We start from the raw sequence: 42,680 nt of genomic DNA, 5'->3' as shown, positions 1-42,680 counted from the left end.
GCTCTCCAGACTCAGCCGAACGCTCGAAACGCATCCTTTTTCGCCGTGAAGGCGTTGGGCTGAGTCCGAGAATGCATCCGAAGCTCCCGAGCAAAGTGGGCCGTTCGGCTAACTTCGCGAATCAACCCAAACGGAAAAAGCCCGCAAGGCGGGCTTTGCGCGGGATCTTCGCAGGCAAGACGCGAAAAGCCCGCGAGGCGGGCTTTCGAGCTTCGAGCACTTCGGGAAGAGAGCTTAAGCGCGCTCGACCTTTCCGGCCTTCATGCAGGAGGTGCACACGTTGGCGCGGCGGACATGGCCCTTCGCGTCGCGGATGGTGATCTTCTGGATGTTCGGACGGAACATGCGGTTGCTCACACGATGGGAGTGGCTGATGCTACGACCAGCGACGGGGTGCTTACCGCAAACTTCGCAAACCTTCGACATTGCTATCAACTCCGTTAAACCAAATTACTTGTTTAAGACACAGCCTTGTTAATATACCACAGCCCTACCGGCTGTTACAAGAGAAATTTATGCGATCACCAAAAGGCGCTTGCACGCCGGGCAGATGCCGAGCGGCGCCTGGCTGCGCAGGTCGATGAGGCGGCCGCTCTCGATGGGCATGCGGCACACGCCGCAGCGGCTGTCATCGAGCACGCCGATGGCCACGCCGCCGGAACGGGCAACGATGCGATCGTAAGCTCGGGCCAGATCGTCGTTCACCTTGGCCTCTACCGGGCCGCGGGCCGCCTCCAGCTTGGCGATGGCCAGCTTCAGCTCGCCCCCCTGCTTCTGGAAGGAGTCGATGGCCTGCTGCTCCTTGGCGCTTATCTCCTCGACGGCCAAGGCGATCTGGGCCTCCATGGCGCCGATCTTGTCGAGCTCGGCCTGGATGGCAGCGCGATCCTCGGCAATGGTGCCGCGCCGGCGCACGATGCCGGCCAGCTCCTTGGTACGGGCCTCCACGTTGCGGAAGTCGCCGTGGGCCGCGTCGATGGCCGCCTGGACGCCGGCCTCCTTCTTGGCCAGGGAGGCATCCTCGTCGTCGATGCGGGTGATCCTCTTCATGGTGGCCCGCTTCAGCTCGGCCACCTTCTCGCCCTTGGCCTGGATCTCGGCCTTCTTGTCGCGGGCGGCCATGATGATGGCCCGCTGGGGAAGCTCGTCGAGTTCCTTGGTGAGGCGCATGATCTCCAGATCGATGCGCTGCAACTCGAACAGGCCCTCGATATCTTCCCGTGTGGCGTCCATGGCACGTCTCCTTCGTCGTCCGGTGAATGTACCCATGATAGGCGAAAACCCCCTCCGTGGGAGGGGGCGACGGAAAAATTCTATGGAGTTCGGCGAGCTGCTAGACGCGCACGGCCTCGGGATACCACCAATTCTCGGATTGGTCGATGAGAACGATGGCGTGATCAGGCACGCCGGCCCGGTCAAGGGCCTCGGCGAGCACCGCCACGAGGGGCAGCTCGCTGGCATCGTGGCCCAGCTCGATAACGGCGAGCCCCGCCTGAGAGAGCTCCAGAGCGGCGTGGTACTTTATCTCGCCGCAGACGATGACGTCGGCGCCGGCCGCCAGGGCCGCAGCCCCCGTGTCGCCCGCCGAGCCGGTGCAGGTGACCGCCCGGCGCACTGGCGCGGCGCCATCGCCCCACACCCGCGGGGCGCGGCCGAACACCGCCGTGCAGCGGGCCGCAAGGCGCCCCAGAGTCTCCGGAGCCTCCCCGTTGGCGGGCACCTCGCAGATCTGGCCGTAGCCGGCCCGGCGCGACGCGCCCGCGGGCTCGGCTACCTTCCCCGTGAACTTCAGGCCCAGCATGCCCGGCAGCACCCGGGCGGCCTGGGGGCTCACGTCCAAGGCCGTATGGAAATCCATGAGGGCCACCTGGTGGCGGATGGCCGCCCACACCCCGGCCCCGGGGCTTGCCGCCACGGACGGCTCGGGAGCGAAGGCGTCGGGGGCGGCGAGGAAGGCCGGGTGATGGGTGACGAGCACGTTGGCCCCCGCCGCAGCCGCCTCCTCGATGGCCCGCACCGTGGGATCGAGGGCCACGGCCACCCGGGCCACGGGCAGGGCCCGCTCCCCCACGAGCAGCCCCGTGCGGTCCCAGCCCTCGGCGTCCTCGGCGGGAAACTCCTTCAGGAGCGCCTTCTCCAGGGCGCCCACGGTCATTGAGAACGACTTGCGCGCCAGCTCGGCCGAGCCGCGGCGGGACAGGGCGTCCCGCTTCATCGGAGCGCTGCCGCGCTCCCCCTTGTTGAACAGACCCATAGCGATCAGCTTCCTTCGTCGTCGTCACCGGCGCCCACAGCGCCGATTTCCTCATTCGATGGTAATACTTCGGCGGTCCCCCGTGGCTGTCGGGACGGTAACGCTTCTATAGCCCGCCTCGTACATGAGGTCGTAGGCACGGCGGATGTCGCGGGCCACGTTGGCCGGATCGTGGGAGTCGCAGCCCACGGTACAGGGCACGCCGGCCCGGCGAAACGCCGCCAGCAGGGCCGGGGCCGGGAACATCTCGGCGCAGGCGTAATAGGCCCCCGACGTGTTCACCTCCACCATGCGCTCGCCGGCCCGGGCCGCCTCGGCCATGGCCTCGTAGAAGGGCCCCAGATCGAAGGTCGGGTAGAAGCCGAACTTCTTCGCCAGATCGGGATGGCTCATGGCGTCGTAGGGGTTCGTTCGATTCGCGGCGGCCTCGCACCACAGCTCGCCGTAGCGCCGCCAGATGGCATCAGGGGCGCCGGGCTCTTCCCAGCGGGAGCGCTGGGCCGGGTCGTCGAAGGCCCAGCCGTCGATGAAGTGCACGCTGCCGAGCTTGAAGGCGAAGGGAGCCAGGGCCGCCTCGTCCAAGGCGCGGTCCTCCAAATCCCCCAGGTAATCCATCTCGGTGCCCACGATGAACTCCACCGAGGGATGGGCGGCGCGGGCGGCCTCGATCTCGGCCAAGTAGCGCGGCAGGTTCTCCTCGGTCATGGAGAGGTAGCGGTCGGGATCGAAGGCGCCCGACAGCGGGAAGTGCTCGGTGAAGGCAAGCGTGGTCAGGCCGGCGGCAGCTGCGGCGTCGGCATATTCCGCCACAGAGCCGGCACCGTGGCCGGAGTACACGCAGTGGCAGTGGGTGTTGACGAGTTCCATAGGGCTCCTTACCAGTTCAGAACTTTTTGGGCGGCCTTCGCGAAGGCGTCGATGTCCGCCTCGGTGGTGTAGCGGCCCATGGAGATGCGCAGGGCGTTGTAGACCTCGTCCCCGCCGATGCCCATGGCCTTGAGCACGTGGCTCGGCTCCAGGGAATGGGACGAGCAGGCGCTGCCGCCGGCCACGCAGAAGCCGAGCTGATCGAAGCGCAGCACCATGGTCTCGCTCTCCCACTCGTCGGCCAGCACGTGCACGATGTTGGGGAGGAAGTCGCGGCTGCCCGGGTCCACCTCCACCGTAGCTTGGAAGCCGCCCAGGGCCCCGAGGGCCCCGTAGAGCCGATCGCGCAGGGCCCGCAGGCGCGCCGATTCGTCCTCCTGGCACCCCTGGGCCGCCTCGCAGGCCGCCGCGAAGCCGACGATGCCGGCCACATTCTGAGTGCCGCTGCGCCGGCCGCCCTCCTGACCGCCGCCGAGGAGGAACGGGGCAAAGGGGGTGCGGGCCTTCAAGTACAGGGCGCCCACCCCCTTCGGGCCGCCGATCTTGTGGGCCGAGAAGGAGGCGGCGTCCACGGCCAGGGCCTCCAGGTCGAGCGGCATCTTCCCCAGGGCCTGCACGGCGTCGGTGTGGAAGAGGGCGCCGGCCCCGTGGGCCAGGGCTGCCAGCTCGGCGATGGGTTGGATGGAGCCCACCTCCGAGTTGGCCGCCTGCACCGACACGAGCACCGTGTCGGGAGTGAGGGCCTCTTCCAGGACGCGGGCTTCGATGAAACCCTGGCGGTTGGGGCGCAGGTAGGTGACGCGCACGCCCTCGGACTCTAGACGGCGGCAGGGGGCGAGCACTGCGTCGTGCTCGATGGCCGAGGTTATCACATGAACCGGACGACCTCCCTGGCCGGCCAGGCGCCGCTGGTCGCGGGCGGCGGCCACGAGCCCCGCGATGGCCGCGTCGTCGGCCTCGGTGGCCCCGGAGGTGAAGACGATCTCATCGGGGCGGCGGGCGCCGAGGGCGCGGGCCAGACGGCGCCGGGCCCCTTCCATGGCATCGAAGGCCGCCCGGCCCGCGCCGTAGAGGGCGTTGGCATTGGCCCCGGCTGGCAGGTTCGCCGGCCCCGGCATCCAGAAGGGCTCCATGGCCCGGGCCGCCTCCTCGCCGAGAGGAGCCGTGGCGGCGTAGTCGAGGTAGACGGGGAACTCGGTGGCGTTGTCCATGGCCCTACGCCTCCGCGCCGCCGGCCAGGGCGGTCAGGCGCGCCACGTCGGCCGCCGCCTGCACCGTTTGCAGGGCGGCGGCCGGGTCGGCGGCCTTGAACACGGCGTTGCCGCACACGAGCACGTCGGCGCCGGCCGCGGCCACAAGCGGGGCGGTAACCTCGCCGATACCGCCGTCCACCTGGATGAGCATGGCCTCGTTGGCCGCCGCCCGGGCACGGGCCGCCACCTCAGCCACCTTCCGGTCGCTGCCGGCGATATAGCTCTGGCCCGAGAAGCCCGGCTCCACGGACATGACGAGCGCCATATCCAAGTCGGCGATGACCGGCGCCAAGACAGACACCGGGGTCTTGGGCTTAAGGGCCACGGCGGCCTTGCATCCGGCCTCGTGGATCATGGCCACGGCGCGCACGAGCTCCTCTTCGGTGAGCACTTCGGCGTGCACGTTCACCAGGTCGGCCCCGGCCTCGATGAACCAGGGGATCTCGGTCAGGGGGTTGTCGATCATGAGGTGCACGTCGCAGACGAGCGAGGTGGCGGCCTTGAGCTGCTTCAGCAGCGGCACCCCCATGGTCAGGTTGGGAACGAAGTGGCCGTCCATGACGTCGATATGGACGAAGGCCGCGCCGGCCTGCTCGATCATGGCGATGTCGTCGGCCAAGTGCATGAAGTCGGCCGACAAGATGGACGGGGCGATTTTCACCGGTTGGTACATGATGCGCATCCTCATCTCGCGAAGTTCCAGTGACGCTATTTTAGCGCACGGGGCCCCGCGCGGCAGCGTATAATGGCCTCCAGCGGCAAACCTGCACCCCAAGAGCGAGGAGCACCCTTGGCCCGCGACGAGCGCACCTTCTTCACCTACCCCACCGCCTTCGGCCCGGTGACCATCGGCGCCGACGGGCAGGCCGTCACCGCTGTCGTTCTCGGCGAGGCCGCACTGCCCGGCACGGGCCGTGCCACCGCGATCACCACCGAGGCGGCCAACCAGGTCATGGAGTACCTCGCCGGCAAGCGAACCGCCTTCACCGTGGCCTACGCCCCAGCGGGCACCGATTTCCAGCACGAGGTATGGAAGGCTCTGACGAACATCCCCTACGGTCAAACGCGCACCACCCGCGAGATCGCCGCGACCATCGGCGCGGCAGAGGCCTACCGCGCCGTGGGCGCCGCCGTGAGGAAGAGCCCGCTGGCCATCCTCATTCCTGCCCATCGCGTCGTCAGCGTCACGGGCAAGCCCACCGGCCCCGTGGAGAGCGCCCTGCTGAACCTGGAACAGCAAAATTCACGGTAGCGCCCTACTTCCCCATCGCCTCGTCCTGCAGCGCGTCCAGCTTCGCCATGCACTCGTCCACCGAGGCGCCGGCCAGAAGGTCGCGCACGATAAGGCACACATTGCCCCACTGCTCCACGTCCATGCCGGCGTTGGAGGCCAGCACGTAGGTGTCGGCCTGCACCAGATCGTTCAGGGGCCGCAGCGGCTCCACGCAATCTACGGCCACGTTCTTCGACGGCGAGATGACGCGGTTGGTCTCGGCGTACAGCTGCAGCGCCTCATCGGACAAGATCACATCCATCACCGCCAGCGCATCATCGCGATGCTCGGCCTCCGCGCTCACCCCGTAACCGGTCATGGACAGCACGGGCATCGGCCCGCGCTCGCTCGGAAAGCCGACCACCTCCATGGTGAAGGAGGGATTGCCGTAGGCGGTGTCGGTGTTCGCCGCGCCCCAGTAGGCCACGACCATGGGGCACTTCCCCGCCATGAAGTCGTCGCCCTCGCCGGCCCCTTCGAAGGCCTCGCTCTTAAGCGCGTTCTCCGCATCGATATAGCCGCGATCTATCAACGCCTTCAAGAACTCGAAGCCCGGGCGCATGTAGTCGCTGTAGCGCGCCTCGCCGGCGTTCAGGGCCGCCACCTCGGCCTCGATGTCGCCCCCGTTGTACAAATCGGCGTAGGCCTGGGCGAACACGAAGGTCTCCAGCCACCAGCGGTTGGCGCCCACCGGCGTGTCGTAGCCCTTCTCCTTCAGCACGCGGCATGCCTCAAGGAATTCCTCGGGGGTGCTCGGCACGGCGAGGCCGCACTCCTTGAAGATGTCCTTGTTCACGAACAGGCCGTAGGCCACCACCTCCTGAGGAATGGCCACCAACTTGCCGTCCACGGTGTTGGCGACGCGCACCTCCTCGCGCAGGTTCTGGGCGCAGGCGAGCCCCGACAGATCGGCCAGCTTGCCCTCTGCCCCCAAGGCCACGATGACGTCGGCATTCAGCAGGTACAGATCGTCCTTGGCGCTGCGCACCCGCTCCAAGCAGACCTCGTCGTAGGTCTTATCCTGGTAGTCCTCGGCCGTGTAGGTGCGGTAGGCCATGGTCAAGCCCAGCTGCTCCTCGGCCATGGCCATGGTCAGATCGCTGGCAGTGCGGGCCGTGTTGTCGGCATCGGGGCTGGCCTTCTCCATGGGGCTGAAGAAATTGACCGCGGCCGCGGCCGCGTCGCTGTCCTGCACGGCCAAGTTCCGAGCCCCCTCGCCGGAGGCGCAGGCCGTCAGGGCCGCGCACAGCAGGGCCACGGCAGCCAGAGCAGCCGTGCGACGGAGGCGAACGGGGAAACGCGCGCTCATGGGCGTCCTTTCTCGACAAGGCGATCGACGGCCCGCTTCAGGTCGGCGATCTCCAGGGGTTTCGCCACATGGGCGTTCATGCCGGCGGCAAGGGCCGCCTTCTCGTCTTCCACAAAGGCATCGGCGGTCATGGCGATGATGGGGATGGTACGGGCATCGGGGCGCTCAAGGGCGCGGATGGCGCGGGTCGCGGCATGGCCGTTCATCACCGGCATCTGCACATCCATGAGGATGGCGTCGAACTCCCCGGGCTCACAGGCCTCGAAGCGCTCTACGGCGAGCTGCCCGTTCTCCACGATCTCCACCGTGGCGCCTTCCAACTCCAGCAGCTCAGTTAGGATGCCGGCGTTCAGGAAGTTATCCTCGGCGGCCAGGAAGCGCTTGCCCTGCAGCACCGCATCGTAGGCCGCGGCCTCGGCCGCCTCCCCGACCCCGGCGATGTCCTCGATCTTGCGCTTCAAGGTGGACAGGAAGAAGGGCCGCGCCAGCACGCCGGTACGCGCCGGCAGCACCACGTCCTCCTCGATATCGAAGTGGTGGTCCACCACGAATACAACCGGAAGCGACACCTCCGCGCCGGGGGCTGCCGCCGCCCGCAGGGCCTCGGCCGTGGCCGCAGCGCCCTCGTCCAGTCGATCGCAGCAGAGCAGCAGCACCTGGTAGCCGCCCGTCCCCGCCGCGGTCTCGGCGAGAGCGAAGGCCTCGGGCACCCGCTCTACGACATCCACGCGCACGCCCGTGCCCTCCATCTGGGCCTGGGCGATCTCGCGGCCGGCCGCCGTGGGGTCCACTACGAGCATGGACTGAATGCCTTGCTGCCGCCAGAAGAAGCCCTGGGCCTGCTCATCGGGAATGCGCAGCTCCAGATCGACCCGGAACAGCGAGCCGACCCCCTCCGTGCTCTCGGCCTCGATCGTGCCGCCCATGAGCTCCACGAGGCTCTTGGTGATGGACATGCCCAGACCCGTTCCCTGCACCTTGTTGGTGGTGCTGTTCTCGGCACGGGTAAAGGAATCGAAGATGGTGGCCAGAAACTCGGGAGTCATGCCGTAGCCGTCGTCCTCCACCTCGATGCGAATGCGCTCGAACTGGCTCGAATGCTGCGGCAAGCCGATGAAACGCAGCCAGATATGACCGCCCTCCGGCGTGTACTTCACGGCGTTGGACAAGAGGTTGATGAGTATCTGATTCAGATGGGTCTCGTCCCCGATCACGTGCTCGTGGTTCACGCCCCTGATCTCGGTGCGGAAGACCTGGTGCTTCTGGCGGGCCATGGGGGCGATGATGGACTCGACGGCCACGAGCGAATCGCCCAGGTCGAACTCCTCCAGCGTCATGGTGGCCTTACCGCTCTCGATCTTCGAGATATCCAGCACGTCGTTGATAAGATCGAGCAGGTGGCGTCCCGAGGCCATGATCTTGCTGGCGCAGTCGCGCACCTTGGCCGGATCGTCGGCCTCTTTCGCAATGATGGCCGTGAAGCCGAGCACGGCGTTCATGGGCGTGCGGATGTCGTGGGACATGTTGGCGAGGAAGGCCGACTTCGACTCGTTGGCCACCTCGGCCGCCCGCAGCGCCTGGGCCAGCTGCTCGTTGTGCCGGGCGCGCTCGGCCTCCCGCGCCCGCTGGATCTGCAGCTGCTTGCGGCGGTTGTAGGCGTAGATGGCCACACACAGGATGAAGGCCGCCGCCGCGATGCCGATAACGAGCGCGATGGCGGCATTGACCGCCTGGGCCTCCTGCTGGATGGCGGTCATGGGCACGTATCCCACCAGATAGGTGGTGCCCCCGTTGATGGACCACAGGTAGCACAGCGATTCGCGCCCCTTCACCTGGTGGGCGAACATTACCGAGGCCTTATCGGCGATGCCCTGGCCTACCATGGCCAGCGTCTCATCGTCCACCACGTTGTTGGCGCGATAGAAGTCCTCCAGGTTCAGATGGCCCGCATCGCGCTCGCCCATGCCCTCGGGCTTCAGCACGAAGCGTTCGCTCGCGGCATCCATCAGGTACAGCACGGCCTGCTTGTCGTAGAACCCCTCGGGCATGGACTGGTCGATGGCGTCGTAGACGTACTCGGCGTACAGCGTGCCGATAGCGCTGCCGTCGCGCTCGATAGGACACGCGATGGTGTAGGCCCAGGTGCCCATGTAGTTCACGTAGGACTGCGAAATGGGCAGCCCCATGACCGTGCCCCCGGCGGTGAAGTCCAGATCGGCGGGGCTGAAGGGCGCCCCGTCGTTGGAGATGCCCTCGCTTTGTCCTTCCAGCACCACCGACAGCTTGGCCGTGGTGTCGTTATTGCGCAAGTTGAGGATATAGGCCTCTGGATCGGGTGCCGCGGCAATCTCCTCGGCGATGAGCTCTTGGAACTCCGCCTCGCTGCGCATGATGGCCTCGACGGTGTTTTCGATGAGGTTCAGATTCTCGTTGAGATTGCGGATGGCGGCATCGGACATATCGTCGTAGGTCTGCCGCGCCACGCCGTAGATGGAGGCACCCATGGCGACGAAGATCACGAGGACGACGATGACCCAACGGCCATAGGCTCTCTTCTCGCCGCTCTTCGCTTCGCGTTCCGCCACAGTCTCCTCCTTATTCAACCATTTGATAACGGTACGGTATCAGAGGGAAAACTGCAAGGGCAAACCGACGCTCCCCTGGTGATGGGTTATTTTCCCCTATAAAAAACGACCCTCCGGCAGGGGAACCGGAGGGCCGCCATCTCAGTACGCACGGAGGAGAAGGGGAAACGTGCGCATGGACTTGGTTTCCGCCGCGAGGGTTTTGAGAGAGAGGAGAGAGGAGGGTTCACGCAGGAGACGGTGCGACGGAAGCTCTGGAAATGTTGTCAAGGTCCGCGCGGATCGGGCTCGCTTTCGTGCCTTCCCCGCTCGGCTGATGACAACAATAAGGCCTTCTCGCTCCCACGACAGCGAGAAGGCCCGTCGGTTGCGCCTCCGTATGCGCATCGTTTACCAGGTGAAACCTGATAATGCAGGTGAACAATTCAGCGTTGGCAAAGCAGGCTCTGGGTTCGGGGTGGGGGTCCGCGCGCAGATTCCGCAGCGACGAGAACAGGACTAAATGTCCTGTTCTCCCAAGCGAGGACTGCCCGAGCACGGCGCCCCTACCCCGAACCCAGAGCCGGACGGCCCGGACGGCCCGGACGACCTAGTAGAACTCAGACTTGAGAGGCCGGTCGATGAGGACGGCGGCGGCCTCGCGGGGATTCACGCCCTCCCACACCACGCTGCGCACCGTATCGGTCAGGGGCAGCTCCACCCCGTAGCGCTCCTCTAAGGTGCGCAGGGTCTTGCAGGCGATGGCCCCTTCCACCACCATGTGGGTCTGGGCCGTGAAGTCGTCCAGGGTAAGGCCCCGGGCCACGTACTGCTCGCCAAAGCGGCGGTTGCGCGAGTGCTGGGACATGCAGGTGACCACCATGTCGCCGGCACCCCCCAAACCCATGCAGGTGAGGGCCTCGCCGCCGACGGCCACCACCATGCGGCTCATTTCGGCCAGGCCGCGGGTGATGAGCAGGGCCGCCGTGTTGTCGCCAAAACCCATGCCGTAGCTGATGCCCACGGCGATGGCGATGACGTTCTTGAAGGCGGCGCACAGCTCCACGCCCACGGGATCGTCGGAGGTGTAGGTGCGGAAGAAACGGGTGGCGAACAGATCGCGGAAGAACAGCGCCGTGGCCTCCGAAGACGAGGCCACGACAGCGGCCGAGGGCTTGCGGCAAATGACCTCCTCGGCATGGGTGGGGCCCGACAGCACCGCCAGCCGGTCGCCGTTGCCCAACTCGGCGGCGAAGGTGTCGATGGGCAACAGGCCCGTCTGCTCCTCCACGCCCTTCGAGCAGATGACCACGGGCGTATAGGGCGCGATCAGCGCAGCCAGATCGCGGGCCACGGAGCGCAGGGCCGCCGACGGGGTCACGATGACCACGGCCTCGGCACCGTCTGCGGCCTCGGCGTAGTCGGCTGTAGCGCAGATGGCTGAGGGCAGGCGGTAGTCGGACAGATAGCGCGGGTTGCGATGCTCGGCGTTGATGGCCCGGGCCACCTCGGCCGTGCGGGCCCAGAGCATCACGTCGTGACCGGCCTCAGCCAGTACCAGCGCCAGCGCCGTTCCCCAACTACCCGCTCCGATAACGGCTACGCGCATGGACGCTCCTTCTTCTTGCTGCCGATCTTGTTCTCGGTACCGGCGCGCAAGCGGCCGATGTTGGCGCGATGGGCCCAGATGACCACGAGCGCCGTAGCGGCGATGATGACCCACGACACCCAATGGCCCCAGTAGAAGTAGAGGCCCAAAAGCGGGCACACCACCGCCGCGGCGATGGAGCCCACCGACACGCAGCGAGTGATGAGGATGCCGAGGGCGAACACCGCGATCTCGATGAAGAAGCCCACGGGGCCGTAGACGAACAGCAGGCAGGCGGCGGCCACAGCAATGCCCTTGCCGCCCTTGAACTTGAGCCACGGGCTGAAGATGTGCCCGAGGGTACAGCCGGCGAAGGCCAGGGCCAGGCACAGTGAGACGGGGTTCACGCCCGTTGGGCCGAAGGCGGCAAGCAGGGCCTGACCCTCAGCCGCGGTGCCATCGACCGCCACGCCGGCAATAGCCGGGGCGAACACCCAAGCCGCGAGCCAACCCGACAGCACGCCCTTGCCGAAGTCCAGCAGGAACACGACCGCACCGCCCGCTTTCCCCATGGCGCGGAAGGCGTTGGTGGTGCCGATGTTGCCGCTTCCCTCTTCCCGGATGTCCTTGTGGAAGGCCAGCTTCGAGACGATGACGCCCCAGGGGATAGATCCCAGCAGGAACGAGACGATGAACGACAGGGTCAAGTAGGTGATGACGGTGTCCACGGCCTAGTCCTTCTTCTTGAACTTGAAGCGGATGGGGGTGCCGGTGAGGTCGAAGGCCTCGCGCATGCGGTTCTCCAGGTAGCGCTCGTAGTTATCGTCCACCACATCGGGGCGGTTCACGAAGAAGGTGAAATACGGCGGGCAGGCACCGGTCTGGGTGAGGTACTTCATGCGCAGCACGGCCTTGCCCTTCGACACGGTGTGGCCCGTCTCGCGGATGCCGGCGAGCCAGCTGTTCAGCTGGTTGGTGGGAATGGCGCGGCTGAAGTTCGCGTACACGGTGTCGATGGCGTCCCAGATGCGGTCGACGCGCTTGCCCGTGAGCGCCGAGATGGCCACCACGGGCGCGTAGCCGACAAAGGTCATGCGGTCCTCGATGCGCTCGCGGATCTTCTCCTTGGCCTCGGGGCCCTCTACGATGTCCCACTTGTTCAGCACGATCACCATGGCGCAGCCGCGCTCGGCGGCATAGCCCGCCACGCGCTGGTCCTCATTGGTAAGCCCCAGGGTGCCGTCGATGACGAGCAGGGCCACGTCGGCCCGGTCGATGGCGCGCATGGCCCGCACGAAGCCGTAGTACTCCACGTCCTCGTCGATCTGGCTCTTGCGGCGCAGGCCCGCCGTGTCCACGATACGGTACATCTGGCCGTCGTGCTCCACCAGGGTGTCGATGGCGTCGCGGGTGGTGCCGGCCACGTCGCTCACGATGGAGCGATCGTTGTTGGTGAGCTTGTTGGTCAGCGAGCTCTTCCCCGCGTTCGGGCGCCCGATGATGGCCACGTTGATGGCCTCCACCTCTTCCTCGGGGGTGAGGTCGCATTTGCGCAGCTCGGCCACCACCTCGTCGAGCAAGTCGCCCGTGCCGTTGCCGTGCTGGGCGCTCACGGGCCACGGGTCGCCCAGGCCGAGCGCGTAAAACTCCCACACCTCGTCCATGCGGGCGGGGTTGTCCATCTTGTTCACGGCAAGGAAAGTGGGCTTGTTAGTGCGCTGCAGGATGCGGGCCACTTCCTCGTCGTCGGCGTTGATGCCGGTCTTGCCGTCTACGAGGAAGATGATGACATCGGCCTCGCGGGTAGCCTCGAAAGCCTGGGCGCGGATGGAGCCCTGAAAGACGTCGTCGTCGCCCATCTCGATGCCGCCGGTGTCGATGAGCATGAACTCCACGCCGTTCCAGTCGGCCTTGTGGTAGCTGCGGTCGCGGGTGACGCCGCGCATCTCGTGGACGATGGCCTCGCTCGTTTGGGCGATGCGGTTGACCAGCGTCGACTTGCCCACGTTGGGGCGGCCGACGATGGCGACGATGGGAAGTGCCATGATGTTCCTCTTATCTATGGTTGGGCCGGGCGCGGGGCTGCGCCGGACGACTGGCTCCTACAAACGACCGTCAGCCAGGGCGATGATCTCCGGCAGGTAGTCGAGCGGATTACAGGATACCACGCAAACGGCCGCCCCCGCCGCGTTTTCGATATCCTGCACGGTCATGTCATCAAGCGTGACGCCGTCGTCGTTCAAAATGACCTTGGGGATGAGGAACAGCTCGCCTGCGGGGACTTGTCCGGGATGCGACGGCGGGCATCCCAATTCGCTCAGACAGTCCTCGCTTGGTGAAACAGCCCACTGGGCTGTTTCAGTCGCTGCGGAACTCGCTCGGTTGGGACACCCGCCGTCGCCTCCCTGCTCAGTCACGAGCGAGCCGTCCTCTTCCTCGCTGGGGGCGGCTTCTTCCCCTATCTCAGCCTTGATCGCTCGGGCTATGTCGCAGCCGCACAGAAGGCCGGTGACGTTCACGTTGCCGCCGAAATAGTTGTTCCCTACCGTGAGGGGCACAAGGCGGCCCGCCAGGGGGCTGTCCGCGATCATGGCGTTGAGGAAGGGCTGCATGGCCTCGCCGACGATGAAGCGAGCGGTAAGACCGGCGTCCTCCAAGACCCGGGCGGCGCGGGCCGCTAGGCCGCTTTCGCAGGCGGCGGCGAACTCGTCCACGTAGGAGCGCACGATGCCGATGCCGTCCTCGAACATCTCGTAGTCGCCGTAATCGCTGGCGGGAGGAATATGGGCGGGGGTTTCCGCACCGAAGGCGTTCACGTAGAACTCGTCGGCGGCGAATACCCACGGGCCGCCCCGCTCGGTGCGGGCGCGGGCCTGGAAGGGCTCGATGGTGCGGATGACGCCCAGAGCCGCCTCGGGGCCCGTGAAGCTCTCGTGCAGGGCCGTCTGGTGCTTCGTGAAGCCCAAGGGCACGATGCCCACGTTCTGGATGTTCGGCCGCGCCCAGGCCCATTCCAAAGTCTCGCGCAGGGCATCGCCGTCATTCACCCCCGGCATGAGCACGATCTGCGCGTGAGCCTTAATGCCGGCGGCGAGCAGACGATCGAGGGCGTCAAGCCCGTGCTGGGCGTGCCTGCCGATCATGGAGCGGCGCAGCTCGGGGTTGCTCGCGTGCAGGCTCACCCGCAAGGGGCTGATGTGCTGCTCGATGATGCGGGCCTCGTCTTCGGGCCTCAGGTTCGTGAGCGTGACGAAAGTGCCCGACAAAAAGCTCAGGCGGAAGTCGTCGTCGCGCAGCACGAGCGAGGGGCGCACACCCTCGGGCAGCTGGCGCATGAAGCAGAACACGCAGGCGTTGCGGCAGAGCTTCACCTTGTCGAAGAGCACGCCGTCGAACTCGAAGCCCCAGCGCTCCCCCGCCTCGCGCTCCAGTTCCACTTCGCCCGCTTCGCCATCGAGATCGATGTAGCCGACCGCTATGGCATCCTCGGCCGCGAGCCACCGCCAATCGATGATGTCGCGCACAGGCTGGCCGTCCACGGTCGTGAGGTAGCAGCCGGCCGTGAAGCCCGCGTCGTCGGCGGGGCTCTCCGGCTCCACGGCGGCGATGGGCGCCACGGGACCGTCCCAGGCTGCGGCCGCCGCCTGGGCAGGTGTCAAGGCGGCAGCGCCGCAACCGGCGCAGGGCGCGCTGGGACCGAAGGCGCCGGCACCTGCGTCGGAGGCAGAGCCGCAAGCAGCCTGCGCTGCCCGCTCGATGTCCTTGCCGGGATAGGTGGCCATTGGCTGCCTACAGAGTCTTCAAGAAGGCCTCCACGGAGGCGATCTGGTTCTCGGGCGTGGAGGCGCCGGCCGTGACGCCGATGCGGCGGCAGCCGGCGAAGGCCGTCGCTTCCAACTCGTCGACCGACTCGATATGGAAGGTGCGCGGGCAGGTAAGAGCGCAGACCTCGGCCAGGCGCGTGGTATTCGACGAGTTGCGGCCGCCGATGACCACCATGGCGTCCACCGCCGAGGCCAGATCGGCGGCGGCCTCCTGGCGCTGACGCGTGGCCGAGCAGATGGTGTTCTTTACGATGGGGTCGAGCCCCTGCTCGCGCAGGGCGGCCACCACCGCTTCCAGGTTCTCCTTGCGCTGGGTGGTCTGGGCCACCACGCCCACCGGATCGTAGAGCCCCGCGGGAATCTCGCCGGGGCCGGCCACCACATCCACCTTGCCGCCGGCCTGGCGGGCCCAGGCGGTGAGCCCCTCCACCTCGGGGTGCCCTGCCTCGCCGAGCACCACCACGCGGCAGCCCTCCCGGGCCAGCTCGGCCGCGGCGGCCTGGGCGCGGGACACATGGGGGCAGGTGGCGTCCACCACGGAAAAGCCGCGTTCCACCACGGCCCCCAGCACCTCGGGCGTCACCCCGTGGGAGCGAATGACCACGGCCGGTGCCTCGTCAGCGGCCGCGGCATCGGTTCTGGCCGCGGCGGGAATGTCCTCCACCGACGCCACGGCCGCAGCGCCCCGGGCCGCCAACTCGTCCACCACCTGGGGGTTGTGGATGAGCGGCCCCAAGGTATAGGCGCGCCCGCCCGCCTCGATCACCTCGGCGGCCATGTCCAGGGCCCGTTGCACGCCGTAGCAGGCCCCAGCCCGTTTCGCGCGAATCACTTCCATGGCTACTCCCCCTCGCCTTCCTCGGCACCCTCGGCCCTGGCGGCGGCCGTCGCGGCCTTGGCAGCGGCTTTGGCCTCTTTCTCGGCGCGGACAGCGCGGGCGGCGCAGGCCAGCTCGTCGCTCGTGTGGTGCGGGATGGGGTGCTCGGCGAACACCGGCGCGTAGTCGCGGGTCTCGGGGAACAGGGCCACCATGTCCACGTCTTCGGCAGGCACGCGGTAGAACAGGGCGAAGCTCTCGCGCATGGCGTACCAGGTACAGGCCTCCACGCGCTCCTCCTTGGGCAGGAAGTCGAAGTCCGACACCAGGATGGGGTCGCCGTAGTCCACGGTCACCTTCGGGAAGCGCACGCGCTCCCCCTTGTTCTTGATCTTCTCCACGCCGCGCACGGTCATGGGCAGGATGGGCACCTTCGCCATGCGGGCGATAACCGAGACCCCAGCGTGGATGGAGGCCACCCGATCGGTCTTGCCGCGACGGGTGCCCTCGGGCAGAATGCCCACGAGCTCGTCGTTCTTCAGCATGCGTACGGCCCGCTTGATGGAAGTCATGTCGGCCGTGTCGCGCTTCACGGGGAAGGCGCCCACCCGCGAGAGAATCTGGCCGAGCAGGCCGCCGGCGTTGCCGAACAGCGTATCGCGGCCCATGAGGCGCACCCACTGCTTCGGCCGCGCGGCCAGGTACATGAACACCACATCGAAGAACGACGTGTGGTTGCAGACGACCAGCGCTCCGGAGGCCCCTTGGAACGCCCGCAGCTTTTGGCGATTGTCCACGCGGTAGCGGAACAGCAGCTTGCACACGGCGCCCACGACCACGTAGACGAGGTTGCCGAACCAGTGGGGAATCTCATGGGAGCGGTCGCGGCCGCCCAGGTCCATGTCCCACATCTCGGAGTATTTCAGAAAGAGACCCATAAAGCTCCATTCCAATGCTTATCTTCCGCTGCATCTCCTCGCGGGCGGAACCACGCGGTACCTTGATTCGCTCAGACAGTCCTCGCTTTGTGAAACAGGACGTTAAGTCCTGTTTCAGTCGCTGCGGAACTCGCTCGGTCAAGGCACCCCGCGCTTCCGCTTCGCTTTGCCTCGCTCAAACTGGCCCGGCAACTCCGACCGGCGGGGAGCCGCTCCTACATCTTCTCCCGCGCCAGCGTGCAGATCTGGTCGATGACCTCCTCGATGTAGTGGCTCGTGGAGTCGATCTGCACGGCGTCTTCAGCAGCGCGCAGGGGCGCGGTGGCCCGGGAGGAGTCGGCCGCATCGCGGCGACGCAGGTCGGCCAGCACCTCCTCGTAGTCGATGGAGCCGATGCCGCGGTCCACGTTCTGGCGCACGCGGCGGTGGGCCCGCTCCTCGTCCGATGCGGTAAGGAACACCTTCACGGCCGCATCGGGGAACACCACGGTGCCGATGTCGCGGCCCTCCACCACATAATCGCCGCCGTTGCCGATGCGGCGCTGCTGGTCGAGCAGGGCGGCGCGCACCGAGGGGGCAGCCGAGGTGGGGCTCACGGCGCGATCGATCTCGGCCGTGCGGATGGCGTCGGTCACTTCCGCATCGCCGATGAACACGCGCTTGGGCACCGGGTCGCCTTCCACGTGGCCGAAGGCGATCTCGTAGGTGCGGGCGATCTCGCCCAGGGCCGCCTCGTCGTCGAGGGAGACGCCGTTCTGCAGCGCCTGCCAGGCGATGGCGCGGTACATCGCGCCCGTATCCAGGCAGGAGAAACCGAGCTCTTTGGCCACGGCCTTGGCCACGGTGGACTTGCCGGCCCCGGAGGGCCCATCGATGGCGACGATCATTAGCGCACCAGCTCCTTCAGGTCGGTGAGGAAATCGGGGTAGCTTACGGCCACACAGGTGAAATCGGTCACATTCACGGGCACCGACCCGCAGGCGCCCACGAGCGCCCAGGTCATGGCCAGGCGGTGGTCGCCGTGGGAGTTGAACACGAGGCCCTCGGGCACGGTGAGGTCGGGGTTGCCCTCGATGAGCAGGTCGTCCCCCTCCTCCCAGGCGTCCACGCCCAGCTGGGCCAGGCCCTCGATGATGGCGGCCAGGCGGTCGGATTCCTTCACGCGCAGCTCGCCCACCTCGTGGAACACCGTGATGCCGCGGGCATGGGCCGCCACCAGGGCCAGCACGGGAATCTCGTCGATGACCGAGGCGATGTGCTGGGAGGGCACCTCGCAGCCGCGCAGGGTCGGGGTGAATCGCACGCGCAGGGTGCCGCGGGGCTCCTTGCCCTCGGCGCCGCCGTAAGTCTCCTCGATGTCGGCACCCATGCGCTCCAGGGTGCGCACAAATCCGATGCGGGCCGGGTTCAGCGACACGTTCTCGATGGCGACGGAGCTGCCGGGCGTGAGCAGGGCCGCGGCGGCGATGAAGGCGGCCGAGGAGGGGTCGCCGGGCACCACCACGTCGGAGGCGAGCATCTCGGCGGGACCCTCCACGCCGGCCACGCGGGTGCCGGCCGTGGTGGGTACGTTGAACTCGGGCAGCATGAGCTCGGTGTGGTTGCGCGAGGGCGCGGGCTCGGTCACCGTGGTGGCACCCTCGGCGAAGGTGCCGGCCAGAAGCACGGCGGTCTTCAGCTGGGCCGAGGCCATGGGGCTCGCGTACTCGATGGCGCGCAGACGGCGGGTGCCGTGCACCGTGATGGGCAGGTGCTCGGGGGATTCCGGCTCGAAGGTGGCGCCCATCTTCGCAAGCGGGGCCACAATGCGGCGCATGGGGCGCTTCTGCAGGCTGGCGTCGCCGGTGATGGCAACGGCGATGTCCCACGGCGCCACAACACCCATGAGCAGACGGGCGGTGGTGCCGGAGTTGCCGCAGTCGATGGGCGCGTCGGGCTGGCTCGGGCCTTCCGCGCCCCAGCCGGCCACCGTGCCGGCGAGCGTGCCGTCGGCCTGGGCGCGCAGTTCCACCGTGGCGCCCAGGGCCTCCACGGCGCGGATGGAGGCGCGCACGTCTTCCGAATCCAGCACGCCCTCAAGATGCGAGGTGCCCTCGGCCATGGCCGAGAAGAGCACCGCGCGGTGCGAGATGGACTTGTCGCCGGGCACTCGGCAGGCGCCTGAGAGCACGCCGCCCAGAGGCTCGATGGTGGTATAGGGAGGCAGGTTCTCAGTCGACATGAGCGTACTCCTTCGGCATAAGGGGACTGAACGATACGGAGAAACCGGCGTTGATCAGCTGCAGCGACAGCTGGCCGATATCGCCCTCATCGGTCAGGATGAGGGAGAGCACGGCGTTGCCCTCGCTAATATGGTCGATGTCAATGGATTGTATATTGCAGCCCACCGACGAGGCGATGGTGCACACCTCGGCCACCACGCCGGTGCGGTTCACCATGGGGATGCGCACCTCCAGGAGCTTCTCGGTGGAAGGCACCCAGGCGGCGGGCAGGGCGCGGCGAGCCTCGGCGGCCTCGGCGAGCAGGCGCGTGAAGGTGTCGCGGTCGCCCGCGGCCAGGGCGTCGGCGAACGAGCCGATGATGGCAGCCATCTCGGCCAGGCCGTCGCGCAGCGCCTCGGCGTTGTCGAAGGCGATGCCGCACCACAGCTTCGGGGACCCGGCGGCGATGCGCGTGGTGTCCTTGAAACCGCCGGCGGCCAGGCGCATGATGGAGCCGGTGTCGTCGGCGTGCGCGCTGGCCAGCTGCATGAGCGAGGAGGCCACCATGTGGGGCACATGGCTCACGATGGCCACAGCCGCGTCGTGCTCCTCGCGGCGCAGCGACACCACGCGGGCCTCCAGACCGCACACGAACTCGTGAAGGTGCTGGAAGTCCTCGGGGGCGGTGCGCTCGTCGGGGCAGAGGATCCAGTTCGCGCCTTCGAACAGATCGGCGCGGGCCCCGGCGATGCCGCTCTGCTCGGAGCCGGCCATGGGGTGCCCCGGCACGTAGCGCGCAGGCGCGGGCAGAAGTTCCTCGGCGGCGGCCAGGATGTGGCCCTTGGTGGAGATGGTGTCGGTGACGAGCCCCGTATAGCCCCAGTCGCGCAGGCGGGTGAGGTAGTCGTCCACCGCCGCCACGGGCGTGGCGATGACCACAAGCTCGCAGGGGCCCTCGACGAAGGCGCGGAAGGCCGCGTCGTCGGGACCGCCGGCCTCCGCGCACCAGCCGCGCTCCACGGCGGTGGCGCAGGCAGCTGGGTCGGTATCCACCCCGAAGACGCGCACAGAGGGCATCTTGTCGGCTAAAGCCGCGGCCAGCGAGGCCCCGATGAGCCCCAAGCCGATGACGGCCACCGAGGCGAAGGGGGCCGCGGCGGCCGCAGGGGCATCGGCCGCGCACGCCGCCTCGGGTGCGGCGTCGTTCAATGCATCAGAATCAGTCATGAAAATGAGAGTCCTACTCGATCAGGTACCAGTCGCCTCCCATTGTATACGAACGAGGCCACCCCCACCCCGCGATTCGCCCAATCCCCGCGAACGACGGAGGACGAGCGGGACCCGCGCCCGGGCCGCGCCCCGCTCCCCTACTCGTGCAACCGGCTTTGGGCCCAGCCCTCGTCGATGGCGGCGTTGCAGCGCTCATCGAGGGCGGCGGCGCACTCTTCGGGCGATACCTTGCCCATGAGCAAATCGCGGATGCAAAGGTGGAAGGCCTCGCGCACGGCCAGGGTGTCGGGGGTCTCGCCGGTGAAGTCCACCACGTTGCCGATGTTGCCGACGAACAGGTCGTAGGCGGGAATGGCGTCGCCGTAGCGCTCGGCCACACGGTTCGATGCCGGCAGGGCCCCGGCGGCGAAGTCGAGCCAGCGATCGCTGCCGTAGACGAAGGAGATGAAGTCCTTCGCCACCTGCACGGACGTCTCATCGCCGTTGTCGAACACCTGGAAACCCGAGACGAAGGTGGTGGCGCAGCCGTCCTCGTCGGGCCCGGGGAAGTTCACGAGCCCCACCGTGTCGCCATAGCGGGTGATGGAGGCGTTGTTCACCATGTAGATGGCCAGCTGGCCGGCGCGAAACAGGCTGGAGCAGTCCTCGATCTCCAGGTTCTCGGCGTGGGGCGGGAACCACCCGCGGCCCACCCCCTCCTGAATCCAGCGCAGAGCCGCCACCCCCTCGGGCCGCGAGAGGGCGAAATGCCCCGTCTCGTCGTAGAAGGACGAGCCCGCCGAGCGCAGCAGCGTCATGATATGGGTGTCGCCCTGGGGCGAGGCGGCGTACATCATCAGCGGGAAGGTGCCCCGGGGCAGCTCGGCGGCCAGGGTATCCAGGATATGGGTCCACTCATCCAGCGACCAAGCGGCGATGCGCCCCTCGGCGATGAAGCGGTCCAGACCCGCCCGGCGAAACAGTTCCTTGCTGTAGCCGAGCACGTTCTGCCGCGCCAGATAGGGCATCAGGTACACGCGGCCCTCCACCGTGCTGGCGTCCCACAGGTAATCGGACACATCGGCACGCAGGTCGGGCGCGATGATGTCGTCCAGCGGCACCACGCGCCCGGTGTGAACATAGGTGGACGTGTTGAAGTAGTCGCCGTAGAGCACGTCGGGTGCCTTGTCGGTATCGAAGGAGTCGGTCACAGCCTCGTCGTACTGGTTCTGCTCGAATACGATGACCTCCACCTCCACGGGCCGGGCCTCGTAGGTGGCGGCGAAGTCGTCGGCCATGGCCTCGATGACGGTCTCAACCTGGGTGATGCTCTCGTCGAACACCACGCTGTGACCGGTGCGCGGCACCTTCACCACGAGGTGCACGGGCTCTTCCCTCGATGGTGCGCAGGCATGCAGCCCCGCCGCGGCGCAGGCCCCCAGCGCCGTTGCGGCCATGAAACCGCGCCGGGTCAGGAAACGATCCGTCCAGTGGACTCGGCGGCCCGTCTCGCTCATGACAGCCCCTTTCGCACGGCTTCCAACTTCTGCAGCATGAGCCCCACGTTCAGGGGCTTGGGCAGGAAATCGTCCATGCCCGCATCTAAGGCCCGGCGGCGGTCCTCCTCGAACGTGGAGGCGGTGCAGGCGAAGATGAGCACCGTGCCCGCATCGTCGCGGGGCAGATCGCGGATGGCCCGGGCCGCCGCGTAGCCGTCCATAACCGGCATCTGGGCATCCATGAAGATGGCGGCGAAGTGCCCCGTCGGCGACGCCTCGAAGGCGGCCACGGCCTCGGCGCCGTTGCAGGCCACCGTGACCGCGAAGCCCTCTTCGGTGAGGATGCTCGCGATGATGTCGGCGTTCAGCTCGTTGTCCTCGGCCACGAGAATCTCCACCGGCGCGCTCGCGACCGGCTCAGACGCCTCGGCGGCCGCCAGCTCGCCTGTCGCTGCATCCGCACCCTCGGCTGCGGCAGCTCTCACGTTCGCAGAATCGACATCCGCTCCCCCAGCGGTAGCTTTCCCAACCGCGACCGCCGTGCCCGCCGCCTCCGCGCGGGCCGCTTCCTCCGCAGAAGGCTTCTCGGCCGCCTGCCCCGCAGCCCCCTCAGCCGCCGTGTCGTCGCAGCGGGCCGGATCCAGGGGCAGGGGCAGCTTCACCGTGAAGCAGGATCCCTCGCCCAGCGTGCTCTCCACCGTCAGGGTGCCGCCCATCTGCTGCACCAGCAGGTAGCTGATGGACATGCCGAGCCCGGTGCCCTTCTGGGACTCGCTGTTGCTGTTGCGCTCCTGGGTGAACACGTCGAAGATCTGCCGCTGGAATTCCGGCGTCATGCCGCAGCCGGTATCGGCAACGGCAATGGTCAGCTGGGCCTCGCGCCCCGACGCGGCCACGAACTCGCTCGCCGTCAGCGTGATGGTGCCGCCCTCGGGGGTGAACTTCACGGCGTTGGACAGGATGTTCATGAGCACCTGGCTGATGCGCACCTCGTCGCCCACCAGATAAGGGCGGCTCACCCCGTCGCAATTCCGCTCGAAGCGAATGCCGCGCACCTCCACGGGCTCGCGCTGCATGGCGCACACGTTCTCGATCATCCCGATCGCGTCGAAGGGCTCATGGACGAGCGTCACCTTCCCCGCCTGCAGCTTCGACACGTCCAAGATGTCGTTCACGAGCGAGAGCAGGTACTGGGCCGCCTTGCCGAGCCGGCTCACGTAGCCGGCCATGGCCTCCCTGTCGTCGATATGGCGCTCCATCAGGTGGTTCAGACCGATGATGCCGTTTAAGGGCGTGCGGATCTCGTGGCTCATGTTGGAGAGGAACTCGGTGCGGGCGGCCACTTCGGCCCGGGCGCGCGCCGATTGGCGCACGAAGCGCAGGATGAGGGCCATCATGATGCCCACCACCACGAGGGTGGCCGTGATCATGCCCACCGTAAGGGCCATGAACGGGGCGAAGCGCTGGGCGAACACCTCGGTGGGCACGGCCATGATGAACGACCAGGCAGTGCCCTCCACCGGCGCGAAGGACATGACGAGCCGCTCCCCTTCCCCGGTCGTGCAGTTGATGACGAAGCTGGCCCCCTCGGCGATGTTGCGGCGCACGTCCTCGATGGTGACGCCGCCCTCGATGGAGCCGGATTCCAGCATGGCGTAGAAGTTGTCGCGACCGGCCAGGTCGGTGGCGGGGCTGGCGCTGACGATGTAGTACCCCTCGGCGTCCACCACGCTGGAAACGCCCTGGTCGCCGAAGCTCTCGATGACGAGTTGGTTGGAGATGGCCGACAGATCGCTGCGGCCGAGCAGCCCCACGAAGGTGTGCTCGCCGATGCGCAGGTTGTCCAGATCGACGCCGAAGATGAGCGACTCCTTGGTGGTTTCCAAGCGCCCCATCTCGTCGTCGTACAGCGTGGCGAAATGGCCGCGCTCTCCCCTGAGCAGCTCGTCGTAGCTGTGCTCGTCGGCATCCAGCACGAGATAGGAGCTGCTGTAGAGAACGCCCTGGTCGTCGATGAGGTACAGGGCGTTGAACAAATTAGACGAGGCAGCTTCTAAATTCAGCTGCTCCTGGGCCTCGTGCACGTCGCGCACCTCGTAGACCCCCATGCGCTTGACCACCGCGTCCAACCGCCCGTAGGCGTCATCCAAGGCACCCTCGATGGTCTCCACGTCATGGCGGGAAATCTCGTCCACCGAGGTCATGAGGTTGTTGCTCACCGTGGCCGACAGCTGCGCCAGATACACGCAGGCGGCCCCCGTGATCAGCAGCGCCGTTACGGCCACGATGGCGATGTACTTTCCTCGGTTCACGAGCATCCTCTTGTCCGGCTGATGACGTTTTCCCAACGACAGTGTAACACTGAACGGCCGCAGGCTCAAAGGACGGCCAGGTGAGAGGGGAAGGCAACGGGGCCGTCCCTCGGCGGAGCGGCCCCGTTGAGAAGATGCGGGCGCTTCTCTACCAGCTCGCTTCCAGCGCCTTGATGGCGGCGTAGAAGCGCTCGTTCACCGGCGTGGGAATGCCGTGGGCGGCGCCGAGGCGGTTGATGGTGCCGCTGAACAGCTCCACCTCAGTGGGTCGGCGGGCCAGCACATCCTGGCGCAGGGAGGGCATGCCCGCAGGGTTTAAGTGGTCGATGATGTCGAGCCAATAGGCCACGTCCGCATCGGTGAGGGCCACGCCCTCGGCCCGGCCCACCACGGCCACCTCCCCCATGGCCCCGATCATGGCCTCGCGGGCCTCGCCGGGGGCGTGGATGCCGTCAAAACAGCAGTCGTACACCGCGCAGGCCTGGTTCACCCCCACGTTGCAGATGAGCTTGCCCCACAGCTGGTGGCGGATATCCTTAGGGCAGATGAACGGCTGGTCAATGGCGGAGAGCCAGGCGGTCACCCGCGAGAGGTTCGCCTGCTGCACCGGGCTTTCGCCGTCGCGCACGCCCAGGGCGAGCACCCCCACGCAGCCGGCGGTGACCACCGGGCCCACCTTGTGGGAGTCCATCTGCTGGGCCACGCACAGAAGCACCCGGTCCCACCCGAAGCGCTCGGCGAGCACCTCCTCGCTCGTCACCCCGTTGAGAACCGAGATGATGGCGGTGTCCTCCCCCACGAGCGGCGCCGACTGCTCCATGGCCTCGGCCAGGGCACCGAACTTCACCGCGTACAGCACCACGTCGAAGGGAGTCTCGGCGACCTGGGCGGCGGCCTCGTCGTAGGTGAGGTAGGTGGCGGCGATGGGCTCGCCGTTGAAGATAGTGGGCTCGGCGCGATACGCCGCCGTGCGGGCCGTATCAGCCACCACGAACACGCCGCCTGCGCCCATGGCCCGGCCGAAGCAGCCGGCGTACATGGCCCCGAGCGACCCGAACCCCACAATGGCAACGCGCTTGACCGCGCCCATGGCCTATTTCCCCTCCTCGTACAGGAAGTTGTCGATGAGGCGCGTGGAGCCGATGTAGACGGCCATGGCGATCAGGGCCGAGGCACTGATGCGGTCGGTCGGCTGCATGGTGGCGCCGTCCACCACCTCGATGTAGTCGATGCGGGCGAGCGGTTCGGCTTCCACAATGGCCGCCATAAGGGCGCGCAGGGCCGCCCCGTCGCGCTCGCCGGCGGCCACGGCCGCCTCGCCGGCGCGGATGGCGCGGGACAGCACGAGGGCCGCCTGGCGCTCCTCGGGCGACAGGTAGGCGTTGCGCGAGCTTTTGGCCAGACCATCCTCTTCGCGCACGATGGGACAGCCCACCACGGCCACGTTCATATTCAGATCGGCCACCATGCGCTTGATGATGGCCAGCTGCTGGGCGTCCTTCTGACCGAAGAAGGCCCGGTCGGGCTGGACGATGTTGAACAGCTTCGTCACCACGGTGCACACGCCCCGGAAGTGCCCCGGGCGCGAGGCGCCGCACAGGGCGTCGGTCAGCGTTTCCATGACCACGTAGGTGTTGTGGGCCGGCAGATACATCTCCTCGGCCGTGGGATGGAACACCGCGTCCACCCCATGGGCATCGCAGATGGCGCCGTCGCGATCGATGTCGCGGGGATAGGCGTCGAAGTCCTCGTCGGGCCCGAACTGCAGCGGGTTCACGAACACCGACACCACCACACGGTCGCAGGCAGCGCGGGCCGCATCCATCAGGCTCTCGTGGCCGGCGTGGAGCGACCCCATGGTGGGAACGAGCCCCACGGTGAGCCCCGCGGCCTTCCAAGCGGCGATTCGGGCCTTCATGGACCCAACGGTTTCGATGATCTCCATGGTGGCCTCCTACAGGTTCTCGAGCACGCCGGCCGGAGCGGCGTAGCAGTGCTCGGGGGCAGGGAACGTGCCGTCCTTCACGCAGCGGTCGTACTCGGCGTAGGCGCCCCTCATGACCTCGCCCACCTCGGCGAAGCGGCGCACGAACTTCGGCGTGAAATCGTGGAACATGCCGAGCATGTCCTGGTTCACAAGCACCTGGCCGTCGCAGCCGGCCCCGGCCCCGATGCCGATGGTGGGGATGGTCAGCTCGGCCGACACGCGCGCGGCCAGCTCGGCGGGAATGGCCTCCAGCACCACGGCGAAGGCGCCGGCCTCTTCCACGGCATGGGCGTCTTCGAGCAGCTTGCGGGCGGAATCGGCGGTCTTGCCCTGCACCTTGAAGCCGCCGAGCGCATTGATGCCCTGGGGTGTGAGCCCGATGTGGGCGCAGACGGGAATTTGGGCGGCCACGATGGCGCGGATGCGGTCGGCCACCTCCACGCCGCCCTCCAGCTTCACGGCGTTGGCACGGGCCTCCTTCATAAGGCGGCCGGCGTTCGCCACCGCATCGTACACGCTCGCCTGATAGGACATGAAGGGCATGTCCACGACGACGAGCGCCCTCTTCGTGCCGCGGGCCACCGCCGCGCCGTGGTGGATCATGTCCTCCATGGTCACCGACACCGTGTCGCCCAAACCCAGCATCACGTTGCCGAGGGAGTCGCCGACGAGGATGGAGTCGATGCCAGCCTCGTCCACGAGCCGCGCCGTGGTGTAGTCGTAGGCGGTGATCATCGAGATATTCTCGCCCTTTTGCTTCATGGATAGGAATGTGGAAACCGTAACGCTCATGAGCGCCTCCTTTGCGATCCTGCCGCCTTGGGCCCTATCCCAAGTGCAGCGGTATCCTTCTCTGGCGCGTATTATAGCCGCCGCAGAGGGCGGCACAAGGGGAAATAACGAGCGTTTCGATCAGATTTGCCGATACCGTCATGAATGCCGCCTATGGAGCGAAGCCTCCTCAGCATGGGTGCGCGTGGGCGAACGCCGCAGCACGGACGGACGGTCGCGAACAGCCGGGCCCGGGGCGCCCCGAACAGGAAGCGACCGGCCGAATAGGCATCGAGGGCCAATCCGGCGAAAGCACGTCTGCTAGGAAGCGAATTCCCTCAAGGCCGCCACCTCGGCATCGGTCAGCTGGCGCGCCTCGCCTCGGGGCACGTCTCCCAACTCGAGCGGGCCGAACGCCTCGCGGTGCAGCGCGATGACCGGATGCCCCACCGCCTCCAGCATACGGCGCACCTGGCGTTTGCGGCCCTCGCACAGACGCACCTCCACATAAGAGCCCTTCCCCGCCAGAGCGGCGCGGCCGCGCTTGCCGCCATGGCGTTGGCGCCGACCGCTCGCGGCCGCATCCGACCCGATGAGCCGCTCGGCCCGCCGCGCCTCGTCGCCGACGAGCGAACGGGCCCCAGCCGGCAGCGTGGGCCCGTCGTCCAGCATGAGGCCCTCGCGCAGACGACGCAAATCGTAGTCGTTCAGACGGCCCTCCACAAGCGCCAGATAGGTCTTGTCCACATGGCGGCGCGGATGCAGAAGCCCATGGCCCAGCTCGCCGTCGGTGGTGAACAGGAGCAGTCCCGTGGTGTCGGCGTCGAGCCTTCCCACCGGAAAGAGCGCCGGGTACGCGGCCAGCGGACCGGTCATGAGCGCGGCCACCGTGGGCCGACCCTGGGGATCGCTCATAGTGGTCACATAGCCGGCGGGCTTGTGCAGCATGAAGGTGGCACCCTCCTCGGGAAGCGCCACCGGCACACCATCCACGGCCACCGCATCGGCGGAGGGATCCACCGTGGTGCCCATCTCGGTTACCACCGCACCGTTGACCGTCACATGCCCCGCGGCGATCAGAGCCTCGGCATGACGGCGCGAGGCCACCCCGGCCCGTGCCAGAAACTTCTGCAGGCGCATCTCAGCCATTCCAACGCCTTCCCGATTCTCGCTTTTCGGTCGTATTCAAAATCTGCTGGAGTATTCGCCTTTTGCGGGAAGAAACCCCATTCTGCATCTGAAACGGCCTTTTTTGCGCAACAAACTCCGCGAGATAGACACCGCCGCGATCTTCTCGCGCCGCGAAGCCCAAAAGAGAGCTCCGAAGAGGATTATTTCCCCAGATGGCGGTTAACCGTTTGCTACTTATCAGAGACAACACCGTTGCACCCTATCTACTTCGCGGAGTTTACTGCACAATTTCGCGGGCAAGAGGAGCAAAACTCCCTACTCATCGTCGGTCTCGAAGGTGAGGGAATCGAAATCGATCTTATCCACCACCCCGAGGGTCGAGGCGATGGCTTCGGCGAACATCGCCTCGGCGGACTTCTCACCGGAACGGGCGGCCCGCGATTCGCCAGCTGCTTCCCCGGCGCGAACAACCCGCGATTCGTCAGTGGCTTCCCCGGCGCTGACAGCTCGCAATTCGCCAGCGATCTCGCCGATGGTCGCGGCCATCGTCCCAAGGCCTTCGCCGCCCGCGACATCCGCAGCCGCCCCGAACGCGCTCTCGTCTTCAGGCCCCTCCTCGCCAGCCCCCGCGCGCTCGGCCGTCCCGGCGCACTCGGCATCCAGCGCCTCGGTCAGCGACGCGGCGGCGGCATCCAGGCCGGCGTACATCTCCTCATCGAAGAGCAGCGCCTCGCCGTCGCCCTCGGCCGTGTCCTCCCCCATGAGGGCCCGGGCCATGCCGCGAGCCTGCTCATCGCTTACGGCCACATCCTCGCGGGTAGCGCTCAGACGCTCGGTGATGAGCCGGCGCGTCTCCTCGTCGGGGGCGAAATCAGCCAGATCGGGCAAATCGGCCGGGCTGTGCAGGCCGAACTTCTCCAGAAAGCCACGGGTAGTGCCGTACAGGGTGGGGTTGCCCGGCGTGTCGGCGGTGCCCACCTCGCGCACGAGCCCCTTCTCCACCAGGGAGTTGATGGGGCTATCGGAGTTCACGCCGCGCACGCTGGCCACCCCGGCGCGGGTCACCGGCTGGGTGTAGGCCACGATGGCCAAGGTCTCCATGGCCGCCGCCGACAGCTTGCGGGTATCCCAGGACAGCACGTACTTCTCGATGAGCTCGTGGTAGGCTGGATGGGTGAACAGCCGCCAGCCGCCGGCCACCTCGCGCAGCTGGATGCCAGAGCCATCGCGCTCCAGCTTCTCGCGCAGGGCCACGAGGGCCGCCTCCACCGAACCGGGCGCGCACTCCAGCATCTCGGCCAGGGCGATGGTGCCCACCGGCTCGTCGGTCACGAACAGCATGGCCTCCAGGGCCCCCGTCAGCTGGTGCTCCTGCAATCCCTGAAACATCGTCTATCCCTTCGTTGCTCTTCTCAGCGTCAGCGCGGCCCGCCAGACAGCGGCGCGCTCCGCCGCCTCCGGGCAGCTCGCGCCGCGGGCGGATGCGCCCCTCAGGCCTCGCCCACCGAAGTCAGTGCGTCGTCGCCTTCCAAATGCAGCTCGCCGGAGCCTTCGATGTAGTCGATGGCAATATCGCCGAAGGCCTCGTCCTGCACGAGGTTCACCATCACCCGCTTGTACAGCTCGAGAATGGCCAGAAACGTGACGACCAGCACTTCCTTGGGCGTCTCGGGCCCCACCAGCTCCGAGAACCGCATCTTCTTGCGGTTGCGGATGCGCTGGTGAATGGCCCGCACGTGCACCTCCACGGGGATGGGCTTGGCGGCGATATGCTCGCTTTCCAGCAGGAACACCTCGCGCCGGGCCAGCGCCGCGGCCGCCTGGTAGGCCAGCGCGTCCACGGTGACGCCGGCCAGAAAGTCGGGCATGAGGCCCAGGAAGCACGCGTCGGGCCCGAAGGGGCGCGTATGCATGCGGCCCTCGGCGATGAAGCGGTTGTACAGCACGGCGGCGGCGTTCTTGTACTTCTTGTACTCCATGAGCCGCTCGACCAGGATGTCGCGAGCCTCGGAAGGAGCCAGCTCGGCGAACTCCTCGTCCAGCTCGGTGCGCTCGCGGGGGATGAGGCTTTGGGCCTTGATCTCCAGCAGCGTGGAGGCCACCAGGAGAAAGTCGCTCGCCACGTCCAGATCGAGGCTGTCCATGCGGGACACCTCTTCGAGGTACTGGTCAGCGATCTCGGTGATGGAAATGGCCCCGATATCCACCTTCTGGCGGCTGACCAGGTACAAAAGCAGGTCGAAGGGGCCCTCGAAACTGTCGATGCGAACCTTGTAGGACATGATCGGTCGCGCGCCTTTAGGAGAAGAACGGCGGGAACATGAGATCGAACAGGTTGCCGGCCGTCGCCCCCAGATACCACGAGAACGGGTTGAAGTGGAACACGTAGGGCACTACCACCATGGCAATCATGAAGATCGGGAAGGCATACTGCTGGATCTGGTAGTACTTCGGCAGGTATCTCGCCGGCAGGAGGATGGCGAAGATGGAAGAGCCGTCCAGCGGCGGGATGGGCAGCAGGTTGAAGAACATGAGGTACAGGTTGATAAGCGCGAACGTGGGCAAGAACATCACGTAGAAGTAGGCGAACAGCTCGCTGTTGGCGAAGGCGGGGTTGGCCACAAGCCCCGAGCAGCCCCAGGCCACCGCCGCCGCGATGGCCGCCATAGCCAGATTGGCCGCCGGCCCGGCAAGGCCCACTATGACGTCGTCGCGGCGCGGATCTTTGAAGTAGCGCGGGTTGTAGGGCACGGGCTTGGCGTAGCCGAACACCGGCCAGCCCATGAGCATGAGCATAGCGGGCAGGATGACCGTGCCGAAGGGGTCGATGTGCTTCAGCGGGTTCAGCGACAGGCGGCCCGACGCCTTGGCCGTGGGGTCTCCCAGCTTGTAGGCGGCGAAGCCGTGGGCCACCTCGTGCAGCACGAGGGCGGGCACGAAGCTTAAAACCGAGCAGATGATGTACGCGATGTTAACCATAGCCCGACAGTGTAGCGCACCCCGCCCGCCGCCGCCCCGCTGCCATGGCGAACCCACAGAAACCGCCGACGAGCGAGCGTAGCTGGGCAGCCCGATGCCAGCCCGGAAACCTCGCGGAGCGCTAGTCGAGCGTCAGCTGCTGGATGTACACGTCGTTGCGGAGCTCCTTGGCGTGGGCCGCGTCGATCACGCCCGCCTCGCGCATCTGCTTGATGAGCTGCAGCTCGCGGGCAAGAGCCTGGGACTGCACGTCCTCCACGGCCTCGTAGGTAGCGCGCAGGGCCTGGAAGTAGCCCGTAAGGCCGCCGGCGGCATCGGCGTCGGACGGTCCCGCTCCAACCGGGCCCTCCCCTGCCTCGTCGTCCTCGGTCTCGCCATCCCACTGGGCGGCAGCCCGACTGAGAGCGTCCATGCGGTCGTACAAATCCCCCACCCGGGCGATCTCGGCGCGGGCGCGGGCGGCTGCGGCGGCCGATGCCGCGGGAACGAGATCCTCCAATATCTCGGCGTAGCGGTGCATGACGATGACCGTGGCCGGCTCGTCGATGGTCGCAGGCGCACCCGCGGAAGCCTCTTCGCCCGAGCGCACGGCACCTGTGAAGGGAGCGTCGGCCCGAATGGAGGCGATCACTTCCAAGATCAGGGAGACCTCGGCATCCACCCGATCGCGCGAGCGAGCCGCCGAACGCTTCGAGGGAACGAGGGCGGGTACGGCGAAGTCGGCCAGGACGAGCGTGAGCACGATCATGCCCGAGGCCACGGAGACGAGCATCGAGCGGTCGGCAGCGGAAAGCGCGCCAGCGGCCGTAAGCGTCAGCATGAGCGAGAGGGTGATGCCGCCCTTGGCGCCCGCAAAGGCCACGGCGAGCGTGCCGCGCAGGGCTTGCGGCGTCAGGCAGGACGCCGCAGCGCGCCCGGCCCTCGCCGCGGCCAGAGCGTCCATGGCGAGCAGCCACAGAAAGCGCACGCCCTCCAGCACTACCGTGAGCACTGCCACCACACCGAGCAGCGCCGCTGGATTCCCCAGGCTCCCCTCGGCCGCCGGCGCGAGCAGGCGCGGCAGCTGCATGCCGAGGATGACGAAGATGATGCCGTTGAGCACGAACTCCAAGGTCTGCCACACGCCAGCGGCCTGAAGCTTCGTGCGCGCGGTGGCCACGGTGTGGCGCTGCGGCAAAAGCGACATGACGAGCCCCGCGGCCACCACGGCGATGACCGCTCCGATATGCAGCGATTTCGCCGTCAGATAGATGACGAAGGGCAGGAGCAGCTCCAGCATCACGTGAAGCGTGGGGGTATCGAGCCCGGTGCGGCGGATGAGCTCCAGAAGCCCCCAGGCGAGCACGCCCATGACCAGGCCGCCGGCGAACCCGCCGAACAGATCAAGCGCGAACTCCTCGCCCGCGTGCACAAGCGAGAACGCGCCGGTGGCCAGAAGCGTCACGCAGCACTGGAAGATCACCGTGCCGGTCACATCGTTGAACAGGGCCTCGCCCTTGAGCAACGCCTCGTGGCGACTCCCGAAGCGGCGGTCGTGGGTGAGCGCCGTCACCGCCACGGCATCGGTGGAGCCCATGGCCGCGCCCAGCGCGCAGGCTGCCGCAAGCGGAATCGCCGGCACCAGAGCATGCAGCGTCGCCCCGCAGGCGATGACGATGGCGAAGACGAGCCCCACCGACAGCGAGGCAATGCCCCAGCGGTTCTTCCACAACGCCCCGGAATCCACATGGCGCGTCTCGTTGAAGTGCAGCGGCGCGATGAACAGGATGAGCAGAAGCTCCGGATCGATCCCCCATTCCAGCGGCGTGGCCACAGCCGCCGCGATGACGGCGCCCAGGGCCACCTGCACGAGCGGCAGCGACACCCGCGGCAGGAACTTGTCCAGGACGCTGGAGGCGATGACCGCCGCCAGCAGAAACAAAATCAGCTCGAAGGTCTGCAACGCGTACCAGCTCCTTATGCGACGGAAAAGTTTCGGAATACCTTAGCGAATAAGCTCGGAAGCCGGCGGGGCGCTTCTGCGAGCGCACCTTGTCGCTCGGGAGCGGGGCATCTCAGGAAAGGCCGAGGAAATCCTGCTGGCGCAGGGCCTCGTAGGCGGCGATGGCCACCGCGTTCGAAACGTTGAGCGAGTCGAGCCCGGCGCCCATGGGAATGCGCACGCACTCATCGGCGAAGCGCTCGATGAGGTCGGCATCCAGCCCGCGGCTCTCGCGTCCGAACAGCAGAAACGCATCAGGTCCATAGGCCACTTCCGCATAGGTGCGCGGCGCGGCGCCGGTGAACAGGTGCAGCTCGTCTTCCCCGTGGGCCTCCAGAAACGCCCCGAGATAGGGCCATCGCACGATGTCCACGTCGTTCCAGTAGTTGCACCCGGCCCGCTTCAGGTTCTTCTCGGTAGGGCGGAACCCCATGGGCTCGATGAGGTGCAGCCGGCTCCCCGTGCACGCGCACGTACGAGCGATATTCCCCGCATTCTGGGGAATCTCCGGCTCAACCAATACGATGTTCAGCATCTCTCTACCTCAACCTAGTCAACGTATAGAGGGATACGGGGTGGTGCTCACCAAGCGAGTTCCGCAGCGAACGAAACAGTCCAGTGGACTGTTTCGCCGAGCGAGGACTGTCTGAGCGACTGAGCATTACCCCGTAGCCCGACCTCGAGGAGCTGCAAATTACGCTTGCTCCTGCTGACGCGCCATTTCCGCTTCCAGCTCCTCGGTGAGCGCGAACCACTCCTCCTCGGCGGCGGCCAAGCGTGCCTTAAGCTTGGCGTGCTCGGCGATGGCGTCGGATGAGGCGTCCTCATTCACGTAGAAGTCCGGGTCGGCCATCATCGCCAGCAGCTCCTCCATGCGGGCGTTGTCGCGCTCCATTTGCTCGTCGAGCTGGGCGATGCGCTTGCGGTGGTTCTTCAGGGCGGCGTAGGCGCGGTTGCGGGCCTCGGCCTCGCGGCGCTTCTGCTCCTTGGTCTTGGGGGCGCTGCCCTTCGGGGCCGTGAGCTGCACCTCGCTCCCGCCCGCCGTACCGGCCGCCGCCGCAGCCGACGCAGCCCCGCTGCGGGCCGACGCGGCACTAGGAGCAGCCCCATTGCCCCCGTCGCGGTCGCGGCGCCGGTTCACGGTGATCTTCGTGGGCGCAGCGCCGCCGGGCGCGCGCTTCTCGGGGGCGGCGGCGCTCCCCTTCCCGTGGATGCCCCCGTCGGAGAGGGCCTCGTCCACCAGCGTGCGGTCGGCGCTCGCGTCGCCTTCCAGCTGCCCCGACTTGTACAGGTAGTAGTCGTAGTCGCCGTCGTAGTTGGTGATGCGGCCGTCCTTCACCTCCACGATGCGGTTGGCCACCCCGCGGATGAGGTGCCGGTCGTGGGTGATGAACAGGATGGTGCCCTCAAAGTGGCGCAGGGCCTGCTCCAGGATGTCGGCCGAGGAGATGTCCAAGTGGTTGGTGGGCTCGTCCAGGCAGAGCAGGGGCTTCGGCGCCACGAGCATCTTCGCCAGGGCGAGTCGGCCCTTCTCGCCGCCCGAGAGCACGCCCACCTTCTTCTCCACGGCATCCCCCGTGAACAGGAAGGCGCCCAGCAGGCTGCGCACCTGGGAGATGGACCAGCCGGGAGCGGCGTGGTCCAGTTCCTCGAAGACGGTGTTGCCCGCGTGCAGCTCTTCCAGCTGGTGCTGGGCGTAGTAAGTCAGATCCACATTCACGCCGTAATCGATGGTGCCCCCGTCGGGCTTCTCCACCCCCGCGATCATCTTCAAAAGCGTGGACTTGCCCGCGCCGTTGGGCCCCACGAGCGCCACCTTGTCGCCGCGGTACATCGTGAAGTCCACCCCGTCGTAGACCGTATGATCGCCGTAGCGCTTCACGAGGTTCCGGGCCCGCACCACCTCGTCGCCGGTGCGCGGCGGCTGCACGAAGTTGAAGTGCACGGTCTTCTTCTCCTCGGGAATGATCGGCAGGGTTTCCTTGATCTTCTCGATGCGGCGTTCTCGCTCCTGGGCCTGCTTGGCCTTGGTGGCCTTGTAGCGGAAGCGATCGACGAAGGCCTGGAGGTGCGCGATCTCCTCCAACGACTTGGCGCGCTCGGCCCGCAGGCGCTCCAGGCGCTCCTCGCGCATGACGAGGCACTTCGAGTAGTTGCCCTTGTACAGGTTCACCTGGCCGTTGTCGATCTCGGCCACGCGGTCCACCATATTGTCCATGAAGGCGCGGTCGTGGGACACCACGATGACAGTGCCCGCATAACCGCGCAGAAAGCCCTCGAGCCACTTCACCGACTCCAAGTCCAGATGGTTGGTGGGCTCGTCGAGCAGCAGCACCTCCGGGTTGCGGATGAGCAGCTTCGCGAGCGCGATGCGCATCTGCCAGCCGCCGGAGAATTCCGTGGTGGAGCGCGCCATGTCCCCCTCGGTGAACCCGAGGCCGAACAGCACGCTGCGCACCTTCGATTCCAGGGAGTAGCCGCCAAGCATCTCGTAGGCGTCCCGCGCCCGCCCCACCGCCGCCAGCTGCGCCTCGGTGGGCGCAGGTCCCAGCTCGGCCTCCAGCTTGTGCAGGCGACGCTCGGCCTCGAGCACCTCGGTCTGGGACGAGATGACCTCCTCGAAGACGGGCAAGTCCCCCATCTCGATGGCCTCCTGCTCCAGGTAGCCCACCCGGGCCCCCTTGGCGAACAGCACGCGGCCCTCATCCGGGTCGTCCTCACCGGAGATGATGTTCAGAAGCGTCGTCTTGCCCGCGCCGTTGGGCCCCACAAGCGCCAGCCGGTCGAACTCCTCCAACCGGAAGGTGACGTCGTGGAACAGCACGCGGCCGCCGTAGGCCTTGGAAAGATGTTCAGTTTGCAGAATCATGATGGGAATCTTCCTTGGAAATATCGTTGGATACCGATACCTTTTCTTTGATTTGCAGGGCCGCCTCTACCTCGTCCGACACTATCCAACGACCGCTGCGCTTACCGCCGTCGCGCCTCAGCAGGCCCTTCTCTTGAAGCCGGACGGTGCGCGTCTTCACGGTGCGCTCCGAAATGCCGAGTTGGGACGCCAAAGCTTTCTGCGTGAGCGAGCCGTCGGCCGCAAGCAGCCTCAATACAGCCAGCTCGTCCAAAGTGCAATCTAAAGTGCAACCAGCCCCCCAAGTATTGCACTTTGGGACCGCCGCCGATGCACTTTGAGACTCCTCTCCATTCGCCATCTGCCGGTAATCAACATGGAGATAGCGATTCTTCAACTCGTGTTTCGCCCCTAAAAGGAGATTCTCGAAGAACCGGTCCAGATACCGGAACGTCGCATGAACGCCTTTCTGAAAGTCAGTATAGTTCGCCCTCACCAGCGCGTTGCGGAAATACCAGGAATGCTCCTTGAATTCGTCGTTGGTTACGACAAGCCCTTTGGAGCTCAGGTACTTGATAACGAACACCGCCGTCGTTCTCGTGTTGCCCTCGCGAAAGGGATGAATCTGCCAGATGCCAGACGCGAATTTGGCAATATGGGCCACCGCTTCAGCAAGGGACACATCGGCGTAAGAGAACGAAGCCTCCTGCTCGAAATCGTACTTCAGGCTCTCCCACACCAATTCGCATGGAGCGTAGAGCACGGTTTCACCAGCCAAAACCCATTCCTTCTTCGTGATGTTGTAGGGCCGCACCTCGCCAGCGCCTTTGATAATACCCGTAAAGAGCCTCTTATGAATCGCCATGAGAGCCGCCGGGGAAAACTGGAAGGTATCCTCGCCAAGTATCTCGGCAATACGCTGGGAAACCTTATCGGCCTCCTCGATGTCCTCCTCAGCAATTCCGCGCGAGCGCCGTTGCTCGTAATAGCCGTCGATGCGCCGACGAGCATCGAGGGAGTCGATCTTGCCCTCGATGTGCTCTTTGGCCGTATCGATAAGATACTCGGACACCTCGAGCCCATCCACTGCCTGCAGACCGATGGCGGTCTGCCATACCTCGGCTTTGCGAGCACGGTCGGGCTCGCCTTCGCGGATGTAGGCCTCCAGCTCGAAGGCCCAGGGCTTCAGGTCGGTCATAGCGGCAGCCCCTTCCTTCGACGCGCGGACATGAAAAAGGCCCCTCCGCAGAGGGGCCTGTGAGTTATGGTGGTCGCTACAGGATTTGAACCTGTGACCCCCGCCGTGTGAAGGCGATGCTCTCCCGCTGAGCCAAGCGACCGGATCATGTGCAACTCACTGAGTGACTTGCGACGGCTAAATATAATACACAGGTTTCAGCCAATGCGCAAGGGGTAATCTTGTATACTGTCTCAACATATTCACAATTCCATCGCAAAGGAGAAGAAAGCACCGATGGCGAGCGATATGACCAGCGAGACCTTCCTCGCTTCTAAGAAGATCAGCGACGAGATCAACGCCGATCTGCCCCTGCATCCCGAGAAGTACACCATGCTGTCGGGCGACCGCCCCACGGGCCGCTTGCACATGGGCCACTACTTCGGCACCATCAAGGAACGCGTGGCCCACCAGAACATGGGCATTCGCACGAACATCATCATCGCCGACTACCAGGTCATCACCGACCGCGATACCACGGCCAACATCGCCGACAACGTGCACAACATGGTCATCGACTATTTGGCCTGCGGGGTCGATCCGGAGAAGACCGTCATCTTCACCCATTCAGCCGTGCCGGCCCTCAACCAGCTCATGCTCCCCTTCCTGTCGCTGGTGACCGAGGCCGAGCTGATGCGCAACCCCACGGTGAAGGCCGAGCAGGAGGCCTCGGGCCACGCGCTCACGGGGCTTCTGCTCAGCTACCCGGTGCACCAGGCCTGCGACATCCTGTTCTGCAAGGGCAACATCGTGCCCGTGGGCAAAGACCAGCTGCCCCACATCGAGCAGACGCGCCTCATCGCCCGCCGCTTCAACGAGCGCTACGGCCGCATCTTCCCCGAGCCCCACGGTCTTCTGACCGACGCCGTGGAGATTCCCGGCCTCGACGGCCGCAAGATGTCGAAGAGCTACGGCAATGCCATCGCCCTGTCGGCCACCGAGGAGGAGACGGCCAAGCTCATCAAGAAGAGCCAGACCGACTCCGAGCGCATGATCACCTTCGACAAGGAGAACCGCCCCGGCGTGTCGGCCCTGCTCACCACTGCCGCGCTCACCACCGGGCGCACCGAGGAGGATATCGCCGCTGAGATCGCGGGCGACGGCGCAGGGGCGCTGAAGCGCTACGTGACCGAGGCGGTGAACGGATACCTGGCCCCCATCCGCGAGCGCCGCCGCGAGCTGGAGGGCAAGCCGGAGCTGGTGCGCGAGATCCTGCACGAGGGCAACCGCCGCGCCAACGAGATGGCCAACGCCACCCTCGATGAGGTGCGCGAGGCCATGGGCATGGTGTACTAGCGGCCACCCCCCCCCTGAACGACGAGGCCCGCGAGACGTCTCGCGGGCCTTTTTGCATGCGGAGGAGGGGCGGGGCGAAGAGCGGCAGCCGGAAACGGGGTCCCGGGTCGACCGCGGGGCTCCGCGCCCGAACGCCTTAGACCGTGTCCTCCAAATCCATCTGCATGAGTTGCACGCTCTCGCGCATGCGCTGGGCATGGGCGCGGGAGAGACGGTCATCCTCGTAGGCGTCTTGGATCTGCTCCAGTTCGAAGGCGTAGGCGCGGCGCTTGATGCCGTCGGCCAGATCGTCCACCTTGATGACGGAGGTCACCGATGGCCGGGCGCTGTGGAGGGCCGCCACCGAGCGCTGGTACTCCACGAGCAGCGTGGCCGCGTCCTCGGTGGGCACCTGGCTGGAGGCCACGGCCTCTTCCAAATGCTCAATGGCGTAGGTGCGCGTGGCCGTCTGCAGCCAGCGCATGTCCTCGGTGCGCTCGGCCAGGGCGGTGTTGCCCGGCAGCTCCCGGAGCACCGCCCGCAGGCCCCGGTGCCACAGGGCCCGGAAGCGGCCGTTCCAGCGCCGCAGCCGCCCACGGCCGCGACCATGCTCCAGAAGATCCATCACCTGCTCGAGGCGCCCCATATAGCGATAGGCCACTACACCGGAAACCACACCGCGTTCCATGAGCTCCATGGCCCGATCGTACTCCCAGCCGAGGGCCTTCAAGCGCAGGGCCACGTTGGGCTCGTCCTCGATGCCGTTGTTGGCCTTGATGCGGGACAGGCGGTCGTTGTAAGAGCGAATGACGGCCTGGGTCTCGGCGCTGTTCTCCGCGTTCTGCTGAGCCGTGAGCATCTCGATGACCTGGCGCATAATATCCATGGTGGTGGCGGCATCCTGGTCGGCCCGGCGCTGCTCATCTTCCCCCTCGTCGCGAGCCGGGGCCAAGAGCGGCACGACGAACGTGGCCAGCAGCAGCGTGCACACGATCACGCCGCAGGCGAGGAAGATGAGCAGCTCGCGCTGGGGAAAGGGCACGTTGGGCGGCCCGATAACCGCGTAGGTGGGCAGGGAGAACATGATGGACAGCGTGATGGTGCCCTTGGCGCCCGAGAAGGTCGTGATGAGGGCGCTGCGCACGTCGCGGCCCGTGAAGCGACGATGCTGGACGCGGCGCACGTGGACGAGATCCATGACGAGCACCCAGAGAAAACGGGTTGCCAGAAGGACGAAGGTGAGTCCGAGCACGAGCAGCACCAGGGTGGAGTTCGTGATGCGCACGTTCTCCCACGTCTCCTGCATAGCCAGGGGCAGCTGGGTGCCCAGCAGCACGAACACGATGCCGTTCAGGGCGTAGGTGAGCACGTGCCACACGCTGCCGGAGACGATGTTCATGCGCGAGACCGACGGCCCGATGACCCCCTTCGGCGACGTGACGTTGATGAGGCCCGCCACCACCACGGCAATGACGCCGGACACGTGGCAGACATTGGCCACCAGGTAGATGAGGAAGGGAATGAGCACCTCGAACAGGACGTGGAAGTTTGTGTTCTCCACGCCGATGGAGCGGGCGCGGCGCACCACCCCGTTGCCGATAAGACCGAGGACCACGCCGAGCAGCAGGCCGCCGACGAATTCCACGAGAAAGTCCACGCTGGCGTTCACGAGGGAAAACGAGCCGGTGAGCACGGCGGCGATGGCGAACTGGAAGGACACAATGCCCGAGGCATCGTTGAGCAGCAGCTCTCCCTTGAGCATGGAAGCCTGGCGCTTGGGAATGTCCACCGACTTGGACAGGGACGACACGGCCACGGCATCGGTGGGGCCGAGGGCCGCGCCCAGGGCGAAGGCCGCCGCCAGGGGGATGGAGGGCACAAAGGCGTGGAGCAAAAAGCCGATGACGAGGGTGGTGGCCACCACGAGCCCGATGGCCAAGGACAGCACCGGCTGACGCTCGCGCCAGAGGGCCTGCTTGTCGGCGTGCTTCGCCTCGTCGTAGAGCAGAGGCGCGATGAACATGACCAAGAAGAGCTCGGGATCGAGGGTAACCTTCACATCGCCGCCGGCCACAAGCGCGATAACGAGCCCGATGGCGATCTGGATGAGAGGCAGCGATATGCGGGGGATGATCTGATCGATGAGAGAGGATGCCAGCACGGCGGCAAGCAAGAGCAGGCCGAGGGTCAGGGCTTCCACAGATGCATCTCCTTTGGAACGCAGGTTGACGGGAGTACGCTATTGTAAAACATGGTCGGGCGCCCTTTCCAGCGAAAGGGCGCCCGCACTCGGCAAATTAACAAGACCCGAGACTCTCCGCGCCGCCTACTTCGCGAGACGGATGCGGAGGTTGCGACCGCTCTGCTCGAGGTCGTAATCCCCGACGGCGGCCATGTACTGGCGCATCTGGGCATACCCGAGGTCGCGCACCTTGAAGTCCTTGAAGCGGGCCCGCAAACGGTCGGTGATAGTGGAGAGCATGATGCCCCCCTCCCCAGCCTCGGCCACCATCTGGCGGATATAGTTCTCCGGCGTATCGGCCGCCGGCTGGGGCGCCTCCTTCTTCGCCGGCGATTTCCGCGCGCGCTTCTTCGGCCGGGCGGCCTCATGCGCCTCCGAAGAAGCCTCGGCCTCGGGGATCTCCGCGGCCGCCGAGGCCTTCGTGGGCGCGGGAGCCGCGGCGGCCGTCTTCCGGGGACGGCGCGGCTTCGCGGGGGCAGCTTGCGCAGGAGCCGTGGCCGGCTCGGCATCCCCCGCCGCAACCTCTGCGGGCACCGGGGTACGGGCGGCGTCGGCGTGGGCCTTGCGCTCGGCGCGGGCCCGGCGGCCCGGCTTCGTGTCGCGCAGGGGCTCCGGCGCGGCCTCTTCCCCAGTGGCCGCCGGGACCTCCTCGGCCGGCGCGGCGACCTTCGCGGCCTCCTCGGGAGCAGCCCCGGCGGCGCCCTCGGCCGGGCGGGCGGCTGCCGTGCGGCGAGAGCGGCGCTTCGGCTGAGGCTCGGCGGCCTCGGCCGGAGTGGCCTGCGGGCCCTCAATGCCCTCGAGGACAACCTCGACGACATCGTCGACCGAGGCCGGGGCCGGCTCTTCCGTCGCGGGCTCCGCGGCGGGGACGCTGCCCTCGGCCGCGGCGCCAGCCTTGACGGCCACCCGGCGCGTGCCGCGGTGATTACGGCCGCGGGCCGGCTTGTCGTCCTTATCTGCCTTGTCGGCCTTGTCTGCCGACTCCGCCCCCTCAGCCTTCCCCTCGCCGCCGGCCTCCGACCCCTCGGCAGTCACCCTTCTGCGCGAGGAGGACCTCTCCTCGCTCGCAGCGCCCTTCTCCCGAGCGGCGCCCTTGTCCCTGGACGGGCGGGCGGGCTTCTCGTCGCCGCCCTCGGCCAGCTCCACGGTGACCGAGCTGTGGTCCTTGGTGATGTTCACGCGCGTGAACTCCTCCAACAGCTTCGAGAGCAGGTTGGTGCCGTAGCTGCGCACATCGAAGTCGGGGTAGCGCTTCTGCAGGCGGCTGCCGATCTCACCGAGGCCCGTGGCCTTCCCGTTGTTTTGGTTGTCGGTGATGATATCCACCACGGCCTGCTCCACGGCATCCTTGGGCACGGCGCTGCCGTTGCCCCCGCCCGAGCCGCCGGAGCGCTCGCGCTTGTTCTGTATGAGCAGCTCCAAGGTGGTGAACACATCGCAGGCACGGCGGAAGGGCACCGGGGTCTTCTTCTCCCCCATGCCGATGACGGTGCGCCCGCTCTCGCGCAGGCGGCTGGCCAGGCGCGTGAAGTCGGAGTCGCTCGACACGAGGCAGAAGCCGTCCACGTTGTCGGTGTACAAGAGGTCCATGGCGTCGATGATCATGGCCGAGTCGGTGGCGTTCTTGCCCTGGGTGTAGCCGAACTGCTGGATGGGGGTGATGGAGTTCTCCAGCAGGGCGTCCTTCCACTTGGAGTGGAGGGTGAGCGTCCAGTCGCCGTAGATGCGCTTGATGGTGACGGTGCCGTACTTCGACAGCTCGTTCAGGATGGGCTTGATGTAGCGGGCCGACACGTTGTCGGCATCGATGAGCAGCGCGAAGCGCTTGTCGGAAGTCTCGCTGAGTGGTTTGGTTTCCATAATGGGAGCCTTACATGAAAAGAACTCCCGAGCGGGAGTTCGATGTTTCAAAATGGTGCTCCGTGAAGGACTCGAACCTTCGACCTTGGGATTAAGAGTCCCCTGCTCTACCAACTAAGCTAACGGAGCACATCGTGCCTGCGCAAAGCGCTTGAACATTTTAGATCATCGCGAAGCTTTACGCAAGACCCAATTTTCAAGCGCGCTGGGGTGGATGATGGGACTCGAACCCACGATCTCCAGAGCCACAATCTGGCGCCTTAGCCAACTAGGCCACACCCACCATTTCGCGCAAGGCTGAATTATAGGCGTATCCATCTGTTTGCGCAAGACCTAATTTTTCTCGACCGCTCCCGCCAGATCTCGCACCACTTCCCCACCGAGGATGAGGCCGGCCACGGAGGGCACGAAGGCCACAGAGCCGGGGGCCGGACGGCTGCCGTCCTTGACGGCTTCGGGGG

The 42,680-nt window shown here is 66.8% G+C and carries 34 protein-coding genes and 3 tRNA genes; 2 read left to right on the top strand and 35 right to left on the bottom strand.

Features of this window, described 5'->3' with window-relative positions:
* Nucleotides 1–234: 234 nt before the first annotated feature.
* The 6 genes from rpmB to rpe form a co-directional block, all read right to left on the bottom strand.
* Nucleotides 235–426: a 50S ribosomal protein L28 gene (gene rpmB / locus F8D48_RS08450; RefSeq protein ID WP_016308562.1), complete on the bottom strand. Its 192-nt coding sequence runs from the start codon at nucleotides 424–426 to the stop codon at nucleotides 235–237.
* An 87-nt stretch (nucleotides 427–513) separates the two neighbouring features.
* Nucleotides 514–1,233, bottom strand: coding sequence for a zinc ribbon domain-containing protein (locus F8D48_RS08445; RefSeq protein ID WP_151431188.1), 720 nt, complete (start codon nucleotides 1,231–1,233; stop codon nucleotides 514–516).
* Between the two features lie 100 nt (nucleotides 1,234–1,333).
* On the bottom strand, nucleotides 1,334–2,254 hold the full coding sequence (locus tag F8D48_RS08440; protein WP_240806290.1) for a Nif3-like dinuclear metal center hexameric protein: 921 nt from the start codon (nucleotides 2,252–2,254) through the stop codon (nucleotides 1,334–1,336).
* A 51-nt stretch (nucleotides 2,255–2,305) separates the two neighbouring features.
* Nucleotides 2,306–3,121, bottom strand: a complete 816-nt coding sequence (locus tag F8D48_RS08435; protein WP_151431186.1) for a histidinol-phosphatase HisJ family protein — start codon at nucleotides 3,119–3,121, stop codon at nucleotides 2,306–2,308.
* 8 nt (nucleotides 3,122–3,129) lie between these two features.
* Nucleotides 3,130–4,332, bottom strand: coding sequence for a cysteine desulfurase family protein (locus F8D48_RS08430; protein ID WP_151431184.1), 1,203 nt, complete (start codon nucleotides 4,330–4,332; stop codon nucleotides 3,130–3,132).
* 4 nt (nucleotides 4,333–4,336) lie between these two features.
* Entirely contained in the window at nucleotides 4,337–5,047 is a 711-nt protein-coding gene (gene rpe / locus F8D48_RS08425) for a ribulose-phosphate 3-epimerase (protein ID WP_151431182.1), read from the bottom strand.
* A 117-nt stretch (nucleotides 5,048–5,164) separates the two neighbouring features.
* Here rpe and F8D48_RS08420 point away from each other — a divergent pair, with 117 nt between their 5' ends.
* A complete protein-coding gene (locus tag F8D48_RS08420) occupies nucleotides 5,165–5,626 on the top strand; it encodes a methylated-DNA--[protein]-cysteine S-methyltransferase (RefSeq protein ID WP_205717364.1) in 462 nt (153 codons plus the stop codon).
* A 4-nt stretch (nucleotides 5,627–5,630) separates the two neighbouring features.
* On the opposite strand, the gene F8D48_RS08415 is transcribed toward F8D48_RS08420, so the two are convergent.
* The 25 genes from F8D48_RS08415 to F8D48_RS08285 all read right to left on the bottom strand — a co-directional run bounded on the left by F8D48_RS08415 (nucleotide 5,631) and on the right by F8D48_RS08285 (nucleotide 36,945).
* Complete coding sequence (locus F8D48_RS08415) at nucleotides 5,631–6,956, bottom strand: ABC transporter substrate-binding protein (RefSeq protein ID WP_151431178.1); 1,326 nt, start codon at nucleotides 6,954–6,956, stop codon at nucleotides 5,631–5,633.
* Nucleotides 6,953–9,541, bottom strand: coding sequence for an ATP-binding response regulator (locus F8D48_RS08410; RefSeq protein ID WP_205717363.1), 2,589 nt, complete (start codon nucleotides 9,539–9,541; stop codon nucleotides 6,953–6,955). Before F8D48_RS08410 ends, F8D48_RS08415 begins: the two co-directional genes overlap by 4 nt.
* Before the next feature lie 589 nt (nucleotides 9,542–10,130).
* Nucleotides 10,131–11,129 carry an NAD(P)H-dependent glycerol-3-phosphate dehydrogenase gene (locus F8D48_RS08405; RefSeq protein WP_151431176.1) on the bottom strand — a complete coding sequence of 333 codons (999 nt, stop codon included), beginning with the start codon at nucleotides 11,127–11,129 and terminating at the stop codon, nucleotides 10,131–10,133.
* On the bottom strand, nucleotides 11,120–11,836 hold the full coding sequence (gene plsY / locus F8D48_RS08400; RefSeq protein ID WP_240806289.1) for a glycerol-3-phosphate 1-O-acyltransferase PlsY: 717 nt from the start codon (nucleotides 11,834–11,836) through the stop codon (nucleotides 11,120–11,122). Before plsY ends, F8D48_RS08405 begins: the two co-directional genes overlap by 10 nt.
* A 3-nt stretch (nucleotides 11,837–11,839) precedes the next feature.
* Nucleotides 11,840–13,153 (bottom strand): ribosome biogenesis GTPase Der, encoded by a 1,314-nt coding sequence (gene der, locus F8D48_RS08395; protein WP_151431174.1) that lies wholly within the window; start codon nucleotides 13,151–13,153, stop codon nucleotides 11,840–11,842.
* 57 nt (nucleotides 13,154–13,210) lie between these two features.
* Nucleotides 13,211–14,890: a DUF512 domain-containing protein gene (locus F8D48_RS08390; RefSeq protein ID WP_151431172.1), complete on the bottom strand. Its 1,680-nt coding sequence runs from the start codon at nucleotides 14,888–14,890 to the stop codon at nucleotides 13,211–13,213.
* 7 nt (nucleotides 14,891–14,897) lie between these two features.
* Nucleotides 14,898–15,770 carry a 4-hydroxy-3-methylbut-2-enyl diphosphate reductase gene (ispH, locus tag F8D48_RS08385; protein WP_028027164.1) on the bottom strand — a complete coding sequence of 291 codons (873 nt, stop codon included), beginning with the start codon at nucleotides 15,768–15,770 and terminating at the stop codon, nucleotides 14,898–14,900.
* Between the two features lie 2 nt (nucleotides 15,771–15,772).
* On the bottom strand, nucleotides 15,773–16,687 hold the full coding sequence (locus tag F8D48_RS08380) for a lysophospholipid acyltransferase family protein (protein WP_151431169.1): 915 nt from the start codon (nucleotides 16,685–16,687) through the stop codon (nucleotides 15,773–15,775).
* Nucleotides 16,688–16,902: 215 nt separating this feature from the next.
* Nucleotides 16,903–17,574, bottom strand: coding sequence for a (d)CMP kinase (gene cmk / locus F8D48_RS08375; protein ID WP_151431167.1), 672 nt, complete (start codon nucleotides 17,572–17,574; stop codon nucleotides 16,903–16,905).
* On the bottom strand, nucleotides 17,574–18,908 hold the full coding sequence (gene aroA / locus F8D48_RS08370) for a 3-phosphoshikimate 1-carboxyvinyltransferase (RefSeq protein ID WP_151431165.1): 1,335 nt from the start codon (nucleotides 18,906–18,908) through the stop codon (nucleotides 17,574–17,576). The genes cmk and aroA overlap by 1 nt, the downstream gene beginning before the upstream one ends.
* Nucleotides 18,898–20,115, bottom strand: coding sequence for a prephenate dehydrogenase (locus tag F8D48_RS08365; protein WP_151431163.1), 1,218 nt, complete (start codon nucleotides 20,113–20,115; stop codon nucleotides 18,898–18,900). Before F8D48_RS08365 ends, aroA begins: the two co-directional genes overlap by 11 nt.
* 140 nt (nucleotides 20,116–20,255) lie before the next feature.
* The gene (locus tag F8D48_RS08360) at nucleotides 20,256–21,614 is read right to left on the bottom strand and encodes an ABC transporter substrate-binding protein (protein ID WP_151431160.1); all 1,359 of its coding nucleotides are present in this window, start codon (nucleotides 21,612–21,614) and stop codon (nucleotides 20,256–20,258) included.
* Entirely contained in the window at nucleotides 21,611–23,908 is a 2,298-nt protein-coding gene (locus F8D48_RS11670) for a hybrid sensor histidine kinase/response regulator (protein ID WP_170272781.1), read from the bottom strand. The genes F8D48_RS08360 and F8D48_RS11670 overlap by 4 nt, the downstream gene beginning before the upstream one ends.
* A gap of 148 nt (nucleotides 23,909–24,056) precedes the next feature.
* Nucleotides 24,057–24,998, bottom strand: a complete 942-nt coding sequence (locus F8D48_RS08340) for a ketopantoate reductase family protein (protein WP_135970459.1) — start codon at nucleotides 24,996–24,998, stop codon at nucleotides 24,057–24,059.
* A gap of 3 nt (nucleotides 24,999–25,001) precedes the next feature.
* On the bottom strand, nucleotides 25,002–25,853 hold the full coding sequence (panC, locus tag F8D48_RS08335; RefSeq protein WP_151431158.1) for a pantoate--beta-alanine ligase: 852 nt from the start codon (nucleotides 25,851–25,853) through the stop codon (nucleotides 25,002–25,004).
* A gap of 9 nt (nucleotides 25,854–25,862) precedes the next feature.
* Entirely contained in the window at nucleotides 25,863–26,687 is an 825-nt protein-coding gene (gene panB, locus F8D48_RS08330) for a 3-methyl-2-oxobutanoate hydroxymethyltransferase (protein WP_135970457.1), read from the bottom strand.
* A gap of 300 nt (nucleotides 26,688–26,987) precedes the next feature.
* Nucleotides 26,988–27,815 (bottom strand): pseudouridine synthase, encoded by an 828-nt coding sequence (locus F8D48_RS08325; protein ID WP_135970456.1) that lies wholly within the window; start codon nucleotides 27,813–27,815, stop codon nucleotides 26,988–26,990.
* 297 nt (nucleotides 27,816–28,112) lie between these two features.
* Complete coding sequence (gene scpB, locus F8D48_RS08320; protein WP_151431156.1) at nucleotides 28,113–29,186, bottom strand: SMC-Scp complex subunit ScpB; 1,074 nt, start codon at nucleotides 29,184–29,186, stop codon at nucleotides 28,113–28,115.
* Between the two features lie 101 nt (nucleotides 29,187–29,287).
* Nucleotides 29,288–30,079, bottom strand: coding sequence for a segregation and condensation protein A (locus F8D48_RS08315; RefSeq protein ID WP_135970454.1), 792 nt, complete (start codon nucleotides 30,077–30,079; stop codon nucleotides 29,288–29,290).
* A gap of 16 nt (nucleotides 30,080–30,095) precedes the next feature.
* Complete coding sequence (locus tag F8D48_RS08310) at nucleotides 30,096–30,776, bottom strand: site-2 protease family protein (protein ID WP_151431154.1); 681 nt, start codon at nucleotides 30,774–30,776, stop codon at nucleotides 30,096–30,098.
* A 121-nt stretch (nucleotides 30,777–30,897) separates the two neighbouring features.
* Complete coding sequence (locus F8D48_RS08305) at nucleotides 30,898–32,718, bottom strand: cation:proton antiporter (RefSeq protein ID WP_170272780.1); 1,821 nt, start codon at nucleotides 32,716–32,718, stop codon at nucleotides 30,898–30,900.
* Nucleotides 32,719–32,830: 112 nt separating this feature from the next.
* A complete protein-coding gene (locus F8D48_RS08300; RefSeq protein WP_151431150.1) occupies nucleotides 32,831–33,292 on the bottom strand; it encodes a tRNA (cytidine(34)-2'-O)-methyltransferase in 462 nt (153 codons plus the stop codon).
* 159 nt (nucleotides 33,293–33,451) lie between these two features.
* Nucleotides 33,452–35,626, bottom strand: coding sequence for an ABC-F family ATP-binding cassette domain-containing protein (locus tag F8D48_RS08295; RefSeq protein ID WP_151431147.1), 2,175 nt, complete (start codon nucleotides 35,624–35,626; stop codon nucleotides 33,452–33,454).
* Entirely contained in the window at nucleotides 35,610–36,803 is a 1,194-nt protein-coding gene (locus tag F8D48_RS08290; RefSeq protein WP_151431146.1) for a Fic family protein, read from the bottom strand. Before F8D48_RS08290 ends, F8D48_RS08295 begins: the two co-directional genes overlap by 17 nt.
* Nucleotides 36,804–36,870: 67 nt before the next feature.
* Nucleotides 36,871–36,945 (bottom strand) — tRNA-Val (locus F8D48_RS08285).
* 134 nt (nucleotides 36,946–37,079) lie between these two features.
* On the opposite strand from F8D48_RS08285, the gene trpS reads away from it, so the two are divergent.
* The gene (trpS, locus tag F8D48_RS08280; RefSeq protein WP_240806288.1) at nucleotides 37,080–38,138 is read left to right on the top strand and encodes a tryptophan--tRNA ligase; all 1,059 of its coding nucleotides are present in this window, start codon (nucleotides 37,080–37,082) and stop codon (nucleotides 38,136–38,138) included.
* A 136-nt stretch (nucleotides 38,139–38,274) separates the two neighbouring features.
* Here trpS and F8D48_RS08275 read toward each other — a convergent pair whose 3' ends face one another.
* From F8D48_RS08275 to F8D48_RS08260, 4 genes are all read right to left on the bottom strand, one after another.
* On the bottom strand, nucleotides 38,275–40,317 hold the full coding sequence (locus F8D48_RS08275; protein ID WP_151431144.1) for a Na+/H+ antiporter: 2,043 nt from the start codon (nucleotides 40,315–40,317) through the stop codon (nucleotides 38,275–38,277).
* A gap of 126 nt (nucleotides 40,318–40,443) precedes the next feature.
* Nucleotides 40,444–42,219 carry an NYN domain-containing protein gene (locus F8D48_RS08270; RefSeq protein ID WP_151431141.1) on the bottom strand — a complete coding sequence of 592 codons (1,776 nt, stop codon included), beginning with the start codon at nucleotides 42,217–42,219 and terminating at the stop codon, nucleotides 40,444–40,446.
* A gap of 53 nt (nucleotides 42,220–42,272) precedes the next feature.
* Nucleotides 42,273–42,348 (bottom strand) — tRNA-Lys (locus F8D48_RS08265).
* Between the two features lie 77 nt (nucleotides 42,349–42,425).
* Nucleotides 42,426–42,502, bottom strand: a tRNA-His gene (locus F8D48_RS08260).
* Nucleotides 42,503–42,680 lie beyond the last annotated feature (178 nt).

It is taken from the genome of Adlercreutzia muris, from assembly GCF_008831045.1.
Lineage (GTDB): Bacteria > Actinomycetota > Coriobacteriia > Coriobacteriales > Eggerthellaceae > Adlercreutzia > Adlercreutzia muris.
The sequence above is the reverse complement of the archived record's forward strand: the minus strand, read 5'-3'. Positions and strand labels throughout refer to the sequence as shown.

What these genes read in the sequence shown, in the direction of transcription:
- rpe (WP_151431182.1), bottom strand. Translation starts at nt 5,047, where the DNA reads ATGTACCAACCGGTGAAAATCGCCCCGTCCATCTTGTCGGCCGACTTC.
- F8D48_RS08325 (WP_135970456.1), bottom strand. Translation starts at nt 27,815, where the DNA reads ATGGCTGAGATGCGCCTGCAGAAGTTTCTGGCACGGGCCGGGGTGGCC.
- panC (WP_151431158.1), bottom strand. Translation starts at nt 25,853, where the DNA reads ATGGAGATCATCGAAACCGTTGGGTCCATGAAGGCCCGAATCGCCGCT.
- F8D48_RS08405 (WP_151431176.1), bottom strand. Translation starts at nt 11,129, where the DNA reads ATGCGCGTAGCCGTTATCGGAGCGGGTAGTTGGGGAACGGCGCTGGCG.
- F8D48_RS08360 (WP_151431160.1), bottom strand. Translation starts at nt 21,614, where the DNA reads ATGAGCGAGACGGGCCGCCGAGTCCACTGGACGGATCGTTTCCTGACC.
- der (WP_151431174.1), bottom strand. Translation starts at nt 13,153, where the DNA reads ATGGCACTTCCCATCGTCGCCATCGTCGGCCGCCCCAACGTGGGCAAG.
- scpB (WP_151431156.1), bottom strand. Translation starts at nt 29,186, where the DNA reads ATGTTTCAGGGATTGCAGGAGCACCAGCTGACGGGGGCCCTGGAGGCC.
- F8D48_RS08315 (WP_135970454.1), bottom strand. Translation starts at nt 30,079, where the DNA reads ATGTCCTACAAGGTTCGCATCGACAGTTTCGAGGGCCCCTTCGACCTG.
- trpS (WP_240806288.1), top strand. Translation starts at nt 37,080, where the DNA reads ATGGCGAGCGATATGACCAGCGAGACCTTCCTCGCTTCTAAGAAGATC.
- F8D48_RS08430 (WP_151431184.1), bottom strand. Translation starts at nt 4,332, where the DNA reads ATGGACAACGCCACCGAGTTCCCCGTCTACCTCGACTACGCCGCCACG.
- F8D48_RS08380 (WP_151431169.1), bottom strand. Translation starts at nt 16,687, where the DNA reads ATGGGTCTCTTTCTGAAATACTCCGAGATGTGGGACATGGACCTGGGC.
- panB (WP_135970457.1), bottom strand. Translation starts at nt 26,687, where the DNA reads ATGAGCGTTACGGTTTCCACATTCCTATCCATGAAGCAAAAGGGCGAG.
- F8D48_RS08290 (WP_151431146.1), bottom strand. Translation starts at nt 36,803, where the DNA reads ATGACCGACCTGAAGCCCTGGGCCTTCGAGCTGGAGGCCTACATCCGC.
- F8D48_RS08300 (WP_151431150.1), bottom strand. Translation starts at nt 33,292, where the DNA reads ATGCTGAACATCGTATTGGTTGAGCCGGAGATTCCCCAGAATGCGGGG.
- F8D48_RS08440 (WP_240806290.1), bottom strand. Translation starts at nt 2,254, where the DNA reads ATGGGTCTGTTCAACAAGGGGGAGCGCGGCAGCGCTCCGATGAAGCGG.
- F8D48_RS08270 (WP_151431141.1), bottom strand. Translation starts at nt 42,219, where the DNA reads ATGGAAACCAAACCACTCAGCGAGACTTCCGACAAGCGCTTCGCGCTG.
- cmk (WP_151431167.1), bottom strand. Translation starts at nt 17,574, where the DNA reads ATGATCGTCGCCATCGATGGGCCCTCCGGGGCCGGCAAGTCCACCGTG.
- F8D48_RS08340 (WP_135970459.1), bottom strand. Translation starts at nt 24,998, where the DNA reads ATGGGCGCGGTCAAGCGCGTTGCCATTGTGGGGTTCGGGTCGCTCGGG.
- F8D48_RS08435 (WP_151431186.1), bottom strand. Translation starts at nt 3,121, where the DNA reads ATGGAACTCGTCAACACCCACTGCCACTGCGTGTACTCCGGCCACGGT.
- F8D48_RS08310 (WP_151431154.1), bottom strand. Translation starts at nt 30,776, where the DNA reads ATGGTTAACATCGCGTACATCATCTGCTCGGTTTTAAGCTTCGTGCCC.
- ispH (WP_028027164.1), bottom strand. Translation starts at nt 15,770, where the DNA reads ATGGAAGTGATTCGCGCGAAACGGGCTGGGGCCTGCTACGGCGTGCAA.
- F8D48_RS08415 (WP_151431178.1), bottom strand. Translation starts at nt 6,956, where the DNA reads ATGAGCGCGCGTTTCCCCGTTCGCCTCCGTCGCACGGCTGCTCTGGCT.
- F8D48_RS08365 (WP_151431163.1), bottom strand. Translation starts at nt 20,115, where the DNA reads ATGACTGATTCTGATGCATTGAACGACGCCGCACCCGAGGCGGCGTGC.
- F8D48_RS08445 (WP_151431188.1), bottom strand. Translation starts at nt 1,233, where the DNA reads ATGGACGCCACACGGGAAGATATCGAGGGCCTGTTCGAGTTGCAGCGC.
- aroA (WP_151431165.1), bottom strand. Translation starts at nt 18,908, where the DNA reads ATGTCGACTGAGAACCTGCCTCCCTATACCACCATCGAGCCTCTGGGC.
- F8D48_RS08390 (WP_151431172.1), bottom strand. Translation starts at nt 14,890, where the DNA reads ATGGCCACCTATCCCGGCAAGGACATCGAGCGGGCAGCGCAGGCTGCT.
- F8D48_RS08295 (WP_151431147.1), bottom strand. Translation starts at nt 35,626, where the DNA reads ATGATTCTGCAAACTGAACATCTTTCCAAGGCCTACGGCGGCCGCGTG.
- rpmB (WP_016308562.1), bottom strand. Translation starts at nt 426, where the DNA reads ATGTCGAAGGTTTGCGAAGTTTGCGGTAAGCACCCCGTCGCTGGTCGT.